Origin of the sequence: Aliirhizobium wenxiniae (genome assembly GCF_014201355.1) — a bacterium.
GTDB classification, from domain to species: domain Bacteria; phylum Pseudomonadota; class Alphaproteobacteria; order Rhizobiales; family Rhizobiaceae; genus Neorhizobium; species Neorhizobium wenxiniae.
In genome coordinates this window covers 1-57671 of sequence record NZ_JACHEG010000005.1, presented here as the reverse complement: position 1 = coordinate 57671, position 57671 = coordinate 1, and the positions used below count along the sequence as shown (strand labels likewise).

The following is a 57671-nucleotide window of genomic DNA, read 5'->3' as shown; positions in this document are numbered from 1 at the left end:
CGACGATCTGCAGCAACTGCGTCGTTGCCAAGGCGAACCCGATACGCAGCAGCGTAGCGGCAATGATGCCGACCAGAATGGCCTTTGCACGTTGTTCCTTCGGCAAACCGGCCGCAGCAAGGCCGATGACGATCGCATTGTCACCAGCCAGAACCAGATCGATCATGATAACTTGCGCGAGGGCGGACAAGGCCTCCGGCGTGAAAAATTCCATCATAAGACAACCTATTTAGACGGGGTGCCTCATGTCCTGACGACCTTTGGGGCGCGTTCCGGGCAATGAACCCAAGGACACACATTGCATCTGACCAAAAACCATCACGACACCGGGCACCGATATTGGACAATCCAGTCCGACATCACAGTTCATGGAAGAACTGCCAGAGGGGCCCGGTCCTGGTCGACCAAGATTTAGCGCCGGCTTGACTGAAACTCAAGTGGCCGACTCACGAAACCGTCAGATCCTCGTGATCTCCGCTGCCGCAACGGCAGAATTGTCGGCTCGCACCGCACCCGCCGCCGATGCGTTTTCACTTCGGAAGCCGCTTCTGCAGGCTGTCCAGGATACGTTTTCCGAGCGCCTGGTAATCCTCGTCGAAATGATGCCCGCCATCGATCGCCACCGTTTCCACGCCGGATGCCTTCATCGAAGGGCACGGGTCATCGTCTTCTTCGGTGCCGTAGATGCACTGGACAAGGCCGCTCTTGATCTTGGCGATATCGTCGACCGTCGTCCCGCCATCGCCTGCTCCGGCCATGCCGAGCCAGCCGGTAACGGAAATTTCGAAATCCACTTCCTTCGAAAGCGCTAGCAGCGAAAGCTGCTTCACCCGTTTTTTTTCGGCCTTGGGGAGAAGATTGTAGGCTGCGGGAATCACATCCGCACCGAACGAATATCCAATCAACACGACATTCGAGACACCCCATTGATCGGTATAGGTATCGATGATCCGCTTCAGATCGTCTGCTGTCTCCTGTGGCGTGCGTTTCGCCCAGAAATACCGCAGCGAGTCGACGCCGATGACGGGAACGCCTTGGCTCTGAAGATATTCCCCAAGCTCGCTGTCGAGATCGCGCCAGCCGCCATCGCCGGAATAGACGATCGCCATCGTGTCCATAGCCGGCTTCGCTTCCAGAACGGAAAGCGGCAGGTCGAGAGCGCCTTCGGATTTCCCGGAAGATAGCTGGTTCTGCAGCCACGTGCCGAGATAATCCTCGGCGTCATCGGAAGTTTCCTTCACCACGATATCGCTATGGGCCTGTTTCAGGGTAAGCGCATGCGCCTTGCCGGCCGGATCCGCCTCCGGCGTGAAAGCAACAGTCACCGGAGCCGGCAATGCACCGTCAGTCAGTCCGTAGACGATCCCGGTATCGGTGGGGCGCTTGTCGGCAGGTGTGCAGAGCTGCTTCTTCAAAGGCACGATTTCGCCCGGATCAACTGCGATCGCACCGCCGATCGTTGCAAACGGGCTCTGTGCGATCATCGCGAGCGCAAGCGTGCCACCTTCTTTCACGCCGGCGAGAATAGGATGCCGGTATTCGCGGTTTGCCATCCGCCGCTGTACCTGCTGCGAGAGATCTTCGATATCGGAAACCATGTAGATGCAGTCACCGTCGTCCGTCGCCAGCGATTTCATGTAGGAGGGAAAATCGATGCCGACGACGGCAGCACCGCTCTCGACCAGATCCTTCGCCTGTGCCTCCTCGGCAGCACCCCAGCCTTTCGCATCGGAAATCAGGAACACCATGCCGATAAGATCCTGTCCCTGCGGAAGATAGATATGCGGCGAGGGAATGAGCCCGGTATGGTAGTCCTTATCGGCCACAGGATTTTCGGCCTGTGCCTGAGGCGCTGCCAGGGTAGGAGATTGGGCGGGCGCCTGGACGGGAGCTGGTGTCTGGGCATGCGTCAGGGGCGCAAACGCCATGCTCAGCGCCGTTGTCAGGCCAAGCGTAAACAGGGTTGCAAGACGCATTCTCATTTACCCACTACTCCTCTCAACCCGCCACCGATCAGAAGCGTCGCATCCATCATGGCGACAGCCGGACCGATGCCGGAAACAGCAAGATAGCGCGGTTCCCAGCGAGGGTGAAACTTTGATTTGAAGGCTTTCAGGCCCTTGAAGTTATAGAACCGCTCGCCGTGTTCGAAAATGACGCTGCCGATCCGGTCCCAGGCGGGTGCCGCTTCGCGCTGCGCCATGCCGGAAAGCGGCGCCATGCCGAGATTGAATTCCTTAAAGCCGGCATCGCGAAGATGCTCCATGATCCGAACGAACAGAAAATCCATCGATCCTTTCGGCGCATCCGGTGCAAATCGCATCAGGTCGACCGTTCCTTCCTGCTTGGTATCGGTGACGGCAAGCGTTGCGAACGCAACGATCTGGCCCTCCTTGCGCAGAATGCCAACCGGTTGCGACAGCACGTAGTCATCGCGGAAAGCGCCGAGCGAAAATGTCTTTTCGCGGGTATTGTGTTCGTCGAGCCAACTGTCGGATACGGCACGCAGCGCCTCGAGTTGGTTGGCAACCTCATCCGGCGGCAGCATCTCGAATTCGAGCCCTTCGCGCACACCCTTGTTGATCGCCTGCCTGAGACCCGCAAGCCGGCTGCCCTTCAGTTCGAAACCGGCAAGATCTACGACGGCTAGTTCGCCCAGCCTGAAGGCGCGCATACCGGCATCTGTGCAATAGGCGAGAAGATCAGGCGAAATCTGATAGAAGACAGCACGCCCGCCACCGGTTCTCGCCTCTTCGACGAAACGCCAGACCAATTCGGCGATCTCGTCGCTTGGACCGATTGGATCAAAAAGCGCGATCCAAGAGCGGCCCTGGATGCCATACATGATGAACGCATTGCCGCTCGTGGAAAACATCAGGCGCTTGTCACCCATGCGAACAAGATTGGCATCCGCGAAATCCTGGGCCATCGCGATATTTGTCGCCTGCGTCAGTTCTTCCGCGGTCGACAGATCCGATCGCTTCACGGCAGGCCGTAACAGACTGAAGATCGAAACAACCGCAGCCACGATGGCTATGCCGAGCATAGCGCGCAGACCGCGCGGTGCCTCGGCAGAGAATTCAAACCGCCACCAGAGATCGCGACTGTAATCGACCTCGCGATAGACAAAAAACAGGATCGTGGTGGCAGCAGCGACGAGGATCAGCATAGCCACGATCCATGGCGGTGTCAGCGCCTGGCGCAGCATCGAGGCAGGGCGGTTGAATTGTCGTGCGCTGAGCAAAAGCCCGGCCAGTAGCACCGTCAGGAACACAGCTTCGAAAAGAGCGAGCGCCTTGAGCAGCGAGAACAAAAGACCGAGCGCTGTGCACAGAACTGCCGTCCACCATGCGCCATCCAGCCTCTGCGCCAATCCGCGAGCGCTGACGAAGAGCAAGATGCCGATAATACTGGAGAGAAAATGCGCGCTTTCCACCAACGGCAGCGGCATGTAGCTGCCAAGGAAATTGAGGTTGGAATCCGGCGTCGGCGTGACGCTCGAAAGAACCAGCATCGCACCAGCGATCAGCGCAAAGGCGGAAAGCAGGAGAGGCGCAAGCCGAAACTCGAGCTTTCGTAATGTGGAAGCGACCGGATGTTTCGACAACTGCCTCGCTTCGAGAAAGATGACGAAAAGCGTCGCGATCAGCAGCGGCAGGACGTGATAGATGACGCGGTAGAGAACGAGGCTGCCAAGAACCTGATCGATATCGACGGTGTTGCCGAGAGCGGCAACGATAATCGTTTCGAAAACGCCCAGCCCCGCCGGAACGTGGCTGAGAACGCCGGCACCTACGGCAGTCGCGTAAATCGCCAGAAAAGACGGCCAGCCGATATTGGTTTGAGGCAGAAGAACGTAAAGCACGGACGCGGATGCAGCGATATCGAGCGCGGTGACGAGAAATTGCTGGGACGAGGTGCGGCTGTCGGGAAGCCTCAGATGCACCTTTCCGATTGAGATTGTGCGCCCGTCACGACCGATGAAAACCAGTATGCTCAGGCCGACGATGATGACCAGGGCGATGACGCGGATTGCCGTATCGCTGACGCCGATGATCTGGCCGACCCGCGGGGCAGTAACCAGACAGGCAAGTGCCGTGACCGACAGAAGGCCAATGCCGAAGGCGAAGGTGACGAAGGCGATGACCCGGCCGATATCTTCGGGCGAAAGCCCTAGCCGAGAATAACCGCGAAACCGGATGGCACCGCCGCTCAGCGCACCGAAACCGGCCGTATTGCCGACCGCATAGGCACTGAACGCCGTCATCGCCACCGGCACCGGCGGCAGCTTACGGCCGATATAGGTCAGGGCATTGAGATCATATCCGACCAGCGCTGCAAAGCTGAGGCCGGTGAAGAACACGGCAAGTGCGATCGACGACCACGAAGTCGAGACAAGCGCCTCGATCACCTCGTCATAACTGACTTCTGTTGTCAGCTCGTAAATAGCCAGCGCGGTGAAACCGAAGACCAGAAGAACGATGAAGGAAACGAACAAGCCGCGATGCGCCTGGAAAAAATCGCGGACGTGACTGCTAGAACTGTTGGAAGCCATGGTCTGCTTTGCCCCGGAGACAAGCGGTAAGATCTGAAAACGCGAAGCGAAAAGCAACCGGATCACGGCTTAAGTGTGTCATCCGCTGCTTTGCGCAACCGCTCCTATCATAAGCTTCTTAATATCGCTTGACGGATTCTGCGCGGCCCATATAGTTTAAACTTAAAATAATCATGCACGGGAACGTCCGGGAGATCAGCATGCGCATCGTATGTATCGGTGGTGGCCCGGCAGGGCTGTACTTTGCCCTGCTGATGAAGAAGTTTCATCCCGAGCACTCGATTTCGGTTGTCGAGCGCAACCGGCCTTACGACACATTCGGCTGGGGCGTGGTCTTTTCCGATGCCACCATGGTGTCGATGCGCGCCTGGGATCCGCAGAGTGCTGCCGAAATCGAGGATGCCTTCAATCACTGGGACGATATCGAACTGCTGTTCAAGGGCACCCGCCAGCGCACGTCCGGCCACGGCTTCGTCGGCATTGGCCGCAAGAAGCTCTTGAACATCCTGCAGCGTCGCTGCGAGGCGCTTGGCGTCGAACTGGTATTCGAAACCGATAGCAATGGTGACACCGACTACCCCGATGCCGATCTGATTATCGCCTCCGATGGCTTCAACTCGAAGATCCGCAACCGTTATCCTGACGTTTTCGAGCCGAATCTCGCCGTGCGCCCGAACCGCTATATCTGGCTCGGCACCAACAAGCTCTTCGATGCCTTCACCTTCGATTTCCGCAGGACGGACCACGGCTGGTTCCAGGCGCATATCTACAAGTTCGACGAAAACACCTCGACCTTCATCGTCGAGACGACCGAGGAGGCCTACGAGAAGCACGGCCTCGGCCAGATGGACCAGCAGGCTTCGATCGACTTCTGCCAGGACCTGTTCTCCGAAGTGCTGGAAGGCGGAGAGCTGATGACCAATGCCCGGCACCTGCGCGGTTCCGCCTGGCTGAATTTTAACCGCCTGATCTGCGGCAAGTGGAGCCATTTCAACGGCAATTCCCATGTCGTGCTGATGGGGGATGCCGCCCATACCGCCCATTTCGCAATCGGTTCCGGCACCAAGCTTGCGATCGACGATGCGATCGAACTGACCAACCAGTTCAACAGGCTCGGCCACACTAAAGAGGCAATCCCGCAGGTTCTGAAAACCTATGAGGACATTCGCCGCATCGATGTAGCCCGCATCCAGAATGCCGCTCGCAACGCCATGGAATGGTTCGAAGTGGTCGGCGAGCGTTATGCCGACACGCTCGAGGCGCCGCAATTCATGTATTCCATGCTGACCCGCTCGCAGCGCATCAGCCACGAAAACCTGCGTCTTCGCGATCCCGTCTGGCTCGAAGGTTACGAGCGCTGGTTTGCGGAAAAGAACGGCATCGAGGTGCAAGGCAACGGCCGCACCCTGCCGCCGATGTTCACCCCCTATTCGCTGCGCGGCACCGACCTCAAAAACCGCATCGTCATGTCGCCCATGGCCATGTATTCGGCAAAGGACGGGCTGCTCGACGATTTTCACCTCGTCCATCTCGGTTCCCGCGCACTCGGCGGCGCAGGCCTCGTCTTTGCGGAGATGACCTGCGTTTCGCCTGATGCTCGCATCACCCCCGGCTGCCTCGGCCTTTGGAACGACGAACAGGCCAAGGGCTGGAAACGTTTCGTCACCTTCGTGCATGCCAATTCGGACGCCAAGGTCGGCATCCAGCTTGGTCATGCGGGACGAAAAGGCGCGACCAAGCTTGCCTGGGAAGGTATCGACCAGCCGCTGGAAGACGGCGAATGGCCGCTGATTTCCGCCTCCGCCCTGCCCTATCTGAAAAACAGCCAGATGCCGAAGGCGATGGACCGGGCCGACATGGATCGCGTCAAGGCCGATCATGTGCGCGCGGCAAGATACGCCGCCGAGGCGGGCGCCGACTGGCTCGAGCTTCACTGCGCCCACGGTTATCTCCTGTCCTGCTTCCTCTCACCGCTCACCAACATCCGCACCGATGAATATGGCGGTAGCCACGAAAATCGCGCCCATTATCCGCTGGAGGTTTTTGCCGCGATCCGCGAGGTCTGGCCGGAAGACAAGCCGATCTCCGTGCGCCTCTCCTGCCACGACTGGGCCGAGGGCGGCAACACGCCGGAAGATGCCGCAATTTTCGCAAGGATGTTCAAGCATGCAGGCGCCGATCTGATCGACTGCTCCTCCGGTCAGGTGTCGAAGGAAGAAAAGCCGGTCTATGGCCGCCTGTTCCAGACGCCTTTCTCCGACAAGATCCGCAACGAGATCGGCATCCCGACCATCGCTGTCGGCGCGATTTCCGAGGCGGATCAGGCAAATTCGATCATCGCCGCCGGCCGCGCCGATCTCTGCGCCGTCGCCCGCCCTCATCTCGCCGACCCGGCCTGGGTCCTGCATGAGGCAGCAAAGATCGGCCTGACGAACATCGCCTGGCCGAAACAGTACCTGTCCGGCAAGACGCAATATGAGACTGGCCTTGCCCGCGCCGCAGCAGCGCCGCCACCTGTCGGCCCCTCGGTCGCAGCGAGATAGGGTGGCAGGATGAACATGGTTTCCGGCAAACTTACAGGCCACCACGCTCTCGTCACCGGCGCAGGTTCGGGCATCGGCGCAGCTATCGCGAGGTCTCTCGTCGAGGCAGGCGCAAGCGTGACCCTGGCCGGGCGCCGGAGCGAACCGCTACAGGCACTTTCCGCCGAACTGGGAGCCGACCAAACCTCTGTCGTCTCGGGTTTCGACGTGACGGACACCGCCGCGATAGAAACCGGACTGAAGCAAGCGCGCGAAAAATTCGGCCCGGTCACGATCCTCGTCAACAATGCCGGCGAAGGCCCAAGCGCACCATTTGAAAAGACCTCGCTCGACCTGTGGAACCGGGTAATCGCCGTGGATCTCACCAGCGTCTTTCAGGTGACTCAGGCCGTCTTGCCGGACCTGAAGACACATGGCTCGGGCGCCCGCATCATCAATATTGCCTCGACCGCAGGCCTGACAGGCTATGCCTATGTCTCGGCCTATGTGGCAGCGAAACACGGGGTCGTCGGCCTGACCCGCGCTCTGGCGCTGGAACTGGCAAAGACCGGCGTGACGGTGAATGCGGTCTGCCCCGGCTTTACCGACACACCTCTAATCGCCCGCTCGGTCGAAACGATCGTCGAAAAGACCGGCCGCAGCCAGCAAGACGCATTGAAGGAATTCACCAAACACAATCCGCAAGGGCGGCTGGTGCAGCCGGAGGAAGTCGCAGACACCGTTCTGTGGCTGGCTTCGCCTGCCACCCAATCGATCAATGGACAGGCAATCGCGGTTGCCGGTGGTGAAGTCCTGGCCGGCTGATCGGCCGCCATGACGCATGGGAAGAGAACCTGGGAGAGCGATATGCAACTGGAAAAGGGCATAACCGAAAACGGCCACGGATTTGACGGCACCACCTGGAACATCCTGGGGCAGGTCTATTTCCCCAAGGCCGTCAGCGACGACACGTTCGCATTCGAGACGAACAGCCTGCCGGGGCAGTTCGTGCCGGTCCATATCCACCCGACACAGGACGAGTTCATCCTCGTGCAGGAGGGTGAGCTCGATCTGAAACTGGACGGCCAGTGGCTCAAGGCGAAGGCTGGAGATTTGGTGCGTATGCCTCGCGGCATTCCGCACGGCTATTTCAACAAATCCGACAAGCCATGCCGGGCGCTTTTCTGGGTGTCTCCGGCCCGCCGGCTCAAAGAGCTTTTCGAAGAACTGCACGAGATGACCGATGTGGAGGAAATCGTGAAGGTTTCTGCCGCGCATGAGGTCGATTTCCTGCCGCCGGGCGCCAACGACTGACACCGCGACAGTCCAGCCGCCGAAAACGGAAAGGAAACAGACATGAGCGACGTGAGGCAAGGCTTCCGCGACTATCAGGCGAAACATTTCCTTTGGGAGGTGAGTGAAAACGGCCGCGTTGGCACGATCCGCCTGAACCGGCCTGAGCGCAAGAACCCGCTGACCTTCGAAAGCTACGCCGAACTGCGCGATCTCTTCCGCGATCTTGCCTATGCGTCCGATATCCGCGCCATCGTCCTGACCGGCGCCGGCGGCAATTTTTCTTCCGGCGGCGACGTGTTCGAGATCATCGAGCCGCTGACGAAAATGCCCATGCCCGAGCTTCTGGCCTTTACCCGCATGACCGGAGATCTGGTCAAGGCGATGAAGAAATGCCCTCAGCCGATCGTTGCCTCGGTCGATGGCATCTGCGCCGGCGCCGGCGCGATCCTCGCCATGGCCTCCGACTTGAGGCTTGCGACACCGGCAGCAAAAACCGCCTTCCTCTTCACCCGCGTCGGTCTCGCCGGTGCCGATATGGGCGCCTGCGGGATCCTGCCACGCATCATCGGCCAGGGCCGCGCGGCCGAGCTTCTGTTCACCGGTCGCTCGATGACCGCCGACGAGGGGCATGCCTGGGGATTCTACAACGCCCTTCATGCTTCGGACGTCCTTGAAGCCGAAGCGCTGAAACTCGCCCATTCGCTGGCCGATGGCCCGTGGTTCGCCCATACGATGACCAAAACCATGCTGAACCAGGAATGGGCCATGGGCCTCGACGAGATGATCGAGAGTGAAGCCCAGGCACAGGCCATCTGCATGGCGACCAAGGATTTCCGGCGGGCTTTCGAAGCTTTTGCTGAAAAGCGCAAGCCGGTCTTCGAGGGCAACTGATGGCGATCGTTTCAGCGCTCACAGGCCCCTCGCGCGATTTCCTCGACTGGCCTTTCTTCGACGGCAGCCACAAGGCGCTTGCGGAAAAGCTCGACGATTTTGCAACCTCCGGCGCACTTGCCGATATCGATCATGCCGACACCGACAAGGCCTGCCGCAGGCTTGTGAAATCACTGGGCGAAGCGGGCCTGCTCGATGCAGCAACCGGCGCTGGCGGTGAACAGCCGATCGACAGCCGTGCCGCCTGCCTGACCCGCGAAACGCTGGCCTGGCATGACGGACTGGCTGATTTCGCCTTCGCCATGCAGGGCCTCGGCACCGGCGCGATCGGTCTTTCCGGTTCGGAAGAGCTACGCCGCACGGTCCTGCCGAAAGCCCGATCCGGCGAATGGATAGCCGCCTTTGCCTTGTCCGAAAAAGACGCCGGCTCCGATGTCGCCGCCATGGCCTGTGCCGCCCGTAGGGATGGTGAGCACTATGTGCTGGACGGGAACAAGACCTGGATCTCCAACGGCGGCATCGCCGATGTCTACACGGTCTTTGCCCGCACTGGCGAAGCCCCTGGCACACGCGGTATTTCCGCTTTCGTCGTTTTTGCCGACGATCCTGGCTTTTCCATCACCGAGCGCATCGACGTGATTGCCCCGCATCCCTTGGCAACGATCCGCTTCGACAATTGCCGCATCCCGGCATCCCGCCTGCTCGGCACTCCGGGCGAAGGCTTCAAGATCGCCATGCGCACGCTCGACATTTTTCGCGCCTCCGTCGCCGCAGCCTCACTAGGCTTTGCCAAACGCGCGCTGGATGAGGCGATTGCCCATGCAAGATCGCGAAAAATCTTCGGCAACACGCTGTCCGACCTGCAACTGACCCAGGCCGCCTTGGGCGATATGGCTGCCGAGATCGATGCCGCATCACTCCTGACCTACCGCGCCGCCTGGCGTCGCGATGTGCAGGGCCTGCCGACCACGAAGGAAGCGGCGATGGCAAAGATGGTCGCCACCGAAAACGCCCAGAAGGTGATCGACCGCGCCGTGCAGATGTTCGGTGGCCGCGGCGTGCGCGTCGGCGAGATCACCGAAAGCCTCTATCGGGAAATCCGGGCGCTGCGCATCTATGAAGGCGCGACCGAGGTGCAAAAACTCATCATCGCCCGCGAATTGTTGAAGGCGTGACCATGGCCTACACGACAACACGCCGGCTGAATTTCGGAGACTGCGACCCTTCCGGCATCGCTTATTTTCCGTCCTATCTGCACATTCTGGTCGGGGTTTACGAAGAGTTCTTCGAAAGCCTCGGATTCCCGTGGCCCGAAATGATCAACGAGCGAAAGCTCGGTTTTCCGACCGTCACCTTGGATCTCACCTTTAACAGTCCCGGTTTCCACGGCGACCGGATGGATTTTTCGCTCAAACTCGCAAGGCTCGGGAACAGTTCGCTCGATCTCGAACACGAAGTCCGGGCCGGTGACCGGCTGCTCTGGACGGCCCGGCAAAGGCTCGTCCTCACCTCTCACGAAACCAACAAGGCCTGCCCCTGGCCGGATGATCTGCGCGCCGCGCTGACACAGCATTTGGAGAACGAAGATGCACACCATTCTGCAGCCTGAAGGCTGGGCCAAACCGATCGGTTACGCCAACGGCGTATCCGCCACCGGCCGCCAGATCTTCGTCGGCGGGCAGATCGGCTGGAATGCTCAATGCCAGTTCGAAACCGACGATTTCGTCGGCCAGGTGAAACAGACGCTGGAAAACATCGTGGCAGTGCTGGCCGCAGGTGGCGCAAGACCGGAACACATCACCACCATGACCTGGTATTTCACCGACAAGGCCGAATATCTCGGCAACCTGAAGGGCATCGGCCAGGCTTATCGCGAAGTGATCGGCAAACATTTCCCCGCCATGGCCGCCATGCAGGTCGTGGCGCTGATCGAAGATCGCGCCAAGATTGAGATCCAGGCGACCGCCGTCGTTCCGGAGTGAGGCCATGAACGAAGTGACGACCTTCTCCGCCACGGTTTCCGCAACGATCCGCGACGGCATTCTGGTCGTCACCATCGACAATGCGCCCGTCAACGCAACCTCGGCAGATGTCCGCTCGGGCCTCGAAAAGGCGCTTGCCCACGCAGACGCGGCCCCCGGCATCAGGGGCGTCGTCATCACCGGTGCAGGCAAAACCTTCATCGGCGGCGCTGATATCAGGGAATTCGGTAAGCCGGCTATCGAGCCGATCCTGCCGGTCGTGATCGAGAAGATCGAGGCATCGTCAAAGCCAGTTGTCGCGGCGCTGAATGGCGCAGCGCTCGGCGGCGGGCTCGAACTGGCGCTTGCCTGTCACTACCGCATCGCCTCGCCGTCTGCGCAGGTCGGCCTGCCCGAGGTCAAGCTCGGCATCGTGCCCGGCGCCGGCGGCACCCAGCGCCTGCCGCGGCTTATCGGCGTTCCGGCAGCGATCGAGCTTATCGCGTCGGGACGGATCGCCAAGGCCAAAGAGGCCCTATCGCTGTGCATCCTTGATGAACTGGCCGAGACCGATCTTGTCGACGCGGCAATCGAGGCCGCACGAAGGCTGACGGGGGCATCTCCACGCAAGACAGGTGAGTTGACCGCTGCTCCCGCCGATCCCACCGAGATCGACAAGGCATCGGGCAAGATCCTTGCAAAAGCGCGTGGACAGAAGGCTCCGGCTGAGGCAGTGCGACTGGTCGCATCCTCGCATCGCCCGCTTGCGGCGGGGCTGGCGGATGAGCGCGCTACTTTCCTCACCCTGCGCGACAGCCGCGAGGCTGCAGCGCTGCGGCATATCTTCTTTGCCGAGCGGGAAGCTTCCAAGGTTGCAGGTTTGGAAGGCATCGATGCACGGCCGGTCGTGACGATCGGCATCTGCGGGCTTGGCCTGATGGGAAGCGGTATTGCCGTTGCGGCACTCGGTGCCGGCTACACGGTAATCGGCCTCGACCAGTCGCTGGAAGCCGCACAGAAAGGCCGCCAGCGGATCATCGGCCTGCTGGAGCGTAACCTTGCATCAGGCAGACTGGATCAGGCTGGTTTCGAAGCGCAAGCGACCCGGCTCTCGGTCACCGTCACGGATGCCGACCTCGCACCCTGTGACCTCGTAATCGAAGCCGTGTTCGACGATCTCACCGTCAAGATCGACCTATTCCGGCGGCTCGACAAGGTGGTCCGCCCGGAAACCATTCTTGCCACCAATACAAGCTACCTTAACCCTGACGAGATCGCCGCCGCAACGGCGCATCCTGAACGCGTGCTCGGCCTGCATTTCTTCTCGCCGGCCCATGTGATGCGGCTGCTGGAAGTCGTGCGCTGCAAGGAGACCGCACTGGATGTTCTGGCAACCGGCCTCGCTGTTGCAAAACGGCTGAGAAAACTGCCGGTCGTGACCGGCGTCACCGAAGGTTTTATCGGTAACCGCATATTCTCCGCCTATCGTCGCGAGGCCGAATACCTCTTGGAAGACGGCGCGTTGCCGCATGAAATCGATGCGGCGCTGGAGGATTACGGTTTCCCGATGGGCCTGTTCGCCGTCTATGACATGGCGGGGCTGGAAATCGCCTGGGCGCGCCGCAAACGGCAGGCAGCAATACGTGATCCATCCGAACGTTATGTCGAGATCGCCGACAGGCTGTGCGAAGCGGGACGCCTTGGCCAGAAATCCGGCCGCGGCTGGTATGCTTATCCGGATGGCAAACGGACGATCGATCCCGAAGTAACGGCGATCATCGAAGCAGAACGGGCAAAGAGGAGTATCGCGGCTCGCAGCTTCTCGCAGGATGAGATCCAGAAAAGGCTGCTCAATGCCATGGCGGCGGAAGGCGAGGCGCTACTGGCTGAAGGCATCGCAGCCAGGGCAAGCGACATCGATCTGGTGATGATCAACGGCTACGGTTTTCCAGCCTACAAGGGCGGACCGATGTTTGCGAAGAGCTAACACCCCTCTCTGCCGTCATCCTCGGGCTTGTCCCGAGGATCTGATCACGTTTCCAGCAATTCGACACAGCAGATGCTCGGGACAAGCCCGAGCATGACGGCGATCAACCTGAAAACGACCAAACCTTAATTGCGAAAGGGGCGCTTCCGCGCCCCTTTTTGTTTCCATGACCGGCCGGCTTAACGCCGCTGGTTATATACGTCGACGCATACTGCGCCGAGCAGAACCAGCCCCTTGATCACCTGCTGGTAATCGATGCCGATGCCGAGGATCGACATGCCGTTGTTCATCACGCCCATCAGGAACGCGCCGATCACGGCCCCCGTCACCTTGCCGACGCCGCCATAGGCGGATGCGCCGCCGATGAAGCAGGCCGCGATGACGTCGAGCTCGAAGCCGGTACCGGCCTTCGGCGTGGCGCTGTTGAGGCGGGCTGCCACGACGAGACCTGCAAGAGCGGCCAGCACGCCCATGTTGACGAAGGTCCAGAACACCAGACGCGTCGTCTTGATGCCCGACAGTTCAGCCGCGCGCGCGTTGCCGCCGACGGCATAGATCTGCCGGCCAAGGATCGTGCGGTTGGTGAAGAAGCCATAGGCGACGATCAGCACGGCCATGATGATCATCACGTTCGGCAAGCCGCGATGCGAAGAGATCAGGTAGGCGACGAAGGCGATCGCTGCAAAGACGAGAACGTTCTTGGCGACGAAGAAAGCCATCGGTTCGCTTTCGACGTCATGCAGGACACGACGCGCACGGCTGCGGAAATTCTGCCAGACCATCAAGGCGGCGACGATCAGGCCGATGATGAAGGAGGTGACATAGATGCCGCCATCCGACGAGATCAGCTCGACCAGATAGCCGGAAGAGAGTTTCTGGAAGATCGGCGGGAAGGGACCGATCGCCTGGCTGCCGAGAATGGCGATCATGAAGCCGCGGAAAACCAACATGCCCGCCAGCGTCACGATGAAGGACGGGATCTTGAAATAGGCGACGAAATAGCCCTGGATACCGCCGATAATGCCGCCGACGACGAGGCAGGTCAGGATGGCGAGCGGCAGGTTGATGCCCCACCTGACCATGAGAAGCCCTGCCAACCCGCCGATGAAGCCGGCAACCGAACCGACCGAAAGGTCGATATGGCCGGTAACGATGATCATCAGCATGCCAAGCGCCATGATGACGATATAGGCGTTCTGCAGCACGATATTGGTGACGTTGAGCGGCTTCAAGAGAATGCCGCCGGTGGCGAACTGGAAGAAGATGACGATGACGACGAGCGAGATCAGCATGCCGTAATCGCGCAGATTGTCCTTCCAGAAACCGGTGCCCGCTTTCGGAGCCACTGCTGCTTCCTGTGGGGTGCTCATGGGTTATCTCCCTTTGCGGCGCATGATGGCGCGCATGATATTTTCCTGCGTGGCCTCTTCGCCGGCCACTTCGCCGACGAATTCTCCCTCGTGCATCACCATGATCCTGTCGCAGGTGCCGATCAGTTCCGGCATTTCCGACGAGATCACGACGACGGCCTTACCGGCATCCGCAAGTTCGTTGATGATCGAATAGATTTCGTACTTCGCGCCGACATCGATGCCGCGCGTAGGCTCGTCGAGGATCAGGATGTCGGGGCCGGTAAACAGCCATTTCGACAGCACAACCTTCTGCTGGTTGCCGCCCGAAAGCTTGCCGGTTTCCTGATAGACATTGTGGCTGCGGATCCGCATGCGCGTGCGGAATTCCTGCGCCACCTTCATTTCCCTGATGTCATCGATGACACCACTGGACGAGACGCCGCCGAGATGTGCAAGCGAGACATTCTTGCGGATGTCTTCGGCAAGGATCAGCCCGAGCTGCTTGCGGTCTTCAGTGACGTAAGCGAGGCCCGCCTTGATCGCCCGGTGGACGTTCGACGTATCGGCTTCCTTGCCGTGGATCTTCACGGTTCCGGTAATGTCGCGGCCATAGGTGCGGCCGAACACGCTCATGGCGAATTCGGTACGGCCGGCGCCCATAAGACCGGAAATGCCGACGACTTCGCCGGCCCTAACCTGCATCGAGACATTCTTGACCATCTGCCGGTGCGAATGCTGAGGATGGTAGACGGACCAGTTCTCGACTTCGAAAATCACATCGCCGATCTTCGGCGTGCGGGCCGGGTAGCGGCTTTCGAGATCGCGATCGACCATCCGGCGCACGATCTCGTCCTCGTCAACCGCGCCTTCATGGCAATCGAGCGTGCCGACGGTGCGGCCGTCGCGCAGGACCGTGATGCGGTCGGCGACTTCGGTAATCTCGTTCAGCTTGTGGCTGATCATAATCGAGGTAATGCCGTTGCGGCGGAATTCCTTCAGCAATTCCAGAAGGGCCGCACTGTCGGTTTCGTTGAGCGACGCGGTCGGCTCGTCGAGAATCAACAGGCGCACATCCTTCGACAACGCCTTGGCGATTTCGACGAGCTGCTGCTTGCCGACGCCCAGATTGGTGATCAGCGTTTCTGGCGCCTCGGTCAGGCCCACCTTGGCGAGCAGTTCCTTGGTGCGGAGATAACGCGTATCTCGATCGATCACGCCGAACCTGGACGGCGCATTGGCCAGAAAGATGTTTTCCGCGATCGACATCAGCGGAATGAGCGCAAGCTCCTGGTGAATGATGATGATGCCGAGCTTTTCGGAATCGTTGATGTCGCGGAACTGGCGTTCTTCGCCGCCGAAGAGGATAGATCCCTCATAGGACCCATGCGGGTAGACACCTGACAGAACCTTCATCAGCGTCGATTTACCGGCACCGTTTTCGCCGACGAGAGCATGAATCTCGCCTTCCCGGACGGTAAAGCTGACATCGGAAAGCGCCTTCACGGCGCCAAAGCTCTTCGAAATGCCCCGCATTTCGAGAATGGGCGGCTTTTCCGCCGCTGATAATACGGGATCAAGCATGACGACTCCCAATATGAAAGGGCCGCGCGGCAGGTCGCCGCGCGGCCTGAATGGATTACTTGATCTGTGCTTCGGTGTAGTAACCGCTCTTGACCAGGACATCGACATTGGTCTTGTCGATGGCAACCGGCTTCAGGAGGTAGGACGGAACGACCTTGTTACCGTTGTTGTAGGTCTTGGTGTCGTTGACCTGAGGCTCCTTGCCGTTCATCACGGCATCGACCATGTCGACGGTAACCTTTGCGAGATCGCGGGTGTCTTTGAAGATGGTCGAATACTGCTCGCCGGCAATGATCGACTTGACCGACGGGACTTCCGCATCCTGACCGGAAACGAACGGCATCGGCATATCGCCGGAACCGTAACCGACGCCCTTGACCGACGAGAGGATACCGATCGACAGACCGTCATAAGGCGACAGGACTGCGTTCAGCTTCTTGTCGGAATAGGTCGAGGAAAGGATCGCGTCCATGCGGGCCTGGGCGGTTGCCGGGTCCCAGCGAAGGGTGGCGACCTTGTCCATGCCGGTCTGGCCGGAACCGACGACGAGCGTGCCCTTGTCGATCAGCGGCTGCAGAACGCTCATGGCGCCGTCATAGAAGAAGTAGGCGTTGTTGTCGTCCGGCGAACCGCCGAACAGTTCGATGTTGAACGGGCCCTTTTCGGTATCGGCCTTGAGAGCCTTGACCAGCGAGGTTGCCTGCAGAACGCCGACCTGGAAGTTGTCGAAGGTTGCGTAATAATCGACATTCGGGGTGTCACGGATCAGGCGGTCATAAGCGATGACCTTGATGCCGGCATTATGTGCCTGTGCAAGCACGTCAGACAGTGTCGTGCCGTCGATCGAAGCGACCACGAGCACCTTGGCGCCCTTGGTGATCATGTTTTCGATCTGGGAAAGCTGGTTCGGAATGTCGTCTTCGGCATACTGGAGATCGGTGGTGTAGCCGCGCTCCTGAAGAACCTTGATCATGTTGTCGCCATCTGCGATCCAGCGGGCCGAGGACTTAGTCGGCATGGCAACGCCGACGAGACCCTTGTCCTGCGAGAATGCGGGTGCAGCGAAGGCGATCGAAGCCATCATCGCCGCCGAAGCAAGCAATTTAAGTATTTTCATTGTACACTCCTCCGTAACGGTGGCCCCCAACGGGCCACCGAGTTTGTTTGGGCTGGCTCCTCGCCGCCCTCACGACCTGAAAAAGGACGCCTGCCTTTAAAGGTCAGTGATTGTCGCGCGGCAGACCTTCGGTCTGCGCAATGCGCTGGTATTTGACAGCCGGCTCAAGAACCGCGCCGGTTTCCATCTGCCCGACGATGCCGCGCTGGATTTCCTGCCAGGGCGTCTGGTGCTTGGGATACTGATAGCCGCCATTGGCTTCCAGCTCGCGACGGCGGGCATTCAGCTCGTCGTCGGAAATCAGAATATTCGCTTCACCGCGGCCAAGGTCGATACGCACCCGGTCGCCGGTCTTCAGAAGTGCCAGACCACCACCCGCTGCCGCTTCCGGAGAAGCGTTGAGGATCGACGGGCTGCCGGACGTACCGGACTGGCGACCGTCGCCGATGCAGGCGAGCGAGCTGATGCCGCGCTTCAAAAGATAGTCCGGCGCACGCATGTTGACGACTTCGGCGGCACCCGGATAACCGATCGGGCCGGCGCCGCGCATGAAGAGTACCGTATGCTCGTCAATGCCGAGCGACGGGTCGTCGATGCGGTGATGGTAATCTTCCGGACCGTCGAACACCACGGCCTTGCCCTCGAACGCCATCGGGTCCTTCGGGTTCGACAGGTAACGCTCGCGGAATTCCGGCGAGATGACGCTGGTCTTCATGATCGCGGACGAGAACAGGTTGCCGCGCAGCACGCGGAAGCCGGCACGCTCCTTGAGCGGAGCCTCGTAGCGCTTGATGACGTTCTCGTCCTCGATGATCGCCCCGCGACAGTTTTCGCCCATCGTCTTGCCGTTGACGGTCATCGCGTCTTCCTTGATCAGGCCCTGGCCCATCAACTGGTTGACGACGGCCGGAACGCCACCGGCGTGGTAATAGTCTTCGCCGAGATATTCGCCGGCCGGCTGCAGGTTGACGAGAAGCGGAACTTCTTCGCCATAGGTCTGCCAGTCGTCGACGGTCAGTTCCACGCCGATATGGCGGGCAAGCGCGTTGAGATGGATCGGGGCATTGGTCGAACCGCCGATCGCCGAGTTGACGCGGATGGCGTTGATGAACGCATCCTTGGTCAGGATATCGGACGGCTTCAGGTCTTCCTTGACCATTTCGACGATGCGCAGGCCGGTGAGGTAGGAGACTTCCTGACGGTCACGGTAAGGCGCCGGAATGGCGGCCGAACCCGGAAGCTGCATGCCGAGCGCTTCGGCAAGCGAGTTCATCGTGGTGGCCGTGCCCATCGTGTTGCAATAGCCGGTCGACGGAGCCGACGAGGCAACCAGCTTGACGAAACCGGCATAGTCGATCTCGCCCTTGGCCAGCAGTTCGCGTGCCTTCCAGACGATCGTGCCCGAACCGGTGCGCTCGCCGCGGAACCAGCCGTTCAGCATCGGGCCGACGGAAAGGGCGATCGACGGAATGTTCACGGTGGCCGCCGCCATGAGACAGGCCGGCGTGGTCTTGTCGCAACCGATCGTCAGCACGACGCCGTCGAGCGGATAACCGTAGAGAACTTCGACGAGGCCGAGATAGGCAAGGTTACGGTCGAGGCCCGCGGTCGGACGCTTGCCGGTTTCCTGGATCGGATGCACAGGGAACTCGATCGCGATACCGCCAGCTTCACGAATGCCTTCGCGCAGACGGTTGGCAAGTTCGAGATGGTGACGGTTGCAGGGCGACAGGTCGGAACCGGTCTGCGCAATGCCGATGATCGGGCGGTCCGACTGAAGTTCGGCCTGGCTCAGGCCGAAGTTCATGTAGCGCTCCAGATAGAGCGCCGTCATGTCGACATTGTCGGGATTGTCGAACCAGGCGCGCGAACGAAGTTTGCGCGCTCCGGTCGTTGCAATCTCGGTGGACGGGGTTTTGCCGTGATCTGCCATTGTCAGTCCTCGAATGCTTCAGTTTCGATGCGCCGGCCCAGCATGAAGGCATCGGCCACATGCACCAGCGGCGAAAAATCGGTATCGCTTTCGCCCTTTGAGACAAGCGCGACGAAATCGCGGTAGAGATTGCGGTATTCGCGATCTTCCTCGACGATCTGCGCTTCGCCATCGACGATCAGGCGGCTGCCGCCATGGGTCAGCACGACCGAGCCTTCTTCCGTCTCGACGCGGATATCCCAGGTCTGCGGACCGGTCTGGCGCCAGTCGAATTCCGCTGCGATCGGCAGGCCGGACGCGGTTTCGAACGTCAGGTTGGCGGCGATCGGTGCGGCGCGATTGGACGGAATCGTCAGGTCCGAATGGGTGAGATGAAACGTCTCCGGCATGATACGCGTGACGATCGACAGCGCGTTGATGCCCGGATCGAACACGCCAAGACCACCCGGTTCCCAGATCCAGGCCTGACCCGGATGCCAGTGACGAACATCTTCCTTCCAGGCGACCGAAGCGCTCTTGATCTTGCGTTTGGCAAGCAGCGCCCGCGCCGGCTCGACGCCTGCGGCACCGCGGGAATGCCACGTAGCAAACAGGCTCAAGCCCTTCGCCTTCGCCAGCTTTTCCAGCGCGAACACTTCAGACAGCGTAGCGCCCGGCGGCTTTTCAAGCATCACATGCTTGCCGGCTTCGATCGCAGCCTTGGCCTGGGCGAAACGTCCTTGCGGCGGCGTGCAGAGCGAGATCGCATCCAGCTCGACGCCGGATGCCAGCATTTCATCAATGTCATGGAAGCAGTGGACGCCTTCCAGCTTGGCGTTACGGCTGGCGACAGCCGTCAGTTCGATACCGTCGGTCGCTTCGATCGCACCGAGATGCTGATCCCTGGCGATCTTTCCAAGCCCGACGATGCCGAGACGAATTTTGCTCATGTCAATTTTCCTTAAAGCTTGCGCACGTCAACCGACATCGCCGCGGCGACGGTCAGACGGTTGACGAGCGGCAGCTTGAAGGGCGCAGCATCGATTTCAAACACATCACCTTCTTCGGTCTTGATGCCGTGCGAGACGGACAAGGTAGCCGTGCCGAAGAAATGAACGTGCAGGTCGCCCGGCGCGCGGAAGATGTCGTATTTGAAGTTATGGTATTCGAGATTGGCGATCGAGTGCGACATGTTGGCTTCGCCCGACAGGAAGGGCTTTTCGAAGATCACCTCGTCGCCGCGGCGTATGCGCGAAGTCCCTTCGACGTGATCCGGCAGATCGCCAACCAGAAGCTCCGGCCCGAGAGATGCCTGGCGCAGCTTGGAATGGGCAAGCCAGAGATAGTTGCCCTTCTCTGTCACATGGTCGGAAAACTCGTTGGCAAGACAGAAGCCGACGCGGAACGGCGTACCGTCCGGACCGATAAGATAGATGCCGGCAAGTTCCGGCTCTTCGCCGCCATCGAGCGCGAAGGAAGGCGAAACGAGGTCGGAACCGGTGGGCTTAAGCTGCGAGCCATTGCCCTTGTAGAACCATTCCGGCTGCGCACCCACCTGGCCCGGAGCGGGCTTGCCACCTTCGACGCCCGACAGGAACATGCGCATGGAATCGGTAGGCTTGTCTTCGGCCTGAGCTGCCTTGTGCATCTTGTCACGACCATCGGCAGACCCGAGATGCGTCAGACCTGTGCCGGCAACGATGAAATGGGCGGGATCGGGATGCGAGATCGGCAGGCCGATACGGCCTTCGCGCCCAGCAAGCTCGACATCGATATCTGGACCAAAGCCTAGCGCTTCGATCTGCGCCGCAAGACTGCGGCCTGCAGCAATCGCCTGCATCGCCAGATCATAGGTCGAAGTCACACCATTGACGACATGGCCGGAGCCCTGCCCCTCCCATGCAACAACCTTGGTTGCACCAGCGTCATCGGCAATCTGCAGAATTCTCAGCATCAAACCCGTCATCCATTTTATCTGATTTGACATGGCGCCTCCACAGGCCATGCCGTCCTCCCATCAGGTCGCGGACCTGACATCTTTCAAAAATACGACTATTGGATTTGAGCTGCCGATGTCAAGAACGTCTTTTTCCGTAAAGGTAAATCGGCATTGATCAATTTTCAGGCTATAGGCCCAACCAATACACGCAATTCACCAGCATTTCCGACAGGTTGATCGATTTTTCAGCAAGTCGTGAAATTGGGGGTTGAAAAAGTATTATTATATGCCAATCCTTGCCTCGCCAGTTTGCTTCATCATCTCTGGGAGGATTAAGATGAAAAAAGCTCTCGTCGCGGCAACTGCTGCCGCTATTTTTGCAACTCTTGCATCCGGCGTTTCCGCAAAATCACTGACAGTCGGCTTCTCGCAGATCGGATCTGAATCCGGCTGGCGCGCAGCCGAAACGACTGTGACCAAGCAGGAAGCCGAAAAGCGTGGCGTTACGCTGAAATTTGCTGACGCCCAGCAAAAGCAGGAAAACCAGATCAAGGCGATCCGCGGCTTCATCGCCCAGGGCGTCGATGCCATCCTGATCGCTCCGGTGGTCGCCACCGGCTGGGATGCGGTTCTGAAGGAAGCCAAGGAAGAGAAAATCCCGGTCATTCTTCTCGACCGCGAAATCGAATCCCCGAAGGATCTCTATCTTACCGCAGTCACCTCCGACCAGGTCTTCGAAGGCAAGGTCGCCGGCGAATGGCTTGCCAAGGACGTCGGCTCCAAGGACTGCAAGGTAGTCGAGCTTCAGGGCACGACCGGCTCTTCACCGGCAATCAACCGCAAGAAGGGCTTTGAGGAAGGCATCAAGGCTGCGTCCAACATCAAGATCGTGCGCTCGCAGACCGGCGACTTCACCCGTACCAAGGGCAAGGAAGTCATGGAAAGCTTCATCAAGGCCGAAGGCGGCGGCAAGGATATCTGTGCCGTTTACGCTCACAATGACGACATGGCCGTCGGCGCCATCCAGGCGATCAAGGAAGCCGGCCTGAAGCCGGGCACCGACATCAAGATCGTCTCGATCGATGCCGTGCCGGATATCTTCCAGGCCATGGCGAAGGGTGAAGCCAATGCGACGGTCGAACTGACGCCGAACATGGCCGGCCCTGCCTTCGATGCGCTGGAAGCCTATCTGAAGGACAAGAAGGAACCGAAGAAGTGGATCCAGACGGAGTCCAAGCTCTACACCCAGAAGGACGATCCGATGAAGGTCTACGAGGCTAAGAAGGGCCTCGGCTACTGATCTCCCGCTGTCCGGCGCTTGAAAGCCGGGCAGGATCAACGACCGGAGCGGGATTTCCCGCTCCGGTTTCTCATCAGCATGCGGGACGAAGACATGTCAGCACCACACGCTCTTCTCGAAGCCCGAGGCATCGGCAAATCCTTTTTCGGCATATCCGCCCTTGAAGACGTCGATTTCACCCTTGAGCAGGGCGAGATCCATGCGCTTCTCGGCGAAAACGGCGCGGGCAAATCGACACTGATCAAGATCCTGACCGGTGTCTATCGCCGCGATCGTGGCACGATCTATCTGGAAGGCAACGAGGTCTCTCCGGATGATGTCGCCGCCGCACAGGCGCTCGGCATCGGCACCGTCTATCAGGAGGTCAATCTTCTGGAGAACCTGACCGTGGCGGAAAACCTGTTTCTGGGCCGTCAGCCGCGCCGCTTCGGCATGATTGACCGCCACACGATGCGCGACCGTTCCAAGGCTTTGCTTGCACGCTATGGTCTTGATATCGACGTCGACGCGCTTCTTTCTTCCTATTCAGTCGCAATCCGCCAGATCATCGCGATTGCCCGCGCGGTCGACCTTTCCGGCAAGGTTCTGGTACTCGACGAACCGACGGCAAGCCTCGACGCCAACGAGGTGAAGGGCCTTTTCACCGTTCTGCGCCAGCTGCGCGAAGAAGGCGTCGGCATCGTCATCATCACCCATTTCCTTGATCAGGTTTACGAGATCGCCAATCGCGTCACCGTGCTGCGCAATGGTCGGCTGGTCGGCAGCCGGGCGATTTCCGAATTGCCGCGCCTCGATCTGATCTCGATGATGCTTGGCCGCGAGCTGCAGCACATCACCCGCGATCATCAGGCCGAACCGGAAACGATCGACGATCGTGGCGCTCCCTCAATTCAGTTTCAGAACTACGGCAAGAAGGGCAGCGTCGCCCCCTTCGATCTCGATATCAGGCCGGGCGAAGTCGTGGGCATTGCAGGCCTGCTCGGCTCGGGTCGCAGCGAAACTGCCTTCCTGCTTTTCGGCATAGACCGCGCCGACAGCGGCACCGCCACGATTGATGGAGAGCAAGTCAACATCACGTCTCCGGAAGCAGCAATCGTCAACCGTTTCGGTTTCTGTCCGGAGGAACGGAAAACGGATGGCATCGTCGGCGATCTATCCGTTGCCGACAATATCGTGCTGGCATTGCAGGCACGGCGCGGCTGGATGCGGCCGATATCCTCTTCAGCCAAGCGTGAACTGGCCGACAGTTTCATCAAGTCACTCGATATCCGCCCCGCCGATCGCGAACGACCGATCAAGTTCCTCTCGGGTGGCAATCAGCAGAAGGCGATCCTTGCCCGCTGGCTGGTGACGGAACCGCGGCTGCTCATCCTCGACGAGCCGACCCGCGGCATCGATATCGGCGCCCATGCGGAAATCCTGAAAATGATCGAGAGATTGTGTTCCGAAGGAATGTCGCTCATCGTCATCTCCTCCGAACTGGAAGAACTCACGGCAGTGGCCCACCGCGTCATCGTACTGTCCGACCGCCGCCATGTGGCTGAGCTTTCGGGCCGTCAGCTGACCACCGACGGGATCATCCGCGCCATTGCCGGCACCGGCGAAACGGAGGCTGCGTGATGACCTGGTTCACCCGCCGCCTGCGTCGCCTGGCACCACAGCTTGCTGCCCTCGCCATCATTCTCGGCATCATCAGCCTTATCGCCCCCGGCTTCCTGACGATATCCGTCCAGAACGGCCGGCTTTACGGCAGCCTGATCGATATTCTGGTTCGTGCCGCACCCGTTGCGCTCCTTACGGTCGGCATGACGCTGGTGATCGCCACACGTGGCATCGACCTTTCGATCGGTGCCGTGATCGCCATTTGCGGCGCTGTCGCCGCCACTTTGATCACCGACGGTTACCCGCTGCCGGTCGTGATCGCCGTCTCTCTCGGCGTCGGCATTGTCTGCGGTCTATGGAACGGCATACTCGTCGCTGTCCTCGACATCCAGCCGATCATCGCCACGCTGATCCTGATGGTCGCCGGTCGCGGCATCGCCCAGCTGATCACTGAGGGCGTCATCCTCACCTTCAACGACGACACGTTTGCGGCACTCGGCTCAGGCGCCTTGGCCGGTATCCCGATCCCGATCTATCTCTGGGTCGGGACGGCACTTATCATCGGCCTGCTGATGCGCCGCACCGCCCTCGGCTTCCTCATCGAGGCGACGGGTATCAATCGTCGCGCGGCAAGCCTTGCCGGTGTGCGCGCTCGCTTCCTGCTCTTCTCGGCCTATGCGATCTCCGGCCTCTGCGCCGCCATCGCCGGCATGATCGTCACCGCAGATATTCGCGGCGCCGACGCCAACAACGCAGGCCTGTGGTTGGAACTCGACGCCATCCTTGCGGTCGTCGTCGGCGGAACCTCGCTCAATGGTGGACGCTTCTCGATCACCGCCTCGCTGATCGGCGCGCTGATCATCCAGTCGATCAATACCGGCATTCTCGTTTCGGGCTTTCCGCCGGAATTCAACCTGATCATCAAGGCCGGCATCATCATCGTTGTGCTGACGCTGCAATCGCCGGCAATCATAACCCTCTTCGGGTTCATCAAGGCCTCCCGGCGCAGCGACAAGCTCAACCACGGCACGAAGGAGGCGACCCGATGATCCACGCCCGCAACCTGCCCTTCGTCACAACGCTTGCGATCTTCATCATCGCCTACGGGCTCTGCGTGCTGCAGTTTCCAAACATGCTGTCGACGAGGGTGATCGGCAATCTTCTGACCGATAATGCCTTTCTGGGCATCGCCGCGGTCGGCATGACCTTCGTCATCCTGTCGGGCGGCATCGACCTCTCGGTCGGTTCGGTCATCGCCTTCACCAGCGTCTTCGTCGCCGTCATGGTCGGCTCCTTCGGCGTTCACCCATTGACGGCTTTTCTCGCGGCATTGGTCATCTCGACCCTGTTCGGCTGCCTGATGGGCGCGATGATCCGTTACCTGATGATCCCGCCCTTCGTTGTGACGCTTGCCGGCATGTTCCTCGCCCGTGGCGCCGCTTACCTCGTGTCCACGCAATCCGTGCCGATCACACATGAATTCATCGACACCATGCTCGGCTTCTATATTCGTTTCCCCGGCGGTGGCCGGCTGACATTGCTCGCCATGGTGATGCTGATCGTGTTTGCCGTCGGCATCGTCGTCGCCTCGCGCACCCGCTTCGGCGCCAATGTCTATGCGATCGGCGGCAATCTTCAGTCAGCCGAGTTGATGGGTGTACCGGTGGGTGCGACGACAATCCGCATCTACGCCTTGTCGGGCTTCCTGTCCGGCCTCGCCGGCATCGTCTATACACTTTACACGTCCTCCGGTTATTCGCTGGCGACGGTCGGCGTCGAACTCGATGCGATTGCTGCGGTCGTCATCGGCGGCACGCTCCTGACCGGCGGCGTCGGCCTGGTTGCCGGCACGTTCATTGGCATCCTGCTGCAGGGGCTGATCCAGACCTACATCGTCTTCGATGGGACACTGTCCTCCTGGTGGACGAAAATCGTCATCGGCATCCTGTTGTTCGTATTCATTGTGTTGCAGCGCACCATCATCTGGTATTCGGACCGCCGACTTGCGGAACGACAATTGAAGGAAGTTTGATTTTGGGTCTTCTGGAAACGACCATCAGCGGCCGGAAGCGGCGCGGCAACCACGCCCATGTGGTCGCCGAGCTCGGGCGCGGTATCGTCTCCGGCAAGATACCGGAAGGCTCGCTCCTACCCGGCGATGCGGAGCTTTCAGGCCGTTTCGGCGTCTCCCGCACCGTTCTGCGCGAGGCGATGAAGACGCTTTCCGCCAAGCGGCTGATCGAAGCAAAGGCAAAGGTCGGCACACGCGTCCTGCCGCGGGACAGCTGGAATTTCTTTGATTCGGATGTGCTCGGCTGGCGTTTCGAAAGCGGGCTGGATTACGAATTCATCGAACATCTTGCAGAGATCCGGCTCGCCCTTGAACCGGCCGCAGCTTCCGCAGCCGCAGCCCGCGCGACCAGCGACGACATCGTGGCGCTCTATGCGATCGCGGCGAAATTCGACAACCTCAACCACACGCCGGAATCGATCGCAAAGGTCGATCTCGAATTCCATCTCGCCATCGCCCGCATGTCCGGTAATCCGTTCATGCGCTCGGCAAGCGCGCTGATCGAGGCGGCGCTGGCGATCTCCTTCGAACTCTCGTCACCTGCCGCCTCGCCGGAAACGATCGATGAGGTAGCGACTAACCATTTGCGGATCGTCCATGCCATCGCCTCGCGCGACCCAGCCAAGGCGATGTCGGCAATGCGGCATGTGATCGAGGTCGGCAAGAGCCGCATTCGCGGATCGCTCCGCGGCACCGACAGCAAGGCGATCAACGCGCGGAAGCCGGTCGCCGTCGACAATAGTTGACTTCATAACTCATGAATGATCTTAGTCCGGGAAGAAGACAGACATTCCGGACAACCGCCATGCTCCACCAGACCCGAGGCCGCATTACCCGTGACAATGGTGCCGCAATCGATGCGCTGAAGAAACGTGCAGCCGAGTGGGAAGTGCCGCTGACGCAGGAAGCAAAAGGTTTCTGCTTCCATGTCTGGAATTCCAAGGCAACGCTTTATCCCGACGAAACTGGCGTGACGATCGAGATCTCCTCACCCGAACAGCGCTTGCTGCAGACCCTGCAGGGCAGCCTGACCGAGCTTTTCGAGGAATGCCTTCTCTGCCCGAAATGGGATGAAGTGGCCGAAGGCGCACTCGCCCCCGGCATGTCGTTGATGCAGGTCGCCTCCATTACCAGACGCTCGCCGGGCTTCACCCGAGTGCGTCTGGAAGGACATGATGCGGAGCGCTTTGGCGGGGACAGCTACCATTTCCGTCTTCTCATTCCCCGCAAGGGCCGGCCGCCCTGCTGGCCACGTATTGCCGCATCCGGTCGCACCGTGTGGCCCGAAGGCGATGACGCCCTTCACCGACCTGTCTACACCACCTTGGCCCATGGCCAGAACTGGCTCGAATTCGACATCTTCGAACATGAAGGCAGCCCGACATCCGCCTGGCTGGCGGAAGATCCGGTCGGGCGGACCATCGGCATCATCGGTCCGGGCGGCGGCGGCTGCCCCGATAGCCGGAACCTCTTCCTCTTCGGCGACGAAACTGCCGTGCCGGCCATCATCCGGATCCTTCAGGAAGCGCCGGGCGATGTCCGCGCATTCATTCGGGCAAGCCGCGAAGATCTCTGCGAACTCGCCACCGATGACAGGGTTACGACCGTCGACGATCTGATCCCGACTCTGGAGGCGCTTAACTTGGCCGAGGGCGCTTATGTCTGGTTTGCAGGACACGCAGATCAGGCACGCGCTGCCCGCGCATGCCTGACCGCTCGCGGCATGCAGAAACGTGATTTCACCGCCGCCGCCTACTGGAATTGAGCAGCCGGCGGAACCTCTGAAAGCAGAAGCAATAAAGGGATTTGCCACGCTCGCACATGCCGGGATGCACGGGAATTTTTGGCATCCCTGTTTTAAGGTATTCTAATACCCGGAAGCGTCGGAATTGCTCAAATTAACCTTACCCCGTAACCTCTCTTGGCATTCTTGCTTGCTCAAAGCTGAAAAATGGGCACTTTTCATTAAATAAGAGCGCTCGCGGAGCTTATAGTCCCGCAAAGTGGAGACGTCACAGCAATGTCGCGGTCGCCCTTTAGTGCGTGTTTCTGAATCGGATAATTGAGGTGCGGGCATGACTTACGAATCCGCCAGACTTATGTCTGAGGCTATAACGATCTCTTCAGCGGCGGTTTTTTACTCCCTGATCGACGCTCTTGTCGAAAAGGGCATACTGTCCGGCGAGGAGGAAAAGGAAATCTACCTCTCTGCCATGGACAAGATCAGTGAGGTGGCCGGCGATGACGAAGACGGCACGCACGAACTCGCCCGCGAACTGATCGAACAGCAGATAGCTGACCGCGAGCTCTGAGCCAACTCTGGGCCAGCAATAGGCCCACGTGCTTCGGGCAGCATCGTTATCGAGTTCCCGCATCCGCGGAAGCTCTACGAAACTCAGAAGAATGAAACAGCCAGCACCAGAAGCAGCGAGCTGGCCATCACGGTCGCCGCGAAGGCACCATTCCACTTGAGGACGATCGTCGTGGCCGAGGTGGACGTCAGGCGCGCCATGGTAATCGTCATGGCGCTGATCGGCGAAAGCGCGATTCCCGCCGCCCAGCCGAGCGAAAGCGCCAGCGCCAGCAGCATCGGATGAGCGTTGCCGAAGGCGGCTGCCCCGAACAACTGGGCGAGAAACACCACCACGATCGAATGCGGCACGAAGAGAAGCGCACTGGCAGCGATTGCCACGATGCACAGCCCTGCCAGCACCGAGGGCGGCAGCTGGTTGAGATCCGTCAGAAAATCGCCCCTGCCATCGAGGAAGACCACGGCCGTTGCCCCGATGACGCTGGCCGAGAGATAGATCGCGCTTTCCGTCCGCATGACCGACATGTTGCCGACCATGCCCTTGACCTCGCGTCCGAGGCCGAAGAGCGGCACACGCTGCTCGTAGACGATCCAGCCGAGCGCAAACAGCGGCAAGAGGATCAGCGAGGCGACAAGCGGACTTACATCGATCGCGGCGTGGATCGCCAGCGTGCCGCCAAACAGCCCGACGCAGGCGCAAAGCGTTATCGCAAGCGGCCCGGCCGATGGCCTGTCACCGTCGTCGGCCTCAGCATTGATTGTCTGGCCAGTCACCTCGGTATGGAAGAGCGTCGTCACGAGGATCAGCGCCGTAGCCGTCGCGAAGGCGGCAATGATGAAAGCCGTCGGCGCGAGATTGGGAATGGACTGGGTGATGATGGCAAATCCGACACCGAGCGGCGACCATATGGTCATCAGAACCGTTCCGCGCATGGCCGCGAGCAGGATGGAACGACGCTCGCCCTGCCGGTCCTGGCCTTCGGTCGCCTTCGCCACCATCTGTCCAAGCAGCGAGATGATGCCGATATTGAAGAGCAGGCTGAGCAGATGGCTTCCGACCTTCACCGCCTGGTAACGCCTGCGGCCGGGCATGCTCATCAGATATTCCGCCGCATTCCTGATGATGTCTGAACGTCCGACCGCATAACGCAGCATGCCGAGCACGGACAGGAACGAAGAAAAGCCGACGCCCTGGTAGAGAGCGCGCTCGACGACCGCAGCCTTGCCGGCCGGAAGCAGGAATTCCGACGTTGCGCAGAGAATAAAGCCGGCGCTCACGAACACTTTCGCAATCGTTGCAAGCCGCTTCCAGTCATAAAGGACCGCCACCGTGGCAAAAGCGGCAGCGGCACGCAGGAGCCAAATCGAGCCCGACGTGACGCTGGCAAGAACGAAGAGAAACGCACCGGCGAGAGTAAGCACATCTGCCGCACCGATGGCCTGCTGCTTTTGCAGTGTGGCGGCTGAGGCACCCTTGCTCATGGACGGACAACTCCGGGACAGGCTTCGATCCCGACACGCATGTGCGGAACGAGGAGAAAATTCGAAAAGGAATTCGGTAGTATCAACGATCTGCAGCATGCGCCGATGCCCTGCCTGCAGGACAATCGCTTGAATGCTGCAATGCAGCATAAAAACGAGAAAGTCTAGCATTCACAGAGCAGAAGCGCCTGTTGCAACGCAAACAGAGCGTATTTCAGTAAGGCTGATGACCTATACACACAATTACGAATTGCCGCTCAACGCGGCAGATCGTCCCGGTGGTGATTTTTAGGGCAATTGCATTCGTGGGCAGTCATGACTTCGCGGTCAGCGAGCCAAGATCGTCCAAAGCATGACCGGCATGAATTCACCCGAGGTCAGGAAGCCTGCGGCTCGTCATCCTCGCGGGGACGCTCTTCCGGACCGATCGGATATTTGCGCGGAACACCATGGCTGCGGGCCGTGCGATCCCGATGCAGGGCCGCGCGCGCCAGAAGCATGAAGGTGATCGGTGTCGTGAAGGTCACGAAAATGCCGATCAGGATTTCATGGATGACCAGCCGCGAAGACGCGGCGGTGAAATAGATCATCGAGGCAAGCATGATGCCGCCGATCCCCCAGCTCGTGCCAAGCGCCGGCGCATGCAGCCGTTCGTAGAAGGACGGCAGGCGCAGGAAACCGATCGCCCCGATCAGTGCAAGAGCTGCGCCGACGAGAAGGAAGAAAGCCACCGCAAATGCGACGGGCAGGGAAAGGTCCACTGCAGGATAGATCATTCGATCACCTCCCCGCGCATCAGGAATTTTGCCAGCGCCACGGTGGAAACGAAACCGAGCAGGCCGATCACCAGCGCCGCTTCGAAATAGATAACGCGGCCCGTGCCGATGCCGAATGTCACGAGCAGCAACATCGCGTTGATATAGATCGTGTCGAGACCGATGATCCGGTCCTGTGCCCGCGGGCCGCGGAACATCCGGATTGCGGCGATCGCCATGGCAACGACGAGCATGAATTGCGCAATCGCGACTGCGGTATAGATGATGACGGCACTCATGCGAATATCTCCATCAGCAGCTTTTCATAGCGGTTCTTGATCGTTGCGATCCACTGCTCTTCCTCCTCGAGATCGAGCACATGCATAAGGATCGAACCGTCATAGGAATCATATTCCAGCCAGACCGATCCGGGCGTGCTCGTCAGGATGGTCGCCAGAAGCGCCAGCGCGGTGCGGTCCTTGATCTCCAGCGGGATCGTCAGGAAACCGGCCTTCCCACCCTTTGTTCGGCCTCTGATTATCAGCCACGCCACCGCGATGTTGGAAAGCGCAATGTCGTAAAGCACGATGAAGAACAGCTTGGGCAGAAGGTACCACTTGTTCAGCTTCGGTTTCTCCGGCCTCAGCGACGCCATCGCCCAGGAGGCAAATACCGCAACCAGCGCGCCGAGGATCAGGTGCCCGAGCGTGAAGCTGTTGAGCAGCATCCACATCAGCGTCAGCGAGATCGTCAGGATCGGATAGGGAAGCATCAGTATCCCTCCCCTGTGCCGTCATCGACACCCGGCACGACCGTCGCATTGCGCACAGCGTCGATATAGAGGTTCGGATTGCTGAGCGTACGGATGGTCGTATCCATGTACTGCATCGCCGAATTCGCTTGCACCGTCAGGAACAGAGTCAGCGCCAGAAGGAACATTACCGGCACGATCTCGATCACCAGAACCCTTGGCACGACGCCTTCCAGCGAAGTCCAGAAGGTACGGATACCGACGCGCGTCATCGAAATCAGCGCTGCGACACCGGACAGGATGACAAGGATGATCAGCGTCCAGACAGGGGCAGTTGGCGGAACACCGATCGCACCGGTGCCCATCATTGCCGACAACATGGCGAACTTGGCGATGAAACCCGAGAGCGGCGGAAGGCCGGAGAGAAGAATGCCGCACATGGCAAAGCAGGTACCGAGGATCGCCATCGTGCCGGGCATGGTAACACCATCGCCCTCTTCCGGCTCATCCTCATCGGCATCGCCATAGGCTTCCATCGTCACGGCAAGAACGTTGGCACCAGCATCCTGGCTTCGCTCGACAAGCTCGATCAGCATGAAGAAGGCGCTGATCGTCAGTGTCGAGCTGACCAGATAGAGCAGCGCACCCGAGGACACCGCACCATCGTTGATGCCGAGAACCATCAGCAGTGTGCCGGAAGACACAAGCACCGAAAAGCCGGCCAACCTGCCGAGTGCCTGCGATGCCAGGATACCGATCGTGCCGAAGATCAGTGTCGCCATGCCGCCATAGAGCAAAACCGTCGAACCGAAGCCGGCCGACGGCCCGCTGTCGAAAAGCAGCATGGTCAGCCGCAGGATGACATAGATACCGAGCTTGCTGAGGATGGCAAAAACGCCGGCAACCGGGGCCGAAGCCGCGCTATAGGCCGTTGGCAGCCAAAAGCAGAGCGGCCACATGCCGGCCTTGATCAGGAAGGCGATGCCAAGCACGCCCGCGCCCGCCTCCATCAGCATCCGGCGATCCGCTTCCATGTCCGGAATACGAGCCGCGAGATCCGCCATGTTGAGCGTGCCGGCCGTGCCGTAGATCAGGCTGACACCGATCAGGAAGAGCAGTGCTGCCGCAAGGTTGACCGCGATATAGTGCATCCCGGCCTTGACGCGCAGCTGACCCGAACCGTGCAGCAACAGACCATAGGATGCTGCCAGCATCACCTCGAAGAAAACGAAAAGGTTGAACAGGTCGCCAGTCAGGAAAGCGCCGTTCACGCCCATCAGCAGCAACTGGAACATCGAATGGAAATGCGCGCCCATCGCATGCCAGCGCGCCAGCGAATAGACGAGTGCGGCGATAGCGACCGACGCCGTCAGAAGCAGCATCAGGGCAGACAGGCCGTCCAGCACGAGAACGATACCGAACGGCGCCGACCAGTTGCCGAGCAGATAGACACCTTCGTAGCCGTTCGGGCCGCTTTCGATGCGGAAAAGAATGAAGGCGACAGTCAGAAGCAAAAGCATCGAGACGAGGCTTACCATCGCCTTGGTCACGCGCTGCCGTTCATCGATGACAACGAGGATGGCCGCTGCCACAAGCGGGATCAGGATCGGCGCAATGATCAGATGATGCGACCAGCCGTTCATCGCTTCTCCCCTCTGCCGTCCACATGGTCTGTGCCGGTCATGCCGCGTGAGGCGAGCAGGACAACGAGGAAGAGTGCCGTCGTTGCAAATCCGATGACGATGGCGGTCAGCACCAGCGCCTGCGGCACCGGATCGGCCAGAACGTCATGCCCGCCCCCTTCACTCAGAATTGGAGGAACATTCGTCTTCACCCCACCGACGCTGAAGATGAACAGGTTCACTGCATAAGACAGAAGCGAGAGCCCGATAATGACCTGATAGGTACGCGGGCGCAGAATGAGCCACACGCCGCAACTGGTCATGACGCCGATGGCGATGGAAAGGATGATCTCCATTTAGCTCTCCTTCGCCTTTTCGGCCTCGATCGTGCGAAGGCGGGTTATTCGGATGGACTGGTGCGCAAGCGCGACTAGGATAAGTACCGTCGACCCGACCACCAGAAGGAACACGCCGAGATCGAACAACAGCGCCGTTGCGGCCGGCACCTTGCCGATCAGCGGCAGCGTCAGATACTGCGAATGCGACGTCAGGAACGGATAGCCGAGGAACCATGCGCCGATACCGGTGAGCGTGGCGATGATCAGCCCGAGCCCCATCCACCAGAGCGGCAGGATGCGGATGCGGTCTTCCGCCCAGCGTGTGCCGCCCGCCAGATATTGCAGCAGGAAGGCAATCGACAGCGTCAACCCGGCAGAGAAGCCGCCGCCAGGCAGATCATGCCCGCGCATGAAGATATAGACGGCAAAGGTGATGATGACCGGGAACATCCACTGCATGATGACCGACGGCACGAGCAGATATTCCCGTACCGTATCGCCTGCATTGCGCTCCGGCCTCTCCTCGTCGAAACGGTTCTGGATCCGCTGCTGCTCGGGCATGACCATCGTGTCGGGCGCCGGACGGAAACGGCGGAGCAAGGCAAAGACGGTGAGCGCAACAATGCCGAGAACGGTTATTTCGCCAAGCGTATCGAACCCGCGGAAATCGACGAGAATGACGTTGACGACATTGCGGCCGCCACCTTCCGAATAGGCGTTTTCCAGGAAATAGGTCGCGATCGCATCCGGCACCGGCATGGTCATGACCGCATAGGCGATGAAGGTCATGCCGATACCGCATATGATCGCGATCAACAGGTCGCGGAAACGCCGGAAACGGGCGCGGAAGGTCACCGATTCATCCATCTTCTCCGTCCGCTTGGGCAACCAGCGCAGGCCGAGAAGAATGAGAACGGTGGTAACGATCTCGACCAGCAGCTGGGTGATCGCGAGATCCGGGGCCGAAAGCCAGACGAAGGTGATGCAAACGATAAGCCCGATGCCGCCCAGCATGACCAGTGCGGCAAGCCGGTGGTATTTGGCAAGATAGGCCGTGCCGAGCGCAAGGCAGATACCGATCAGCCAGATGCCGGCAAACACCTTGTCGACACCCGAAAACACGAAGGTCCGCGGCTCGAAACCGGAATGCCAGAGCGGCAGGAGCCCCGCCAGGAAGCCGGTCACGACGACCCAGCGCAATTGCGGCTGCAGATTACGCGTGCCGATCCGCTGTTCGGCCATGCGCGCCCAGCGCCATGAAACCTCGACCAGTATGCGCTCGAAGATACGCTGGCCCTTGAGCCGCCGGATCAGCGGAGGACCGTCCTCGCAGGTCGCAAGATAATGGCGCAGGACGAAATAGAGCGCCGCACCGCCTGCGAGCGCGATGAGGCTCATGATCAACGGCAGGTTGAAGCCGTGCCACATGGAAAGGCTGTATTCCGGCGTCTGCGTACCAAGCACGCTGACGACAGCCGTATGCAGGAACGGACCGACAGAAAATGCCGGCACGATCCCGACGATCAGGCAGATGACGACCAGCAGCTCGATCGGAAAACGCATCCAGCGCGGCGGTTCGTGCGGCGTATCCTTCGGCAGATTGGTTGGCGACGGACCGAAGAAGACCGTATGGATGAAGCGCAGCGAATAGGCGACGCTGAACGCGCCGGCAAGCGTTGCGACATAGGGAAGGATGATGTCGAGGACCGAATCCGCATGCGTCTCGATTGCCTCGGCGAAGAACATTTCCTTCGACAGGAAACCGTTGAGCAGCGGCACGCCCGCCATGGCAGCGCTCGCCACCATGGCAAGTGTGGCCGTGTAGGGCAGATAGCGGAAAAGCCCGCTTAATCGCCGCATGTCGCGCGTTCCTGTCTCGTGGTCGATGATGCCGGCCGCCATGAACAGCGACGCCTTGAAGGTCGCATGGTTCAGCATGTGGAAGATCGCCGCCACGGTGGCAAGCGGGCTTCCGAGGCTCAAGAGCGTGGTGATCAACCCGAGATGGCTGATCGTCGAATAGGCGAGAAGCCCTTTGAGGTCCTGCTGGAAAATCGCGAAAAAGGCGCCGAGCAGAAGCGTGAAAATACCGGCCGCACCCAGAATGAAGAACCATTCATAGGTGCCGGAAAGAGCAGGCGAGAAACGCGCCAGCAGGAAGACCCCGGCCTTCACCATGGTTGCCGAATGAAGGAAGGCCGATACCGGCGTCGGCGCGGCCATCGCATTCGGCAGCCAGAAATGGAACGGGAACTGCGCGCTCTTGGTAAGCGCACCGAGCAGGATGAAGACCAGCGCCGGAACATAAAGCGCGTGGCTGCGGATCAGATCACCTGAAGCGAGGATCTTGTCGAGATCGTAGCTGCCGACAATGTTGCCGAGCAGAAGAAGCCCGATCAGCAGGCAGAAACCGCCGATACCCGTGATCGTCAGGGCCATACGGGCGCCATCGCGCGCCGCTGCCGAATTATTCCAGTAGCTGATCAGAAGGAAGGACGAGATGCTCGTCAGCTCCCAGAAGATCGAGAGCAGGATGACATTGCCGGAGAGAACGATGCCGAGCATCGCGCCCATGAATGCGAGGAAGAAGGAAAAGAACCGCGGAACCGGGTCTTCCTCGGACATGTAATAGCGGGCGTAAACCGTAACCAGGAAGCCGATGCCATTGATCAGCACGCAGAACATCCAGGCGAAACCGTCCAGACGCAGCGAAAAATTCAGCCCGAGCTGAGGAATCCATTCCAGGTTATATCGAAGCACATTGCCGTCGGTTACCTGCGGATAGGCAAGCACGGTGATGAATAAACAGCAGAATGCAACCAGCGAAGCCAGACGCGACGGCAGGGCCGTTGATGCCGTGTTCAGGAGCAGAACGGAAAGGAGACTTCCGATAAACGGCAGGGCCAGCAGCAGAACAAGAAAGTGCGGCGCAAGCGTTATCCCAATGTCCCATCCCTTCATTTCTAAGGCATTTCAGTCCTTTATCATGTAATGGGGTGCCCCACTAGCCAACCGGATCAAACTGCCATATATGATTTATTCTGACCAATATGGGCAATTTGGAACAATGGGTCAACCGGATCAGGGAAAGATTTTGTCGCCGGCGCTCTGTCGGGCAGGCCGTGGCTTCCTCGACTGGACGCAATGCGATCTGGCGGATCGCTCAGGCGTGTCCCGTAGCACGATCAGGGACTATGAAGGTGATCGCCACGAGGTCCACCGCTCGACCGAAGCCCAACTCAGGCGCGCCTTCGAAGAGGGCGGGCTGGCTTTCGTGACGGTGGAAGATGGCTGTGTCGCCATTTGCCCCAAGGACAGGAAAACGGCTTCCGACTGACCTCAGTTCACCCGACGCGGGCTTTCTGGAACTGCTGCCGGTATTCCGAAGGCGAGATGCCGACCTCCTTCTTGAAGGCCTTGCAGAAATAGTTCGCATCCGCATAGGACAGGTCCAGCGAAACATTGCTGATCGGCAGGTCGCTGTTTTGCAGCAGAACCTTGGCACGCTCGATCCGCTGCCCCTTCAGATAGGAAATGAAGGTCGTGTTCATTTTTTTGCGAAACAGCCGGCTGAGATAACAGGGGCTGACATGCGCAAATTCCGCCGCGTCCTCGAGCGTTACCCCCTTGGAGAGATTGCGCTCGATGAAATGCAGAACGGTTTCGATCCGCTCTCCGGCCGCCCCGCCATGTTCCTGCCCGGGATCAAAGAGAATATCGGTGATCTGACATAGCAATTCCTGGACCTTGTACTGGCTGCGCGCATCGAGCCGCTGGTTTTCCAGCTCCGCGATCTGCCGCGCCATCGGCAAAGGCAATTTGCGATCCGTCTCCTCCAAAAGATCGGTCAGGATCTCGGCAAGATCGAGCACGTCATGGCGCGGCGCCACATCCTTGTGTGCATAGATGCCCTCCAGCCGCGTTCGCACCAGACGAAGGCAGTCACGATAGGCGCGCCTTTCGACGAGAGACCGGATACGATCGGCAATGTCGATTTCGTCCTCCACTTCCTCCTCGGCGGCATCCATCGCCGGCACCAGACGCAGGTTCGGCACTGCCTTTTCAGGAACCGGCATGGCCAGACAATCACGAACCCCATCAAGCAACGCCTCGGTCCGCACCGGCTTTAAGAGAAAACCGTCCGCCTTGTACTGGATCGCGGCCTGCATGATGTCGAAATAATCGTAGGCCGTAACAATCAGCACTTTCGTCGCCAGATGCCGCTCGCGCACCATCTGCAGCAATTCCAGTCCGTTGGGACGCGGGATCTTGATGTCGAGCAGCATCACGTCGATACGCTCGCTTTCGAGCAGCCTGACGGCCTCCGACCCGTTTTTGGCCTCGCCGACGATCCTTATGTCATCGGCATTACGCTCGATGATCGAGCGCAGGGCACGCCGTTCCAGTTCCTCGTCCTCGACGATTGCCATGTTGAACATGCAAATCTCCTCTCAAGCGTCAGCCGCTCGCCCTTCAGAAGTCGAACGGCTCGAATTCCAGGGGGAACCGCATGCGCACAAGCGTTCCGCGCCCCTGGCGAAAAGGACTGAGGATCTCCAGTCCGTGATCCGTACCAAAGTAATAACGAAGCCGGCTATCGATATTGTAGATGCCGATACTCTTGCGCCCGCCACGATCCGCCTCGCCGCGCAGAACCGCCTGCTTGCGCTCCGACGAGATGCCGTCCCCATTGTCGACGATGTCGATGATCAGTTCGACCCCGTCGCGGTAGGCAGAGATCTCGATCACGCCTCCGCTCTCGCGCGGTTCTATCGCGTAATTGATGCAGTTCTCGACAATCGGCTGAAGCACCATGACGGGACAGAGCACGTCGAGAAACTCCTCCGGCACATCGAGCGAGAACTCGAAACGATCGCCAACCCGAAGCTTCAGGAGATGCAGGTAATTGCGCACATGCTCCACCTCCATGCGCAATTGCACGAATTGCGACCCGCTCTTTTTCAGCACGTAACGCATCATTTCGGCAAAGGAATGCACGGTGTTTTCGGTTTCGGGCGCGTTTTCGACCAACGCCAGCCTGCCTATCGTGTTCAATACGTTGAACAGGAAATGCGGATTGACCTGATAGGAAAGCGCCTGAAGCTCCGCCTCGCGCAAAAGTCTTTCGAGCTCGGCGCGACGTTTGGATTCCTCCGCCAGCCGCAGATTCTTTGTATAGAGCTCCTGCGCCACCCCGCGGGAGTAGCTCTCCTCGACGATATGCGACGCGATGTAGAACAGCGAATAGGCAGCCGAACGCAGCTTTTCGTAAGTGACTTCGTTAATCCGGTGATGCTCTTCCAGCAGCGGCTGGTGCTCTCGCCATGACCCTTCGAAGGGAAAGATATTGGAAAGATCGACGAGACCGGTCGCGCCTTCATCCGAGGTAAGCTTGACCTGGCCGCAAATGACCGCGCCGAGATATTCACCGCGCACGATGATGGGTGCCGCAAAATCGACCAGGCTGCAGTGGCATCGATAGATGGATGGCTCCCCGGTGGAGAGTGCGGTACGACCACCCACGGCATCGCAATGGAAGCACCGCTCCCGCCACTCGGCGCGAGCACGAACCGCCTGACAGAATGCCGAAAACCCGGACGGCTTGGTGACCGGTACCCCTTCCGGATCGACAATCACCATCGCCACCCCGACCGCAGCGCTGAAATTGTCCTGGACCTTCTGGAGCATTTCGGTGCTCATCAGTTCCAGCAACCTCTTGCGTCGCGCAGCCTTGGTCGCGAGCGAATTTTCGGCCGGCCGATCTATAGCGGCCGGAAAGATCGTGATCTCCGGATTTATCTGCGGCACCACCTCCTCAGGCTGCCCGCTCGGTCGGTCTGCTCCCATGACCATCCCTCCGCGTCACGGCCGAAATGGCCGTAAGAAGCGGTTCTCTCGAATATCGGACGTCTCAGTCCAAGCACATCGATCATTCCGGATACGCTGAGCGGGAAAAGCTCGCGTATCGCCTCCTCAAGCAAAGCGGAATCGACCGACAATTTCTCCGCGGATGATACCGCCACCATTTCCGGTTCTTTCTGACCTATCGCAAAAGCCAGCGAAATCTCGCAATTTGTCGCAAGTCCGGCGGAAACTATGTTTTTGGCGATATAGCGCGCCATATAGGCGCCGGTGCGATCCACCTTGGTGGCGTCCTTGCCGGAAAAGGCGCCCCCACCATGACGACCGATGCCGCCATAGGTATCGACAATAATCTTTCGGCCGGTCAGCCCCGTATCGGCCGCCGGGCCGCCTTTTACGAAACGCCCTGTCGGATTAATGAGAACCCGCGTATCGCGTTTCAGCCATGGCCCCATCACCGGCGCGATGACCTCTTCCAGCAAGCCGCGTAGCAATTGCTCGCGTTCAATCTCTTCCGAATGCTGGGTCGAGACCACGACGCTGATCAGTCTTTCCGGCCGTCCTTCTGCATCATGGGCAAATGTCACCTGGGCCTTGCCGTCCGGCCGCAGCCAGGCAAGACGTCCGCTCTTGCGCACCTCAGCCAGCCTGCGGGTCAGCTTGTGGGCAAAATCGATCGAGACCGGCATCAGGCTTTCGGTTTCATTGCTCGCGTAACCGTAGAAAATCCCCTGGTCACCGGCGCCGAAATCCTTCTCGCGCACAACACCCTGCGCAATATCAGGCGACTGTTCATGCAGGTCGGCGAGAATAAAGCATCCATCGGCATCGAAGCCGAGAACGGGATCCGTATAGCCGATGCGCCGGATCACATTGCGGGCGATACGGGTCACATCGACCGAAGCCCGCGACGTCACCTCGCCTGCGATATGGACTGTGTTGCCCGAGACCAAAACTTCTGCCGCCACGCGCGCCATCGGATCCTGCGCAAGATGGGCATCGAGAATGGCATCCGAAATCTGGTCGCAAACCTTGTCGGGGTGACCTTCCGTCACCGATTCTGCCGTCGTGTAGCGCGCGACCATGATCGCCTCCTTTATCAAGGCCCGGGATGCACGTCCCGGGTCATCGTCTTTTGGTTCAGCCGCCGATGACGCAGGTGAAGCCAAGCCCTTCAACGGCCGCCTTGAACGGCGTCATGTCCTCGGGCTTGAGATTGGGAGCATCCGCCATCGGATAAGGCCGGCCGAGCAGCTCGTATTTGTTCTCGCCATAGGTGTGATAGGGCAGGAGATGCACGGTATCGACGCCGGGCATAAGCTTGGCGAAATTGCCGATTGCAGTAATCGCCTCGACATTGTCGTTCACCCCCGGCACGACCGGAATGCGCACCACCGTATGGGTGAGCGAGGCGATGCAGAGCGCGTTTTCGAGAATGATGCGGTTGTCGATCCCGGTATTGGCCCGATGCACCGCCGGATCGATGGCTTTCAGGTCCATCAGCACATGATCGACGAAGGGGATGACATCGCGAACGATCTCGCGCGTCGTGCAGCCCGTCGTTTCCATCGCCGTGTTCCAGCCCTGCTCGTGGCAGGCCATCAGCAGGTGCTTGGCGAATTCGTGCTGGAACAGCGGCTCACCGCCCGACAGCGTGATCCCGCCACCGGACCGGCGATAATGATGCGCATCCTTGCGCAATTCCTGCATCACCTCGGCAATGCTCATCGTCTTGCCGGCACGCTTCAGCGCCTGTGTCGGGCAGACCTTCGTACAGGCTCCGCACTTGATGCATTTGTTGCGTTCGACGAAATCGGGATTTTCATAAGCCAGTGCCTTGGTCGGACAGACCGCCATGCACTGGCCGCATTTGATGCAGGCAGAACGGCGATAGAACAGTTCCGGCTCTGCGTTCTGCGATTCCGGGTTTGAGCACCAGCGGCAGCGCAGCGGACAGCCTTTGAGAAACACAATCGTGCGCACGCCCGGCCCGTCATGGATGGAATAGCGCTGGATGTCGAAGACAATGCCTTGCCTGTCATGGTCGATCGCGGTCATTTCAATATCCTGTCTTTTTATGCCGGGTTCCGGCGCCTCCTCCGGCGCCGTTCAGAACTCGGACTGTTGTGCTGCTGCGATGGCATCCATCGCCATGCGGACGGACGAGGTCTCCCCCATGATGGCAAGCGAGGTGACGTGCTGCGGGCAGGTGCCGTAGAGTTCCACGGTGAACACACCCGCCGCCTTCAATGCGAGATCGGAGAAATAGAAGAGGTCCGCCACCGGGATCTGCATCAGCCCGACGGAATCCACCCGGTTGGCCTGCACCCAGGCCCGACCATGTGGCGGCATCCGTCGCTGCAGCATCTGCAACACGTCAGGATGCGGAGCGTTGATGATGCGGGTCGCCATGGCGGATCTCCTCTCTTTCAGTCTTTTTCGAACGATGGACGCCCTTGCTTCAGCGGACGTTCAGCGCTTCCACCATCACGCACTTGCGTCGGCGGGCGAAGGATTTAGGCGATGTCAGCCCTTCACCTGTCGGCCCTGCGATCGTGAAGGTCGTATAGCCCTCGCCGCCGACGCCGATGCCGGCATAGGACGGGCCGTTTTTCACGAAGATCGTCGTCTGGATCAGTTTCGCCATCTTGGTGATCTTGCGTACATCGGTGGAATGGATCATCGCCGTATGGCGGTTGCCATTCTCCAGTTCGACGGCAAGGTCGATCGCTTCATCCACGTCTCCTGCCCGCACCAGCGGCAGGATCGGCATCATCAGCTCTTCCTGCACGAACGGATGTTCCTTCGGCAGTTCGATCAGGATGACGCGGATTTCCGGACCAACCGAAATCCCGACCTTGTCGAGCAGGTAGACGGCGCTCTTGCCGACGCAATTGGTCTGCGGCCCACCCTTGGCGGTCAGGACAAGCTCCTCGAGCTTTTTAATGACAGCAGCATCCCTGACCAGATAAGCGCCGTTCTTCTGCATCTGCGAGATCAGGAAATCGGCGATCTGACTGACCGCGATCACTTCCTTTTCGGCAATGCAGGGCAGGTTATTGTCGAAGCTGCAGCCGCTGACGATATCCTTGGCTGCCTTTTCGATATCGGCTGTTTCATCGACCACGACCGGCGGGTTGCCGGCACCGGCGCCGATGGCCTTCTTGCCGGTCGACATGACAGTCTTGACGATGGCCGGACCACCGGTTGCGACCAGCATGCGCACCTTGGGATGCGCCATCATCGCATTGGTATTGTCGATCGACGGTGCCTGAACGGTAACGACCAGGTTTGCCGGCGCCCCAAGCGCCGCAAGCTTGCGATTGATAAGCTTGATTGCCAGGAGCGACACGATCTTGGCGCGCGGATGGGGGCTGAACACGACGGCATTGCCGGCTGCCAGCATACCGATCGTATTGCAGATGATCGTTTCCGTCGGATTGGTGGTCGGCGTGATCGAACCGATGACGCCATAGGCGGAATATTCGACCAGCGTCAGGCCGCCATCACCGCTTTCGGCTTCGGTCTTCAGATCCTCGATACCGGGGGTCTTGGAGGCGGCCAGCCGGTTCTTGATCACCTTGTCGCTGGCATTGCCCATGCCGGTCTGTTCGACGGTCATCCGGGAAATCCGTTCCAGCATGGCCGGATCGAGAAAGATATCGCGGATGCCGTCGACAAAACTTTTCCGCGCGGCCATGGAGCAGAACAGATATTGCCTCTGCGCTTCGGCAGCGGCTTCCACCGCCTCGTCCATGCTCGCAAACACGCCATCGCCAAGAACAACCGCTTCCTCATCCGAAATATCGAGCGAGACCGATGCGCCAGACAGAGCGCAGTCACCGCGCTCGCAGCAGGAGCAGTTCACCTCACCGGCCGACTTCGTCACCATGCCGTCTGCGACGATGCAGCCCTGGCTGAATGGCGCGGTCGCATCGGCAGCCGGAGCAGGCTTGGAGCCGCCCATCTCAGCAATGATGCGGGCCACCGTATCTTCGACCGAAGATGTTGCACTCTTTACCGGAGGAGGGGTCGGAATAGGCGTCGGAGCCGGAGCGATTGCGCCGTTGAACCCGGCAAGCACGCGATTGACGGCGGCGTTGATATCTTGGTCGTTCATAATCCTCTTCCTTCCTCGGGGACCGTTCCCCTTCTTTCGGGAAATCCATCGATCGCGTAGCGGGCGATCTCCATGTCTTCAGCGACCGTTCCGCCACTGATGCCGATGGCACCGATCACGGCGCCTCCAGCGCGGCAGGGAATGCCCCCGCCGAAAAGCACGACCTGCCCCTCCCCCGAACCGTTGCCGGCTCCGCTTCCGCTATGGCCGACGCCGAAAAGCATACCGCCCGGCTGCGCCAGCAGCCCGAGTTCATCGGTTCCCATGCGATAGGCTGCAGAAGTCCAGGCCTTGGCGCTAGCAAGCTTGGTACTGGCCGGCAGGCTATCCTCCATCCGGTGAAACAGGATCGGCCGTCCTTCGGCATCGGCGATCGCGATGCAGACCGGCACCGAAATCTGCCGCGCACGGCTCTCCGCGCGCTCGGCAATGGCGCAGGCATCCGCAAGCGAAATCCCGGTTGCAAACCCTCTGTCGGCAATACGCCCGGCAAGCTCGGCGGCAAGTGCCGCTTCGATCCGTTGCAAGTCGCGGGGGGCGAAATCACGGGTGGCGAACATCGCTCACTCCCGCATCTGTTTCGACCGTATCGACGATGCCGACAATCGTCGCATCGACCACGGACTGTTGCAGCGTACCGGCAAACCGACTGGCGCTGCCGGAGGTGACGATGACCGTTTCGCCCTTGCCCGCACCGACCGTATCGACGGCAATCAGTGTAAAGTCCTGCGGCTCCAGCCGTTCGTTGAGCCGGGTAATGATCAGCAGCTTCGAGCCCGAGAGGCTCGCATCCTTGGTCGTGGCGACCACCCGTCCGATAACCCTGGCGAGATACATGGCTTGATCCTCACTCCCTCACTAGCGTGATGTCACGCGCGCGCAGTTCTTCCGCAGCGGCAGGCGTAACGATCACGGCATGACCCAGATGTAATTCCGTGGCGTCCAGGCCGCGTGCCTCCCGCAGGCCGAACACGCCTTCGGTTCGGGCAGCTACAAGCCTCTGAGCAGCTATCGGCACCGGCGAAACAGGCGTGACGCCCTCGACGGCAACGGCAAGCCGCGCCGCCCAGCTCAATTCGATCCCGTAATCCATCAGCTTCCGCAAATGGTCGCTCATCATCGCCTGATAGGCTGAATTGGCGGGTAGCAAGCCGCGAGCGCGCCGATCCCGTCCATTGGGGCAGACGCCATCGCGGGCGGCGATGATGCGAGCGCCTCTCTCCAGTCCACCCTGCAGAATTTTCGACAGCGGATCGTCGGCAATGCCGAGCGCCACCTTGGCGGCAAGCGAAACGCTGAGCGCCGGAACCAGTATGGTCGTGTGGCGAACCAGAAGATCGCCGACAGCGCCTTCGACTTCAGCAATCCCGAGACCGGCAAACCGATCTTTCAGAAAGGGTCGGGCCTCAGGCGCAACAATCGTCTCGAATACCCACCCCGCATCGCGAAGCTGCTGCAACTGATCGAGTGTAGCCTCAAGCCCGAAATCCGTTTCTGCAAACAGCACCAGCGCCGAGCGCGCCTTGGCCTGCACTCTGCCCCCCATCCGCGCAATGATGCGATCGGACAGAAGATCGAGCAGGATACGATCGAGAACAGCGTCGAGGCTCATGCCCGGCCTCCATCGTCGTACATCGCGATCCCGAGCGGCGTGACCAGCAGCGGCTCGATGGGCTTGATCACCCGGCGTCCGGTATGGCTCACGAGAACCGCCGCAAAATCCTTGAACGAGCAGGCGCCGCCGACCACATGGATCGTGTCGACATAAGGGTAATCGGCAAGGAAGCCGGCAACGATGCGCCCCATCTTGTCGGCAACCGGCCGGACGATCGAGAACACGTCCCGCTCAAGCGCGTGGTTGAGCTTTTCAGCCTCCGCATCCTCGAAAGAAATCTTTCTCGCGCCGGCCAGAACCAGCGTCATATGCGTACCGCCGGTCGGCTCATCGAATGTGGCAACCACATCGCCGTCCTTGAGAACGGAAATCCCCGTCGTGCCGCCGCCGACATCGACCACCGCACCGTTCTGCACCCCAAGCAGGCGCGCCGCGGCGGTGGGCTCATCGACAATCTCGGCAAGTTCGAAATCGGCCGACTCGACCACATGGCCGATTGCCTTCGCATTGCTCGGATGAACGCCGGGCGGGATGGCGGTTGCCGCGCGCAAGAGCGGTTGACCCAACCGTTGCTCAAGCTCTTCCTTCATCCGGCGGACAGCGTGAACCGCGCCGATATAATCAACGACGATACCGTCGCGCACGACAGTCGAGCGCCAGGACGTTCCAGCAACCGGATTATTGTCCGCATCGACCACCGAGAGCACGAGATTGGCCGTGCCAAGATCGACGCCAACCTTCAGCCGGCCGGGCGCCCATTCTGGCTGCGGCACGATCGTGCCCTGCCGGACGAGTTCCCCGAAAGCCTTGAGTTTGCTGTCGATGGTCGACATGGCTTTTCTCCGTTCAGACCTTGCGGATCCGCACCATCGCGTCGTTTTTCAGGCCGAATGCATTGGCCTCCTCGACGTCGATATGCATCTCCATGAATGAGGCTTCGGCAGCGCGGATCGTGACATTGTGCATGATGCCGCCGCGCACGCCGCCGACCTCGACATCAACCTCTTCGCCATTCTTCAGGCCAAGCTTTGCTGCTTCAGCCGGCAGCATGTGAATGTGGCGCAGAGCCACGATCACGCCGCGCTCCTTCCGGATCGTCCCATAGGGGCCGATCACCTCGATGCCTGGCGATTCTTCGAGTTTTCCCGACATGCGCAGCGGCGGCTTGATGCCGAGAGTGAAGCCGTCGGCAACCGAAACCTCGATCTGCGTTTCCTTGCGCAGCGGACCGAGCACCCGCACCTTGCCGATCTGCCCCTTCGGCCCGCGGATCGTCACAGTCTCCTCGGCTGCATACTGACCCGGCTGTTTCATCGCCTTCATTCGCGTCAGTTCCGAACCGGGACCGAAAAGCGCGTCCATATCCGGTCGGGAAAGATGAATGTGACGGTTCGACACGCCGATCGGCACGAGCCACGGATCACGGCCCTCGGAACCTATTGCGGCAGGCTTTGCCTGCTCTGCCGATGCGCTGAGGCTTTGTGCCAGAAGCTCGGCGATTACGCGGTCGATCATGGGGCTGTTGATTTGCATTATGGTGTCCTGTTCGTCTTTCCCGGCATGACGACCGGGCCTTTCATGGGCGCAACAATCCACCCGGCGGTTTTGCCACCGGCGTTCGCTGTCACCTGAAATTCTCGTCTGTTTGGCGCTGACTATCGCCTACGATGGCGGCGATCGGCGCGGGATTGCGCATGACTTGCGGGCTGAGGTGTCGGCTCGGCCGCCACCTCATGCTCCGGAGAGACTTCTGTGACGACAGAGACTTCCGGCTCCACCGTTGCAATTTCCTCCACCAGAGCTTCAGCAGCTTCTGTCACCTGAGTTTCCTGGTCAGGCGATGGATCGTCAGCAACAACATCCTCGACCGGCGAGGAAGCCTCCGGGGAAGCTTCGGCCGGAACCTCCGCCGCAGCAACCGCTGCGGCAGGTGGTTGCAGACCGACAGTGGCCCCGCTTTCCACGATCTTGCCCAGTCCGTTTGCGGGACGGGCAATCACGCTGGTGGAGACAACCGTCCCCACACGCCCCGCCTCCGCAGCACCTGCGGAGACCGCAGCCTTGACGGCCCCGACATCTCCCCGAACCTTCACGACTGTCATGCCGTCACCATTGGCAAGCTCGTAGCCCACCAGCGTGACATTGGCGGATTTCACCGCCGCATCGGCGGCAGCCACGGCAGCCGTCAATCCGATGGTTTCGATCAATCCAAGGCTTTCCTGCAACATGACAGTCTCCTTTCAAGGTCAGATGTAAGGCTTGGTCGAGGAGACCACTGCCGCCGGATCAAGCGTCCCGAGCACCTGCTTGCCGACATCGCGTGCGGCGCGGATGGCCTGACGGACAGCACCGGAATCGCCACTGAACAGGAAGATGGCTTCGTTCGAGTAGCTCGTTCCGCCATTGCCTGGAGAAGCAAAACCGGTCGGTACCACGGTTGCGGCCTTGGCGGCGGTATCCGCCAGAAGCACGCCGATTGCGGCGGGAGAGCCGACCGTAATGCCGAATGCCTGGCCGAGCGGAGCCCCAAAGGCCTTGGCAAGCGCATGGCTGGCGCGGGCGGTGTACTGGAATTCCAGATGACCGGCCGGTGTGCCATAGACATCACCGAAAGTGCGATCGAGTTCCGACAGCGTCACTTCGACGGCACGGCGGGCGTCGGAAACGTCCTCGGCGCCGAAGACGATCAAGCTGCCGTGGCCGCCGCCGCCTTCCGTGTCGCGCGGCAGTTCGATCAGCAGCACTTCACTATTGGTGGCCTTCACCGCTTCGTCTGCAGCGAATATATGCGGACCGGCGCCGGTACGTGCACCGACGATGCCGATCGACCGGTATTTCTTGTCGATCTTCATCTGCTCGTGCAAGAGCGGGTCTACATTGGCAATCACCAGACCGACCGTATGCCCGATTGCCGTGCCGACGAATTCGGTGAGATTACAGGCCTTCGGCGCCGTCTTTGCGGCAGCCGGCTTCTCAGCGGGAGAGGCGGCCGGGGCCGGGGAGCTTTCGCTCCCACCCATCTTCCGGATCACCTCGTCCATGAGTTTTTCGACAAGAGCATCCTGCATTGTCGATCCTCCTTTGTGTGTTCAGGGGTTCAGGCGACCTTGCTTTCCGGCAGGATCTTCTCGACCTCGGTGTGAGGACGCGGGATCACGTGGACGGAAACGACAGTGCCGACCTTTTCGGCAGCGACGGCACCGGCATCGGTGGCGGCCTTGACTGCGCCGACATCGCCGCGGACCATAACCGTGACGAGGCCGGAACCGATCTTTTCATAACCGACCATGGCGACGTTAGCCGACTTGACCATGGCATCGGCGGCTTCGATGGCAGCAACCAGACCTTTGGTTTCGACCATTCCGAGAGCTTCCTGTTGCATGACTTAACTCCTTAGCGTTTCGGTGTTCAGACGTTGATGTGATGACCGTTTCTCGCGGGTTGGACTAAATCGTCGGCCCCCTCCCTCCCGGCCTAGCCCCCGGCCCGGCCGAGAAGCATGGAAAGCTCCTCGAGCGTGGGCCTGCGTGGGTTTCCTGCGGTGCAGGCGTCCGCCATGGCGGCCGCTGCCATATCGGGCATTGCCCGACGATATTCCTCGGCATCCATGCCGAAGCCACGAAATGTGGACGGGATGGAGAACCGTTGATTGAGTGCCTGGATCGCACGGATCAGCGCGATGACGCCTGCTCTGACACTCGGCACGTCCAGCCCAATGCGGGAAGCGATGCGTGCGTAGCGGCCGGCAGTTTCACGGCAACCCGGCGCATCGTCCTCAAGACCCGCATTCCAGGCGATCACATGCGGTAGAAGCACCGCGTTGATGCGTCCGTGAACGAGATGCATCCGTCCGCCGATCGCATGCGCGAGACCATGGTTGACGCCGAGCCCCGCCTCGCTGAAGGCAAGGCCTGCAAGGCAGGAGGACTGATGCATCGCATCGCGTGCCTCCATGTCGTTGCCGTCGTCATAGGCGCGCGGCAGGTTGGCAAAGGCGAGTTCCAGCGACTTCTCGGCAAAGGCGTCGGTGAAATGCGATGCGCCATTGGCAACCACAGCCTCAAGCGCATGGGTGATGACATCCATCCCCGTATCCGCCGTCACTTTCGGGGGTGCCGTGCGGACGAATTCGGGATCGAGGATCGCCACATCCGGTACCATCTCTTTTGCGATCAGCGGGAATTTCTTGCCCTTTTCCGGATCGGAGATGATTGCGAACGAAGTCACTTCCGACCCCGTGCCGCTGGTCGTCGGAATGGCGACGAATTCAATTTTTTGCGCCGTATCGGTGGCGCGAACGACTGACAGGATGGCCTTGGCTGCATCGATCGGCGAACCGCCTCCGAGCGCCAGAAGCACCTGTGGACGGAATTCGGCAAAGATACCGGCGCCCTTGGTCACGGTTGCAATAGGCGGCTCGGGAATGGCTTCATCGAAAACCTTGATCTCGCAGCCGTCAAGATAACTCAGCACCCGGTCAAGCGGACCGGACTTTGCCATGAAGGCATCGGTGACGATCCCGACCCGCTGCCCGCGATAGGCATGCAGCCGATCAAGCAACCCTTCGCCGAACACGATCTCGGTCCGGGGGGAGAAGCTTTTGTAGGAAGGCATATGTCACCTGTTGCAGTTCGGGATTGACGGTATCGTTCGGTTTTGTGGGGCACGGGCGGGCGTCATGTCCGCCCGTGCCCTGTCTTCATCCGGACCCCGTTTCGGGCAGGGTCCGGCCAAGTTCAGGATTGCCGTCTTAGAAATGCTGTTCCGTGCGGCTGATGATGTCGTCCTGCACTTCCTTGGCGAGCACGACGAACTGGGCGGAGTAACCGGCGACGCGAACCACGAGATCGCGATAGGCTTCCGGGTCCTTCTGGGCAGCGATCAGTGTATCGCGATCAACGACGTTGAACTGTACGTGCATGCCCTTCTGGTCGAAGTAGGAGCGGACCAGCGAGGCGAAGTTGCGCAACCCGTTGTCGCCGGCGAGAGCCGAGGGCAGGAACTTCTGGTTATACAGCGTGCCGTTGGAGGCGATGAAGTGGTCGAGCTTGGCCACCGAGTTTGCCGCGGCCGTCGGCCCCAGATGGTCCTTGCCCTGGCGAGGCGAAACACCGTCTGCAAGCGGAGCCTTGGCCGGACGGCCGTCAGGCAGAGCCCCGACATCCTTGCCGAACAACACGTTGGCCGAGACCGGATAAATACCGGCCTGGAACTGGCCACCGCGCGGGTTCTTGTACTTTTCGACTTCGAGGCAATAGATCTGGGCGCATTTACGGGCGATCAGATCGACATCGTCGATGTCGTTGCCAAAACTTTCGGCCGAGTCGAGCAGGCGGCGGATGCCTTCATATTTCGACGAGCCGGCAGGCGCCGTGATCGTATCGGTCGAAAGAGTGCGATAGACTTCTTCCTTCAGCGCCGTCACATCCATCGACTTGTTGGACGAAAGCACCTTGCGGACAGCGTCATAGATCTGGCCTTCAGTCAGTTCGCCGGCGCCGACTGCATTGGCCTTCTGGCCGATGGCAAGCCCGAAATTGGCGTCGAGCGCTTCCTTCAGTTCAGCCATGGAGATCTTCTTTTCGTCGAAGACGAACTTCTTCATGGCGTAGACGGAGTCACCTGTGTCGGCGACACCGAAGGCCTGCGGTCCGGTGAAGTTGTAGATCGCACCACCTTCCTGCAGCGACTTGCCTCGTCCCATGCAGTCCTCGACCATCGGAGACAGGAACGGCAGCGGGGCACGTTCGCCATGGGCGATGTCGACGCAGTTGTCGGCTTCGGCCAGATATTTGACGAAGAAGGCCATCTGCTTGGTAAAGGCGCCGTAGAAGTCTTCGAGCGAGGTCCAGCGCTTCGGATCACCAGTGACCGGGCCGAGCTGTGTCGAACCGACCTTGCCATCGTTCAAAGTGATTTCGAGAACCTTGGCGACGTTGAAGAAGGCGGCATCATGCCAGCCTTCGGTCTTGTGGATCGCCTGCGGCTCGACGCAGCCGACAATGCCGTAATCGCGGGCGTCAGCCAGCGAAACACCGCGGTTCTGCAGCGCCGGAATGATGACTTCGTCGTTATAGACGGCCGGAACGCCCAGACCGAGGCGGATGACTTCCGCAGCACGATAGAGGAATTCATCCGGCGTGCCCTGCCAGACACGGATGGAGAAGGACGGTGCCGGCAGGCGGCAATGAACCGTTGCTTCCATGCACATGTAGGAGACGTCGTTAGTCGCATCGCGGCCTTCAGGCGTCTGGCCGCCGACGCAGAGGTTCTGGAACACGGCATAACCGGCAAAGGCCTGGGCCGAGACTTCGTCACGGGTCTTGTTGACGTCGTTGAGCTTGATCCAGATGCAGTCGACCAGTTCCTGGGCGAATTCACGGCTGATCGTCTGATCGGCCTTCAGGAAGGGATACATGTACTGGTCGAAACGGCCGGGCGAAATCGAGTGGCCCGAGGATTCGATCTGCAGCATGCACTGGATAAACCACATCGTCTGGCAGGCTTCCCAGAAGTTGGAAGCCGGATATTCAGGCACCAGGCGGCAGTTCTTGGCGATCTGCTCCAGTTCGGCCCGGCGTGTCGGGTTGCTTTCGCGACCAGCCAGTTCCTGGGCCTTGGCGGCATAACGATGCGCAAAGTCGATGGCGGCCTTATAGGAGATGATGACGGCGTTATAGAACTGCTGCTTCTTGATATAGGACGGATCCATCTGGTCGAGCGCTTCGAGGTGCCGGACCGCTTCTGCAATCACGCCGCTGAAGCCGATATTGAGGATCTTGCCATAGTCGACGCAGACATGGCCGACGCCGCCATAGAAATAGTTGCCAACCGTGAACACACCGTTGGCGATGCAGTCCTTGGCCTTCTGCGACATGTAGGATGAGGCAAGATCACTGGTGGTACGGCCCGGCCAGTATTTGAAGGCCTCACGCAGCTCATCCGCTGTCTGCTTCGGAATTTCGAAAGGATCGGCCATGCGCGTTGCCATGGTCTCGAATTCCTTCTCCACCCAGTCGAAGGAGAATTCCGGGCAGATTTCGGTCGAGCGCGGGTTCTTGGTGATGGCGCCGACGACCAGTTCGTCGTCACGGATCGTCACCGGCAGCTCGTTGAAGATCTTCTCGACCACTTTGGCGCGACGAAGGATTGGCGGCAGGCCTTCGGTTTCCTTATAGGCCTGGGTCGCCAGCACCGCACGCTCGGACTCGACATGCGGCCGCGCGTCGATGATCTGTTTCTTCAACCGCATTATACGGTCGGTCGGTTTGGAAAAGCCCTTCTCAATCATTACGTCCTCCAGGAGTGATTGTCGTCCCCGCGGCCTTGGCCGCACGGGAGCGCGTCTTGCAGTTCAGGGTATTGGGCAGTTCAGGATGTTTGGCGAAACAAGGCGCACGAAGCCGCGCATCAGTTTCGGATGCGCCGGCCAGGCCGGCGCGGTTACGAGGTTTCCATCAGTCACGGCATCATCCGCCGCCACCGAAACGAAGTTACCGCCGGCCAACCGAACTTCCGGTTCGACGGCGGGATAGGCTGTCAGCTTGCGCCCGCGCACCACATCGGCGGCGGTCAGCAATTGCGGGCCATGACAGATAGCAGCCACCGGCCGGTTCGCTGTCATGAACGCCCTGATGATGTTCAGCACCTGCTTATCGAGGCGCAGATATTCGCAGGCACGGCCGCCGGCGAGATAAAGACCCGCGTAATTTTCCGGCTCCACCAGCGCGAAATCGGCACTGATCCGGAACAGATGTCCGGGCTTTTCCGAATAGGTCTGGTCGCCCTCGAAATCGTGGATCGCAGTCTTGACCATCTCGCCCCGACGCTTGCCGGGACAAACGGCATCGACTTGAAAGCCGAGCATCAGCAAGGCTTGGAACGGCACCATCGCTTCATAATCCTCGGTATAGTCACCGACGATCATCAGGATCTTGTTGTCGCTGGGCTTTGCCATGAATTTCACTGTTTGCCGGGATCGCCCAACGACCGTTCACTGGTCGTTCGGTCCGGCACCTCCTGTCGAAAAAGGTAGGCCCGCCACACCTCAAGGGTCAACGAGACCGCCTTGACCAGCGCGGGTAAATAATTGACCTGACAGGGAAAAACGGAAAACGCCTTAGAAATGAGGAGGTTCACGCCGTCATCGGCGCAATTCGGCGAAAAGCGCATGACAAGGGATCACCACATGCGGTGTTTTCTTGTCATCGCAACGAGCAAACAGGACGTTTCCGAGACCATCCTGCACCGCATAAAAGCCTGCGACCAAAGGCGCAAACCACTGATTTTGATAAAACTTTATCCGAATTACTGAAATCGCAACGTCGGCTGTCAAGAAACTACCCTTCGAGGCCAAACCTGTTGCGTTGACCCATTCGAGCGCGTCTCGATAATCTTCGCCTTGATCGACATTCCTTAAAAACATGGGACTCGCAAGACGCATCAGCGATTGCGGCGGCTGAGCATTTGCGCGCAGCCGGTGGGAACATGCGCGCGGAGAGGCTGGGATGTCCGATCGGGACAAAAGAGAGAGGTGTCCACGAGATTTGGACAGGTGACGGCCGGGGCGGCACGTGTCGTGCCACCGGCATCCCAAGGAGGAAATGGAATGACAATGCTCGGTCTGCTCGTCGCTTTTGGCGGCGGGATTTTCGGCGCCGCAATCGGCGCCTTGCCTGCTTTCGCCTTCGTCGGCATCCTGACGATGCTTGGCGTCGGCATCCAGCTTGCGGTTGCCCCCGCGGCGACGGATTTCTTCGGCATCCCTTTCGGTGTGTTCGGCCCCCATGTCGGTGGCTTCGCCTCGGGTGTTGCCGCCGCAGCCTATGCTGCCAGCAAGGGCAAGCTTGATACCGGCCGCAATATCGTGACTGCCGGTATGGGCCTCAACAGCCCGGATGTACTGCTTGTCGGCGGCGCCTTCGGCATTGTCGGCTATGTAGTTTTCTGGCTACTCACCATGGTGCCGAATTTTTCGCCCACGCTCGCCTGGACTGACCTGCCCGGCATGACCGTCGTCATCTCGGCCTTCATCGCCCGCTTCATCTGGGGCACATGCGGCCTGTGCGGCAAGGCAGAACCCGGTCGCAAGTTCTTCGAACCGACCGACGCGACCAAGTGGCTGGTCTTCCAGAGCGGTGTCGGCCAGCTGGTGATGATCGGTATCGGTGGCGGCCTGCTTGGAGGATGGCTTGGGCTAACCTATGGTACGCCGGGCGCACTTCTCGCCTTCGGCATCGCCGCATCCAGCCTGCTGTTCCTGACTGTCGGGGTGCTGACGCCGGTGACCCACCATATTATGCTGCCAGCTGCCATCGTCGGCGCATCGTCCGGCAGCATCATCTGGGCCGCAATCGCCGGTCTCGTCTGTGCCTTCGTCGGTGAATTTTTTGCCCGGCTGTTTCTCTGCCATGGCGACACGCATATCGACCCGCCAGCCTGCACCATCGCGCTGATGACACTGGTCTTCAACGGGCTGACGTTCCTGGGCTTCTGGGCTCTTATCCCGATTCCGGTCTGAAACGGCCTATCGGCCTCTTTGGACCGGAGGCGGTGCGATAATCCCTCCCGATCGCGCCGCCGCCATTTCATCGTCAGTCGAGAAGGACGTGCCCCGAAAGAAATCGGGGCACGTTTTTGTTCAGCCTCAGGCCTTGTCGAGGAAAGCCTGCAGCCGGTCGAAGGAGAAGGCTTCTTCAGTCAGGTAACGGAAATCCTCGACAACCTTGGCCCGCAGTTCAGGCGTGTCGATCGAGCGGCCCCAGAAAGACGTTTCCTGCAGATAGGCCGCAACCATGGCTTCGACATCACCGAGCGCACCTATCGCCTTGATCTTCTCGACCACTTCGGCTGCATCACGCGGCGGCAGGGCGTCTGCGCCCTTGAACCGGCCGAGATAGAAGGCCAGCCACGATGCCAACGACAACGTCATAAGCGGTGCCGGTTTGCCGAACTTTTCATTGTAGGCGAGCAACCGCTCCAGATTGCGCGTCTGGTACTTGACGATGCCGTTGAGGCTGATGTCATACCATAGATGGCGGATATAGGGGTTCTGGAACCGGCGCAGCACAGCTGCGGCAAACTCTTCCAGTTCTGCCTTGGGCAGTGTCAGGAACGGAATGACCTCCTCGTTGAGAAGCCGGTCGAGGAATTTTGCACCTGCAGGCTGCGTCACGGCCTCACCGACCGATTCGACACCGGCCAGCAGCGAGAGAGCGCAAAGTCCGGTATGCGCGCCGTTGAGGATGGCCACCTTGCGCGCCTTATAGGGCGTTGCATCCTCGACGACGAGCGTACCCTCGTCATGATCGGCAAGCGGAATCCGCAGGTCCGGCATGCCCGGCTTCTTTTCGATCACGAAGAAATGGAAAAGCTCGGCCGCCGACATGAACTTGTCTTCGTAGCCGAGTTCCTCTGCCAGAGCATCGGCCTCGGCACGAGGATAACCGGGCACGATCCGGTCTACCAGCGTGTTGTAGAAGGCATTATGCTGCTCTAGCCAGGTGATGAAGGCCGGATCGAGTTTCCACTCGTTTGCATGCTGCAAAACGATGCGCCGCAACTCGTCGCCATTATGGTCGATGAGCTCGCAGGCGATCATCTGCAGTCCTGCTTCAGGCTTTCCGCCGAATGCCGTCCAGCGCTCGAAGAGGAAGCGGGTCATCTTGCCGGGGAAGGAGACCTGCGGCGCATCCTCGAACGTGACTGTCGGAACATAGGCTATGCCGGCATCAGTCGTGTTCGAGACGACGACGGTGATATTCGGATCATGTGCCAGAGCCAAAACATCCTTCCAGCTCTCATGCGAGGGGATTTCCTGGCGCACGCAGGCGATCAGCCGCGGCTCGGAAACCTTCTCACCGGCATCGTTCATGCCGCGGGAGAGAACCGTGTAAACGCCATCCTGCTCGTTCAGAGTGAAGGGCAGGCCACCGGAGATCGGGCGGAGAACGATCACTCCCCAGTCGGAGCCGGCCTTTTCGTTCATAAGGTCGATCTTCCAATCGACGAAAGAGCGCAAGAAATTGCCTTCTCCCCATTGCAGAACACGCGGGGTCGGGCGGGCGCGGCCCTTCAGAAAGCTCTCATCGAGACGTTTCATATATCTTTTTCCTTGATGCAAAGGCATTGATGAAAGAGTGACCCGCGATTTGAAGATGACGAGATCGCAGATGTCTTTGATCTCGCAACGTGCCGTAGCGTCTTTCCCAACTTTCAGGACATATTCGCTATACCGAATGGAAAGCCGCGGCCGCGCAGGCTTTCATGGCAGCAGCTTGCATGAAAGCCGCCGGGAGAGCCGACGAAGGACCTGCATGAGATAGGATTTGCAGCAACACTTAACCCGATCGTCAGTGACATCAAGCCAGGGCCTACAACCTCGGACAATATTAAATAGCTGAAATCATTTCAGAAAAACAATGAGGCCGGCAACATTCGCGAACCCGTTCCAAACCGGCGAAATGCCGCAATGTAAAAATTCGTCTCAAACGGATTTTGATGGCAACAAACATGGCTTGGATCCGTACCCCACAAGCATGCCCGGATATCAGACCGGCTATCCGACCATTCTGACAGCAATATTCAGAAAGCTGCGCGGCGACATCTGGTCGCGTCATAGAGATTTCAGAATACGCGACAACCGCCAAAAATCATGCGTTTTCACCCCGGGGCGTCGGCTACTGAAACGGCTGGAACGAGGAAAAATGAAACAGGCCGAAAAGGACGCAGCCTGCAAAAGACAAGGCAAGGAGAATAGCGCCAATCGCACCGGATGAAGGTGTAGCGTTGGCGACTTTCTCGGGTGTCGATTGGTCTTCCTGCTTCGTTTCAAGCCGAGAGATATCACTCGAAACTTCGGCATCGCTTGCGACGGCGGCCTGCACATCCTGTTCCTCACCCACAGCCGTTGTTCGCCGGCGGACCGAGACATGCTTGATCGAACTCTCGTCGAACTTGACCGCAAACTTGAGTTGGGGTTTCACCTGAAGATCGTTCATGGCCTTCTCGGCTGCATCAACCTCATCTTCTGCATCCACCAGCGCGGTATAGGTAACGATATAGAACGGCATTTTGGGAAGCCACCGGGAATCTTGCTGGACATGCATTTGTTGCAAGCCTGATCGCAACTCATTGAGGCAATATCCGGGCCGGGACCGCTCGGCATTGTTATAATGCCTATTCAGTCACAGAGCCGAAGGTGTGAATAGCCCTCAGATTTGCAGACACCTTCTTTGCCAATTTTGAGTCGAGAACAGCATCATGGCAAATCGAATTCCGGTGAGGAATTTAAGCGGGACGCTGTGCTTCAGATCACGGAGCAAGGCCATCCGGTGGCGAAGAGGAGAAGCAGTTTGCAGCGTTGAGCGCTGACGGGACGACGAGGCCGAGGAGATCATGAGGCTGATAAGAAACCGGTTCGCTTCACCGAGAAGTTCGACATCTGAACATCCCCCACTTTCGACCGGACACTCAGAATGAGCAGGGAGGCCCAAGCACAGGCTTGAGGATAGGCTTATGTCCAACAGGAGCGGATTGACTTGATGATCTGTGACGCCCGTGGGCGGCACTGACAGAGAAATGCAAACCGCAGATTCTCGAGGAAAGCTATGTCCTTGGGGAGACAGTTTCCTCTGTGGCTCGATACAACGGGGGAGCTTTTTCTTAGGCGCCAAGAGGAGAGCTCTTGTCCATCGCCAGCATCGGCAGACTATTGGGGAGTGTTTTGCA

General features: G+C 59.8%; 53 protein-coding genes (1 of these 53 running past the window's edge). 17 read left to right on the top strand and 36 right to left on the bottom strand.

Features of this window, described 5'->3' with window-relative positions; translation table 11 throughout:
- The 3 genes from HNQ72_RS19795 to mprF all read right to left on the bottom strand — a co-directional run.
- Positions 1-217, bottom strand: the beginning of a protein-coding gene (locus HNQ72_RS19795) for a TerC family protein (RefSeq protein WP_183994554.1). It extends 437 nt beyond the left edge of the window; the window shows 217 of its 654 coding nt (coding positions 1-217); its start codon is at positions 215-217; its stop codon lies off the left edge, out of view.
- Positions 218-530: 313 nt separating this feature from the next.
- Positions 531-1928 (bottom strand): virulence factor family protein, encoded by a 1398-nt coding sequence (locus tag HNQ72_RS19790; protein WP_183995036.1) that lies wholly within the window; start codon positions 1926-1928, stop codon positions 531-533.
- A 50-nt stretch (positions 1929-1978) separates the two neighbouring features.
- Positions 1979-4555 (bottom strand): bifunctional lysylphosphatidylglycerol flippase/synthetase MprF, encoded by a 2577-nt coding sequence (mprF, locus tag HNQ72_RS19785; protein WP_183994552.1) that lies wholly within the window; start codon positions 4553-4555, stop codon positions 1979-1981.
- 200 nt (positions 4556-4755) lie between these two features.
- On the opposite strand from mprF, the gene HNQ72_RS19780 reads away from it, so the two are divergent.
- From HNQ72_RS19780 to HNQ72_RS19745, 8 genes are read left to right on the top strand one after another with little or no spacing between them, the layout of a single operon-like run.
- A complete protein-coding gene (locus HNQ72_RS19780; protein ID WP_183994550.1) occupies positions 4756-7098 on the top strand; it encodes a bifunctional salicylyl-CoA 5-hydroxylase/oxidoreductase in 2343 nt (780 codons plus the stop codon).
- A gap of 9 nt (positions 7099-7107) precedes the next feature.
- On the top strand, positions 7108-7902 hold the full coding sequence (locus HNQ72_RS19775; RefSeq protein ID WP_183994547.1) for an SDR family NAD(P)-dependent oxidoreductase: 795 nt from the start codon (positions 7108-7110) through the stop codon (positions 7900-7902).
- A 42-nt stretch (positions 7903-7944) separates the two neighbouring features.
- Positions 7945-8391, top strand: a complete 447-nt coding sequence (locus HNQ72_RS19770; RefSeq protein WP_183994545.1) for a cupin domain-containing protein — start codon at positions 7945-7947, stop codon at positions 8389-8391.
- 42 nt (positions 8392-8433) lie between these two features.
- On the top strand, positions 8434-9264 hold the full coding sequence (locus HNQ72_RS19765; RefSeq protein WP_183994543.1) for an enoyl-CoA hydratase family protein: 831 nt from the start codon (positions 8434-8436) through the stop codon (positions 9262-9264).
- Positions 9264-10439 carry an acyl-CoA dehydrogenase family protein gene (locus HNQ72_RS19760; RefSeq protein WP_183994541.1) on the top strand — a complete coding sequence of 392 codons (1176 nt, stop codon included), beginning with the start codon at positions 9264-9266 and terminating at the stop codon, positions 10437-10439. Before HNQ72_RS19765 ends, HNQ72_RS19760 begins: the two co-directional genes overlap by 1 nt.
- A 2-nt stretch (positions 10440-10441) precedes the next feature.
- The gene (locus tag HNQ72_RS19755; protein WP_183994539.1) at positions 10442-10873 is read left to right on the top strand and encodes an acyl-CoA thioesterase; all 432 of its coding nucleotides are present in this window, start codon (positions 10442-10444) and stop codon (positions 10871-10873) included.
- Complete coding sequence (locus HNQ72_RS19750; protein ID WP_183994537.1) at positions 10851-11246, top strand: RidA family protein; 396 nt, start codon at positions 10851-10853, stop codon at positions 11244-11246. Before HNQ72_RS19755 ends, HNQ72_RS19750 begins: the two co-directional genes overlap by 23 nt.
- A gap of 4 nt (positions 11247-11250) precedes the next feature.
- On the top strand, positions 11251-13212 hold the full coding sequence (locus HNQ72_RS19745; RefSeq protein ID WP_183994535.1) for a 3-hydroxyacyl-CoA dehydrogenase NAD-binding domain-containing protein: 1962 nt from the start codon (positions 11251-11253) through the stop codon (positions 13210-13212).
- Between the two features lie 179 nt (positions 13213-13391).
- Here HNQ72_RS19745 and mmsB read toward each other — a convergent pair whose 3' ends face one another.
- The 6 genes from mmsB to araD1 all read right to left on the bottom strand — a co-directional run bounded on the left by mmsB (position 13392) and on the right by araD1 (position 21128).
- On the bottom strand, positions 13392-14582 hold the full coding sequence (gene mmsB, locus HNQ72_RS19740) for a multiple monosaccharide ABC transporter permease (RefSeq protein WP_183994533.1): 1191 nt from the start codon (positions 14580-14582) through the stop codon (positions 13392-13394).
- Between the two features lie 3 nt (positions 14583-14585).
- Positions 14586-16145, bottom strand: a complete 1560-nt coding sequence (mmsA, locus tag HNQ72_RS19735; protein ID WP_183994531.1) for a multiple monosaccharide ABC transporter ATP-binding protein — start codon at positions 16143-16145, stop codon at positions 14586-14588.
- Positions 16146-16200: 55 nt separating this feature from the next.
- Positions 16201-17262: a multiple monosaccharide ABC transporter substrate-binding protein gene (gene chvE, locus HNQ72_RS19730; protein ID WP_373289451.1), complete on the bottom strand. Its 1062-nt coding sequence runs from the start codon at positions 17260-17262 to the stop codon at positions 16201-16203.
- A gap of 103 nt (positions 17263-17365) precedes the next feature.
- Positions 17366-19195 carry an IlvD/Edd family dehydratase gene (locus HNQ72_RS19725; protein ID WP_183994529.1) on the bottom strand — a complete coding sequence of 610 codons (1830 nt, stop codon included), beginning with the start codon at positions 19193-19195 and terminating at the stop codon, positions 17366-17368.
- 2 nt (positions 19196-19197) lie between these two features.
- On the bottom strand, positions 19198-20124 hold the full coding sequence (locus HNQ72_RS19720; protein ID WP_183994527.1) for a Gfo/Idh/MocA family protein: 927 nt from the start codon (positions 20122-20124) through the stop codon (positions 19198-19200).
- 11 nt (positions 20125-20135) lie between these two features.
- A complete protein-coding gene (gene araD1 / locus HNQ72_RS19715; protein WP_183995033.1) occupies positions 20136-21128 on the bottom strand; it encodes an AraD1 family protein in 993 nt (330 codons plus the stop codon).
- A gap of 316 nt (positions 21129-21444) precedes the next feature.
- Between araD1 and ytfQ the strand changes: the two genes are divergently transcribed.
- The 7 genes from ytfQ to HNQ72_RS19680 all read left to right on the top strand — a co-directional run bounded on the left by ytfQ (position 21445) and on the right by HNQ72_RS19680 (position 28398).
- Positions 21445-22413 carry a galactofuranose ABC transporter, galactofuranose-binding protein YtfQ gene (gene ytfQ / locus HNQ72_RS19710; RefSeq protein ID WP_373289457.1) on the top strand — a complete coding sequence of 323 codons (969 nt, stop codon included), beginning with the start codon at positions 21445-21447 and terminating at the stop codon, positions 22411-22413.
- Positions 22414-22506: 93 nt separating this feature from the next.
- Positions 22507-24033 (top strand): sugar ABC transporter ATP-binding protein, encoded by a 1527-nt coding sequence (locus HNQ72_RS19705; protein ID WP_183994525.1) that lies wholly within the window; start codon positions 22507-22509, stop codon positions 24031-24033.
- Positions 24033-25064, top strand: coding sequence for an ABC transporter permease (locus HNQ72_RS19700; RefSeq protein WP_183994523.1), 1032 nt, complete (start codon positions 24033-24035; stop codon positions 25062-25064). The genes HNQ72_RS19705 and HNQ72_RS19700 overlap by 1 nt, the downstream gene beginning before the upstream one ends.
- Positions 25061-26047, top strand: a complete 987-nt coding sequence (gene yjfF, locus HNQ72_RS19695) for a galactofuranose ABC transporter, permease protein YjfF (protein WP_183994521.1) — start codon at positions 25061-25063, stop codon at positions 26045-26047. Before HNQ72_RS19700 ends, yjfF begins: the two co-directional genes overlap by 4 nt.
- Positions 26048-26049: 2 nt before the next feature.
- Positions 26050-26832: a FadR/GntR family transcriptional regulator gene (locus HNQ72_RS19690; RefSeq protein WP_183994519.1), complete on the top strand. Its 783-nt coding sequence runs from the start codon at positions 26050-26052 to the stop codon at positions 26830-26832.
- A gap of 59 nt (positions 26833-26891) precedes the next feature.
- Positions 26892-27851 (top strand): siderophore-interacting protein, encoded by a 960-nt coding sequence (locus HNQ72_RS19685; RefSeq protein WP_183994517.1) that lies wholly within the window; start codon positions 26892-26894, stop codon positions 27849-27851.
- Between the two features lie 310 nt (positions 27852-28161).
- Positions 28162-28398, top strand: coding sequence for a hypothetical protein (locus tag HNQ72_RS19680; protein ID WP_183994515.1), 237 nt, complete (start codon positions 28162-28164; stop codon positions 28396-28398).
- Between the two features lie 83 nt (positions 28399-28481).
- Here the strand turns inward: HNQ72_RS19680 and HNQ72_RS19675 are convergent, their stop codons facing one another.
- The 7 genes from HNQ72_RS19675 to HNQ72_RS19645 all read right to left on the bottom strand — a co-directional run bounded on the left by HNQ72_RS19675 (position 28482) and on the right by HNQ72_RS19645 (position 36306).
- Positions 28482-29879 carry a hypothetical protein gene (locus HNQ72_RS19675; RefSeq protein ID WP_183994513.1) on the bottom strand — a complete coding sequence of 466 codons (1398 nt, stop codon included), beginning with the start codon at positions 29877-29879 and terminating at the stop codon, positions 28482-28484.
- Positions 29880-30256: 377 nt separating this feature from the next.
- Positions 30257-30655, bottom strand: coding sequence for a monovalent cation/H(+) antiporter subunit G (gene mnhG / locus HNQ72_RS19670; RefSeq protein ID WP_183994511.1), 399 nt, complete (start codon positions 30653-30655; stop codon positions 30257-30259).
- The gene (locus HNQ72_RS19665) at positions 30652-30933 is read right to left on the bottom strand and encodes a K+/H+ antiporter subunit F (RefSeq protein WP_112505878.1); all 282 of its coding nucleotides are present in this window, start codon (positions 30931-30933) and stop codon (positions 30652-30654) included. The genes mnhG and HNQ72_RS19665 overlap by 4 nt, the downstream gene beginning before the upstream one ends.
- Positions 30930-31406 (bottom strand): Na+/H+ antiporter subunit E, encoded by a 477-nt coding sequence (locus HNQ72_RS19660; RefSeq protein WP_183994509.1) that lies wholly within the window; start codon positions 31404-31406, stop codon positions 30930-30932. The genes HNQ72_RS19665 and HNQ72_RS19660 overlap by 4 nt, the downstream gene beginning before the upstream one ends.
- Positions 31406-33028, bottom strand: a complete 1623-nt coding sequence (locus HNQ72_RS19655) for a monovalent cation/H+ antiporter subunit D (protein WP_183994507.1) — start codon at positions 33026-33028, stop codon at positions 31406-31408. The genes HNQ72_RS19660 and HNQ72_RS19655 overlap by 1 nt, the downstream gene beginning before the upstream one ends.
- The gene (locus HNQ72_RS19650) at positions 33025-33363 is read right to left on the bottom strand and encodes a Na+/H+ antiporter subunit C (protein WP_183829326.1); all 339 of its coding nucleotides are present in this window, start codon (positions 33361-33363) and stop codon (positions 33025-33027) included. Before HNQ72_RS19650 ends, HNQ72_RS19655 begins: the two co-directional genes overlap by 4 nt.
- Entirely contained in the window at positions 33364-36306 is a 2943-nt protein-coding gene (locus HNQ72_RS19645) for a monovalent cation/H+ antiporter subunit A (RefSeq protein ID WP_210319658.1), read from the bottom strand.
- A 61-nt stretch (positions 36307-36367) separates the two neighbouring features.
- Here HNQ72_RS19645 and HNQ72_RS19640 point away from each other — a divergent pair, with 61 nt between their 5' ends.
- Positions 36368-36682, top strand: a complete 315-nt coding sequence (locus HNQ72_RS19640; protein ID WP_183995029.1) for a helix-turn-helix transcriptional regulator — start codon at positions 36368-36370, stop codon at positions 36680-36682.
- A 7-nt stretch (positions 36683-36689) separates the two neighbouring features.
- On the opposite strand, the gene HNQ72_RS19635 is transcribed toward HNQ72_RS19640, so the two are convergent.
- From HNQ72_RS19635 to HNQ72_RS19550, 18 genes are all read right to left on the bottom strand, one after another.
- Positions 36690-37784 carry a response regulator gene (locus HNQ72_RS19635; protein ID WP_183994505.1) on the bottom strand — a complete coding sequence of 365 codons (1095 nt, stop codon included), beginning with the start codon at positions 37782-37784 and terminating at the stop codon, positions 36690-36692.
- Positions 37785-37818: 34 nt separating this feature from the next.
- The gene (locus HNQ72_RS19630) at positions 37819-39192 is read right to left on the bottom strand and encodes a sensor histidine kinase (protein ID WP_183994503.1); all 1374 of its coding nucleotides are present in this window, start codon (positions 39190-39192) and stop codon (positions 37819-37821) included.
- Positions 39141-40292, bottom strand: a complete 1152-nt coding sequence (gene metK / locus HNQ72_RS19625; protein WP_183994501.1) for a methionine adenosyltransferase — start codon at positions 40290-40292, stop codon at positions 39141-39143. The genes HNQ72_RS19630 and metK overlap by 52 nt, the downstream gene beginning before the upstream one ends.
- A 55-nt stretch (positions 40293-40347) precedes the next feature.
- Positions 40348-41265, bottom strand: coding sequence for a glycyl-radical enzyme activating protein (locus HNQ72_RS19620; protein WP_183994499.1), 918 nt, complete (start codon positions 41263-41265; stop codon positions 40348-40350).
- A gap of 51 nt (positions 41266-41316) precedes the next feature.
- Positions 41317-41619, bottom strand: a complete 303-nt coding sequence (locus HNQ72_RS19615) for a BMC domain-containing protein (protein WP_148147694.1) — start codon at positions 41617-41619, stop codon at positions 41317-41319.
- A 49-nt stretch (positions 41620-41668) separates the two neighbouring features.
- The gene (locus HNQ72_RS19610) at positions 41669-43327 is read right to left on the bottom strand and encodes an aldehyde dehydrogenase family protein (RefSeq protein WP_183994497.1); all 1659 of its coding nucleotides are present in this window, start codon (positions 43325-43327) and stop codon (positions 41669-41671) included.
- Complete coding sequence (locus tag HNQ72_RS19605) at positions 43324-43887, bottom strand: GlcG/HbpS family heme-binding protein (RefSeq protein WP_183994495.1); 564 nt, start codon at positions 43885-43887, stop codon at positions 43324-43326. Before HNQ72_RS19605 ends, HNQ72_RS19610 begins: the two co-directional genes overlap by 4 nt.
- Positions 43871-44164 carry a EutN/CcmL family microcompartment protein gene (locus tag HNQ72_RS19600; protein WP_183994493.1) on the bottom strand — a complete coding sequence of 98 codons (294 nt, stop codon included), beginning with the start codon at positions 44162-44164 and terminating at the stop codon, positions 43871-43873. The genes HNQ72_RS19605 and HNQ72_RS19600 overlap by 17 nt, the downstream gene beginning before the upstream one ends.
- A 10-nt stretch (positions 44165-44174) precedes the next feature.
- Positions 44175-44939 (bottom strand): hypothetical protein, encoded by a 765-nt coding sequence (locus HNQ72_RS19595; protein ID WP_183994491.1) that lies wholly within the window; start codon positions 44937-44939, stop codon positions 44175-44177.
- Positions 44936-45775 carry an ethanolamine utilization protein EutJ gene (gene eutJ / locus HNQ72_RS19590; RefSeq protein WP_183994489.1) on the bottom strand — a complete coding sequence of 280 codons (840 nt, stop codon included), beginning with the start codon at positions 45773-45775 and terminating at the stop codon, positions 44936-44938. Before eutJ ends, HNQ72_RS19595 begins: the two co-directional genes overlap by 4 nt.
- A 13-nt stretch (positions 45776-45788) precedes the next feature.
- Positions 45789-46475 (bottom strand): phosphate propanoyltransferase, encoded by a 687-nt coding sequence (locus tag HNQ72_RS19585; RefSeq protein WP_183994487.1) that lies wholly within the window; start codon positions 46473-46475, stop codon positions 45789-45791.
- A gap of 122 nt (positions 46476-46597) precedes the next feature.
- Positions 46598-47170 carry a BMC domain-containing protein gene (locus HNQ72_RS31285; protein WP_183994485.1) on the bottom strand — a complete coding sequence of 191 codons (573 nt, stop codon included), beginning with the start codon at positions 47168-47170 and terminating at the stop codon, positions 46598-46600.
- An 18-nt stretch (positions 47171-47188) separates the two neighbouring features.
- On the bottom strand, positions 47189-48010 hold the full coding sequence (gene pduB, locus HNQ72_RS19575; protein ID WP_183994483.1) for a propanediol utilization microcompartment protein PduB: 822 nt from the start codon (positions 48008-48010) through the stop codon (positions 47189-47191).
- 29 nt (positions 48011-48039) lie between these two features.
- Positions 48040-48324: a propanediol utilization microcompartment protein PduA gene (gene pduA / locus HNQ72_RS19570; RefSeq protein ID WP_183994481.1), complete on the bottom strand. Its 285-nt coding sequence runs from the start codon at positions 48322-48324 to the stop codon at positions 48040-48042.
- A gap of 92 nt (positions 48325-48416) precedes the next feature.
- Positions 48417-49556, bottom strand: a complete 1140-nt coding sequence (locus tag HNQ72_RS19565; protein ID WP_183994479.1) for a 1-propanol dehydrogenase PduQ — start codon at positions 49554-49556, stop codon at positions 48417-48419.
- Between the two features lie 136 nt (positions 49557-49692).
- Complete coding sequence (locus HNQ72_RS19560) at positions 49693-52233, bottom strand: glycyl radical protein (RefSeq protein WP_183994477.1); 2541 nt, start codon at positions 52231-52233, stop codon at positions 49693-49695.
- A 63-nt stretch (positions 52234-52296) separates the two neighbouring features.
- Positions 52297-52899 carry a DJ-1/PfpI family protein gene (locus tag HNQ72_RS19555; RefSeq protein ID WP_183994475.1) on the bottom strand — a complete coding sequence of 201 codons (603 nt, stop codon included), beginning with the start codon at positions 52897-52899 and terminating at the stop codon, positions 52297-52299.
- A 186-nt stretch (positions 52900-53085) separates the two neighbouring features.
- Entirely contained in the window at positions 53086-53367 is a 282-nt protein-coding gene (locus HNQ72_RS19550; protein ID WP_183994473.1) for a hypothetical protein, read from the bottom strand.
- A 183-nt stretch (positions 53368-53550) separates the two neighbouring features.
- On the opposite strand from HNQ72_RS19550, the gene HNQ72_RS19545 reads away from it, so the two are divergent.
- A complete protein-coding gene (locus HNQ72_RS19545) occupies positions 53551-54462 on the top strand; it encodes a DUF7973 family transport facilitator (RefSeq protein ID WP_183994471.1) in 912 nt (303 codons plus the stop codon).
- A 126-nt stretch (positions 54463-54588) separates the two neighbouring features.
- Here the strand turns inward: HNQ72_RS19545 and HNQ72_RS19540 are convergent, their stop codons facing one another.
- Together HNQ72_RS19540 and HNQ72_RS19535 are read right to left on the bottom strand one after the other, a co-directional pair.
- Positions 54589-56043, bottom strand: coding sequence for a tagaturonate reductase (locus tag HNQ72_RS19540; protein WP_183994469.1), 1455 nt, complete (start codon positions 56041-56043; stop codon positions 54589-54591).
- A 577-nt stretch (positions 56044-56620) separates the two neighbouring features.
- Complete coding sequence (locus HNQ72_RS19535; RefSeq protein WP_183994467.1) at positions 56621-57013, bottom strand: hypothetical protein; 393 nt, start codon at positions 57011-57013, stop codon at positions 56621-56623.
- Positions 57014-57671: the final 658 nt, after the last annotated feature.

Coding starts and splice junctions, on each gene's coding strand:
- HNQ72_RS19545 (WP_183994471.1), top strand. CDS start 53,551: ATGACAATGCTCGGTCTGCTCGTCGCTTTTGGCGGCGGGATTTTCGGC.
- HNQ72_RS19725 (WP_183994529.1), bottom strand. CDS start 19,195: ATGGCAGATCACGGCAAAACCCCGTCCACCGAGATTGCAACGACCGGA.
- HNQ72_RS19780 (WP_183994550.1), top strand. CDS start 4,756: ATGCGCATCGTATGTATCGGTGGTGGCCCGGCAGGGCTGTACTTTGCC.
- HNQ72_RS19665 (WP_112505878.1), bottom strand. CDS start 30,933: ATGAGTGCCGTCATCATCTATACCGCAGTCGCGATTGCGCAATTCATG.
- HNQ72_RS19610 (WP_183994497.1), bottom strand. CDS start 43,327: ATGAACGACCAAGATATCAACGCCGCCGTCAATCGCGTGCTTGCCGGG.
- HNQ72_RS19760 (WP_183994541.1), top strand. CDS start 9,264: ATGGCGATCGTTTCAGCGCTCACAGGCCCCTCGCGCGATTTCCTCGAC.
- HNQ72_RS19555 (WP_183994475.1), bottom strand. CDS start 52,899: ATGGCAAAGCCCAGCGACAACAAGATCCTGATGATCGTCGGTGACTAT.
- HNQ72_RS19540 (WP_183994469.1), bottom strand. CDS start 56,043: ATGAAACGTCTCGATGAGAGCTTTCTGAAGGGCCGCGCCCGCCCGACC.
- HNQ72_RS19565 (WP_183994479.1), bottom strand. CDS start 49,556: ATGCCTTCCTACAAAAGCTTCTCCCCCCGGACCGAGATCGTGTTCGGC.
- HNQ72_RS19615 (WP_148147694.1), bottom strand. CDS start 41,619: ATGGCGACCCGCATCATCAACGCTCCGCATCCTGACGTGTTGCAGATG.
- araD1 (WP_183995033.1), bottom strand. CDS start 21,128: ATGCTGAGAATTCTGCAGATTGCCGATGACGCTGGTGCAACCAAGGTT.
- HNQ72_RS19700 (WP_183994523.1), top strand. CDS start 24,033: ATGACCTGGTTCACCCGCCGCCTGCGTCGCCTGGCACCACAGCTTGCT.
- pduA (WP_183994481.1), bottom strand. CDS start 48,324: ATGCAACAGGAAGCTCTCGGAATGGTCGAAACCAAAGGTCTGGTTGCT.
- HNQ72_RS19655 (WP_183994507.1), bottom strand. CDS start 33,028: ATGAACGGCTGGTCGCATCATCTGATCATTGCGCCGATCCTGATCCCG.
- chvE (WP_373289451.1), bottom strand. CDS start 17,262: ATGAAAATACTTAAATTGCTTGCTTCGGCGGCGATGATGGCTTCGATC.
- yjfF (WP_183994521.1), top strand. CDS start 25,061: ATGATCCACGCCCGCAACCTGCCCTTCGTCACAACGCTTGCGATCTTC.
- HNQ72_RS19705 (WP_183994525.1), top strand. CDS start 22,507: ATGTCAGCACCACACGCTCTTCTCGAAGCCCGAGGCATCGGCAAATCC.
- metK (WP_183994501.1), bottom strand. CDS start 40,292: ATGGTCGCGCGCTACACGACGGCAGAATCGGTGACGGAAGGTCACCCC.
- HNQ72_RS19680 (WP_183994515.1), top strand. CDS start 28,162: ATGACTTACGAATCCGCCAGACTTATGTCTGAGGCTATAACGATCTCT.
- HNQ72_RS19550 (WP_183994473.1), bottom strand. CDS start 53,367: ATGTTTTTAAGGAATGTCGATCAAGGCGAAGATTATCGAGACGCGCTC.
- HNQ72_RS19755 (WP_183994539.1), top strand. CDS start 10,442: ATGGCCTACACGACAACACGCCGGCTGAATTTCGGAGACTGCGACCCT.
- HNQ72_RS19630 (WP_183994503.1), bottom strand. CDS start 39,192: ATGGGAGCAGACCGACCGAGCGGGCAGCCTGAGGAGGTGGTGCCGCAG.
- HNQ72_RS19675 (WP_183994513.1), bottom strand. CDS start 29,879: ATGAGCAAGGGTGCCTCAGCCGCCACACTGCAAAAGCAGCAGGCCATC.
- mmsA (WP_183994531.1), bottom strand. CDS start 16,145: ATGCTTGATCCCGTATTATCAGCGGCGGAAAAGCCGCCCATTCTCGAA.
- HNQ72_RS19560 (WP_183994477.1), bottom strand. CDS start 52,233: ATGATTGAGAAGGGCTTTTCCAAACCGACCGACCGTATAATGCGGTTG.
- HNQ72_RS19535 (WP_183994467.1), bottom strand. CDS start 57,013: ATGCCGTTCTATATCGTTACCTATACCGCGCTGGTGGATGCAGAAGAT.
- HNQ72_RS31285 (WP_183994485.1), bottom strand. CDS start 47,170: ATGTTGCAGGAAAGCCTTGGATTGATCGAAACCATCGGATTGACGGCT.
- HNQ72_RS19775 (WP_183994547.1), top strand. CDS start 7,108: ATGAACATGGTTTCCGGCAAACTTACAGGCCACCACGCTCTCGTCACC.
- mprF (WP_183994552.1), bottom strand. CDS start 4,555: ATGGCTTCCAACAGTTCTAGCAGTCACGTCCGCGATTTTTTCCAGGCG.
- HNQ72_RS19770 (WP_183994545.1), top strand. CDS start 7,945: ATGCAACTGGAAAAGGGCATAACCGAAAACGGCCACGGATTTGACGGC.
- HNQ72_RS19765 (WP_183994543.1), top strand. CDS start 8,434: ATGAGCGACGTGAGGCAAGGCTTCCGCGACTATCAGGCGAAACATTTC.
- HNQ72_RS19685 (WP_183994517.1), top strand. CDS start 26,892: ATGCTCCACCAGACCCGAGGCCGCATTACCCGTGACAATGGTGCCGCA.
- HNQ72_RS19635 (WP_183994505.1), bottom strand. CDS start 37,784: ATGTTCAACATGGCAATCGTCGAGGACGAGGAACTGGAACGGCGTGCC.
- HNQ72_RS19750 (WP_183994537.1), top strand. CDS start 10,851: ATGCACACCATTCTGCAGCCTGAAGGCTGGGCCAAACCGATCGGTTAC.
- pduB (WP_183994483.1), bottom strand. CDS start 48,010: ATGCAGGATGCTCTTGTCGAAAAACTCATGGACGAGGTGATCCGGAAG.
- HNQ72_RS19790 (WP_183995036.1), bottom strand. CDS start 1,928: ATGGCGTTTGCGCCCCTGACGCATGCCCAGACACCAGCTCCCGTCCAG.
- mnhG (WP_183994511.1), bottom strand. CDS start 30,655: ATGATCTATCCTGCAGTGGACCTTTCCCTGCCCGTCGCATTTGCGGTG.
- HNQ72_RS19605 (WP_183994495.1), bottom strand. CDS start 43,887: ATGTTCGCCACCCGTGATTTCGCCCCCCGCGACTTGCAACGGATCGAA.
- mmsB (WP_183994533.1), bottom strand. CDS start 14,582: ATGAGCACCCCACAGGAAGCAGCAGTGGCTCCGAAAGCGGGCACCGGT.
- HNQ72_RS19595 (WP_183994491.1), bottom strand. CDS start 44,939: ATGAGCCTCGACGCTGTTCTCGATCGTATCCTGCTCGATCTTCTGTCC.
- HNQ72_RS19620 (WP_183994499.1), bottom strand. CDS start 41,265: ATGACCGCGATCGACCATGACAGGCAAGGCATTGTCTTCGACATCCAG.
- HNQ72_RS19645 (WP_210319658.1), bottom strand. CDS start 36,306: ATGAAGGGATGGGACATTGGGATAACGCTTGCGCCGCACTTTCTTGTT.
- HNQ72_RS19660 (WP_183994509.1), bottom strand. CDS start 31,406: ATGCTTCCCTATCCGATCCTGACGATCTCGCTGACGCTGATGTGGATG.
- eutJ (WP_183994489.1), bottom strand. CDS start 45,775: ATGTCGACCATCGACAGCAAACTCAAGGCTTTCGGGGAACTCGTCCGG.
- HNQ72_RS19720 (WP_183994527.1), bottom strand. CDS start 20,124: ATGAGCAAAATTCGTCTCGGCATCGTCGGGCTTGGAAAGATCGCCAGG.
- HNQ72_RS19745 (WP_183994535.1), top strand. CDS start 11,251: ATGAACGAAGTGACGACCTTCTCCGCCACGGTTTCCGCAACGATCCGC.
- HNQ72_RS19585 (WP_183994487.1), bottom strand. CDS start 46,475: ATGCAAATCAACAGCCCCATGATCGACCGCGTAATCGCCGAGCTTCTG.
- HNQ72_RS19650 (WP_183829326.1), bottom strand. CDS start 33,363: ATGGAGATCATCCTTTCCATCGCCATCGGCGTCATGACCAGTTGCGGC.
- HNQ72_RS19600 (WP_183994493.1), bottom strand. CDS start 44,164: ATGTATCTCGCCAGGGTTATCGGACGGGTGGTCGCCACGACCAAGGAT.